The organism is Bacillus sp. GW823-FHT06B01, from assembly GCF_058952315.1.
In genome coordinates this window covers 288,357-346,027 of the sequence record NZ_JBXAHR010000005.1, presented here as the reverse complement: position 1 = coordinate 346,027, position 57,671 = coordinate 288,357, and the positions used below count along the sequence as shown (strand labels likewise).

The following is a 57,671-nucleotide window of genomic DNA, read 5'->3' as shown; positions in this document are numbered from 1 at the left end:
TAATATTTTTTGATTATTTCTCTGCACTCCTTCATTACCTCATCAAACGGTTCTTCACTAAAAGCTTCCGCTAGTCTATGATATAAATCCTTAATATCTTCCTGTTCCATTTGCGGTTTATAACTGATTAATTCATCTATACTTATGTTAAAGTACGATGCTAGCAGTGGTAAAAATGTAATGTCTGGATAACTCTGCCCCGTCTCCCATTTGGAAACAGACGCCTTCGTAATTCCGATATACACCGCTAACTCTTCCTGCGTAATTCCCTTTTCTTTTCTCTTATCCGCAATAATTTTATGAATATGAATCTCTCTCACTGTATCACCTCATACGTTTATTATATGTACTATATTCTATACAAAATATGGATTTAAAGTCGACTTTCGTTAACAAAATCAACTGTTAGGAAACATCTCTCTAAAATGAAAGGCAGGAACATATTTGATATGTTCCTGCCTTTTTATTGTGGGGTACCGATACTAACCATCTAGTTAAGATTTTGACATGCTTCAACATCAAATATTTTATCTCACTACAGTTTTCTATGAGAATCCAGTGAACAGATTATTTGTATAATTTTCGAAAGCCGAAGTTAAAAACCCTTAGTTTCTTGCTCACTTAAAGCACTACATTAATCTAGAAATTCAAGTGATTCCAATTTTTCAATTATCATTGACTTATATTTGATAGCTTCATACTGTGAATTATCAATTTTTGTCTTTTTTATATTTAACATATCAAATATTTCTCTTTCAATATCTCTTCTTGCTTCTAAAACTTTAATTGTTCCGTCTAAACCGTGATAGCCTTTCATCTTCCCATACCCTTGATTTGTATAATACTCAATAAATCCAGCAGACCATTCTTTATCTCTTTCATTAAATACCTTTCTGAATGAGAATTCCAAATCATCTTGTTCTATATAAAACAATACTGGATTTAATTTCTCTATAATTTTCTCTAATGCATTAATATAACTTATAACTTTCTCTTTTTTTGCACCATATTTAACCATCCCGATTGTTAATGGATTTTGTATGAAGCAACATTCAAAAATATAAATTTTATTTTCGTTGTTGGCTATTTCAACAAAATTCCTCCATTTTTCAGTTATTAATTCAATATTCCTCTCTAGCGGTAATTCATATATATCATTTTTAAAAATGGTATTTAATAAATTTTCAGGAAAATTAGAGCTGTATTCATTTTTAATTTTTTTATATGGCAATAAATAATTGTTTTCTCGCTTCGTGACTCTATCACTAATTACTTCCTTAAAATTACCACTATTCACTAACAAACTTTCGAATTCAATTTTATCAAAACAAGATACCCCATCATAATCAGCAGGGTGATCTGGATTCCCTTCAAGAAATAACTCAGCGTCAATATTTTTTTCAATTAGAATATCGTAAAGCAAGCTTGCAGTGGTGGATTTCCCAAAGCCAGGAAGCCCTTCTACTATGATTAATTTCGTATTCAAAAAATCTACACCTTTCAAAGACAAAACGGACTAATTATCCTATAAATCTTTATCTAAACTCAATAAAACTAGAACTTCCTTTCCTATGTATCATTATTTCGTTATTTCACCAAACTGCGCTCTCGTTACTTTCGCTAAGTCATCCACTTTCAGCTCGATTTGTATACCAATCTTCCCGCCGCTTACAATGATCGTTTCAAGCGATTGAGCAGTCGCATCAATGCATGTAGAAAATAACTTTTTCATTCCTACTGGTGAACAACCACCGCGAATGTATCCTGATACTTTCGTAATATCTTTTACAGGAATCATTTCAATCTTCTTTTCGCTGACCGCTTTTGCGGCAGCTTTTAAATTTAGTTCCTCATCTACCGGGATGATAAACACATGATAATTTTTACTATTTCCTTGAGCGATTAACGTTTTATATACTTCTCTCACTTCTCGTCCAATTTTCCCGGCTACTGATACGCCATCAATTTTTCCATCTTCCGGATCATATGACATCATCGAATATTCGATCTTTTCTTTATCTAATATTCGCATCGCATTTGTTTTATCTTTTTTCATGGGTTTCTCCTTAAAAGGTTATTTCATATTATTAAGTTTTATTATACACCTTTTTCCATTTATCCTACATAACTTCACGTATATTTCAAAACTAAAAATATTGATAATTCAAAAATCATCTGATATAATTTGGAAAAACTTATGTTAAGGAGAGATTTGTCATGCGAAATGTTAATACTTCTTTCCAACTTCATCATCATACGTAACGCCGTGTATCCGAAGAAAAATTTTTCTTTGTGGGTACAGGGCTTTTCCTGTTGACCCACGAAGCGTTCATAAAGCTATGTGGGTATTTTTATACCTGCATAGCTTTTTTTAATTTTAAAAAGGAGTGATTACAATGGAAATGAAAAATGTAAAAGGAACGAAAGACTATTTACCAGAGGAGCAAGTGTTGCGAAATAAAATTAAAAGAGCTTGTGAAGATACGTTTGAACGATACGGATGTAAACCGTTAGAAACACCAACGTTAAATATGTATGAGCTTATGTCTTACAAATACGGCGGCGGTGATGAAATTTTAAAAGAAATATATACACTTCAAGATCAAGGAAAACGCGAACTTGCCTTACGCTATGATTTAACCATTCCATTTGCAAAAGTCGTGGCAATGAATCCGAACATCCGCCTCCCTTTTAAACGGTATGAAATCGGAAAAGTCTTTCGAGATGGGCCCATTAAACAAGGAAGATTTCGTGAGTTCATTCAATGTGACGTTGATATAGTCGGTGTAGAATCTGTCATGGCAGAAGCGGAACTTATGAGTATGGCGTTTGAACTGTTCCGAACGTTAAACTTAGAAGTAACGATCCAATATAATAACCGAAAATTGTTGAACGGTATTCTCCAGTCTATTAACATCCCTACTGAACGAACGAGTGACGTCATTTTATCATTAGACAAAATCGAAAAGATTGGGATTGATGGTGTACGAAAAGATGTACTTGAGCGCGGAATTTCTGAAGAAATGGCTGATACAATATGTAATACCGTTTTATCTTGTCTAAAGCTTTCGATTGATGACTTTAAAGACGCTTTCAATACTCCACTCGTTGCCGATGGAGTAAACGAACTACAACAATTACAGCAATATTTAATCGCTCTCGGAATAAATGAAAATGCTATATTCAATCCATTTTTAGCGCGAGGACTTACAATGTATACAGGTACCGTATATGAAATCTTTTTAAAAGATGGATCGATTACATCTAGTATCGGTAGCGGTGGTCGATACGATAATATTATTGGGGCATTCCGTGGTGATAATATGAGCTATCCAACAGTCGGTATTTCATTCGGCTTAGACGTTATTTACACAGCACTCTCGCAGAAAGAAACAATATCATCTACAGCGGATGTATTTATCATCCCACTCGGGACAGAATTACAATGCTTACAAATTGCCCAGCAATTACGTTCTACAACTTCCTTAAAAGTCGAACTCGAACTAGCAGGCCGCAAATTAAAACGTGCCCTTAATTATGCAAATAAAGAGAATATCCCTTATGTGCTTATTATTGGGGAAGAAGAACTTAGTACAGAAACCGTTATGCTGCGGAATATGAAGGAAGGTAGTGAGGTGAAGGTTCCCCTTTCTTCTTTAAATAGTTATTTATAATACGAACCACCCTCGTTTGGGTGGTTTTTCTATTTTATAGATAACGAAACCATTAGTTAACATAAAACAATTATATCCTACTAAAAATCACAAGTATTTAATATCCAATTACCTATTATTTTTGGTAATATATAGATATTAATTGTTTTAGGAGGATTTACTTTGAAAACTTACATACAAACACTAAAGTGGACTACAGGGATCTATCATCTATTATTACTTCCTTGCTATTATATATTTCCAAGTCTTGTTAATCTAGACTGGATACCTTTACTACTATTGATTGCTTTACATATTACTACTATTTTATTAGCTAACAAAGCAGGCATGAATACGTACGCTCATTATATAGGTATTATCGTTACTCTAGTTGCCTTCTTTCCTTATATAGACGTCGTTCTACATATTATAGCAGCTGTTTTCCTTTTATTAGATGCAGCTTCTACTACTAAAAAGGAAGTTTTTAATTCATAGCAAAATCAACAGCACATCCCCAGAATAGATTCACATGCATTTTAATTACAACCAAAATTTAAGAAAGTAAAAAATAAAAGGTTTCTTCACATATGGAAAACACCTTTTATTTCTACAACTCTTAACTATTATTTTTCGTATTTCTACTCTCCAAAACTTTCTCCATATTATGAGTTGCCCATTCCATCATTAATAGAATCATTGGACGTAGTGATTCACCAAGCTCCGTTAACGAATATTCTACTTTTGGCGGCACTTCACGGTATACTTCACGATGTATAATGCCATCTGCTTCAAGTTCTCTCAGCTGCAGTGTTAACATTCTTTGTGTGATATTAGGTTTTAATCTTTTTAATTCATTAAATCTCTTTGTACCATCTAATAAATGATACAAAATAACCCCTTTCCATTTTCCACCAATAACCTCAACCATAGCTTCCACTGGACAAGAATATTTATTTAAAAATGGGTAATTTATATTATTTTCGTTTGAACAATCCATCATAAGTCCCTTCCCTTACCAATAGTATCTTTTTTGATACTATAACACATAAATGTGCGTACTTGTATCTATGTTACTTTAAAAATATAATTTACTTACAAAAATAAATTAATGAAAAGAGGAACTTTTATGACAAATACAAAACAAATTACAAAAGAGAAAATTATGGAGGCTTTCCATTTCAGACATGCATGTAAAGCGTTCGATCCTATGCAAAAAATTTCAGAAGAAGATTTTCATTTCATTTTAGAAACAGGCAGATTATCCCCTTCTTCTTTCGGATATGAACCTTGGAAATTTGTTGTCGTACAAAATAAAGAAGTAAGAGAAAAACTACAACCATATTCATGGGGCGCTGGTGGTCAACTTGCAACAGCTAGTCACTTTGTCATTGTTCTTTCAAGAAATATTAAAGATATGCATTATGATGCAGAGTATATTAAACATATGATGAACGATATTATTGGATTACCTGAAGACACTCAAAAAATTAGATATGAATTCTTCAAAAAGTTCCAGGAAACAGATTTTAACTTATTACAATCCGATCGTGCTGTATTTGATTGGGCATCTAAGCAAACTTATATTGCTTTAGGTAATATGATGACGAGTGCAGCTCAAATCGGCATTGATTCTTGTCCAATAGAAGGATTTGATAAAGAGAAAATAGATTCTTTACTTCGTCAAGAAGGCATTATCACTGGCGATAATCTTGAAGTATCTGTTATGGTTGCCTTTGGTTACCGTAAAGAAGAGCCAAAGCGTGATAAAACAAGACAAACTATGGATACAATTGTTGAATGGATTAAGTAATATAGCATTCACAAATAAAACTCCTTCTAGCTAAATACTTATTCTATTGAAGAATCAGTTGTTTTTCTAATGTATGAAATTGATTTTTCATGGAAAGATATGTTAGTATGTATACAGTTTGAGCGCTCTATTTTTTAGAGTCGAACAGGAGGAGAATGGATATGTCTGATATTGAAGTTGGCGAAGTGTTTACTCTCAGTGATGAGAATAATGAGGATCAGGAAGTAGAAGTACTCGGAGCGATGGATGTCGAAGGCGCAGAATATATTGCAGTTGCCTTCGTAGAAGACATTCAAACAGAATCTGAGGAAGACATTGATATTTTCTTTTTAAAAGTAGAAGAAGATAATGAGTTTTCATACATTGAAAATGATGAAGAGTTTGATAAAGTATCTGCTGCTTTTGATAAAATTTTGGACGAGCAAGAGCAAGAATAATAAGAATGAAAAACACGAGGGTGGATGCATATCCGCCCTCTTTTTATTTATCCCGCTATTCGCCGGGCAGTAAGACTCCCACCTCAAAATTCGGCAAATGCGGAGGAGTTAGGTGGGAGATCAACTGCCCGTAAAAGCCCGATTGGTGAGGGCTGATAATCAGTGGGGAATGGACAAAACCCCCACTGATTAAAGTTTCACTTTATCACTCACCCAAAGACTTATGCAACAATTCCAGTACATCTTTCAGCACAAATGGCCCCTCTTTTTTCACATGCTCAGCGAATTCAGAAACGAGACGTAATGTTCTTACACTTTCAATCGGATGCTCGCCTGATGCACTTTCAGCAGACAGCATAACAGCGTTCGTTCCGTCCAGTACAGCTTGAAACACATCAGTTACCTCAGCCCTTGTTGGAATAGAATGATCTACCATAGATTGAAGCATTTGTGTTGCTGTAATAACATATGTATTCGTTCGATTACATTCCTGAATCATCATTTTCTGCAAGAGCGGAATAAATTGATACGGTAACTCTACTCCTAAATCCCCCCTTGCAATCATAATTCCGTCTGCTTCTTTACATATATCTTGAAAATTCCCGATCGCTTCCATCGTTTCTATTTTGGCAATTACATTAGGTGACGTTTCTTTGTACTGTTGTATATAATCTCGTATTTCTTTTATATGACTAGGTTTCCGTACGAAAGAACATGCGATAAAATCAACATCCTCTTCTAGAAGAAACTGAATGTCTTTTTTATCTTTCTCTGTAATAGCTGGTAAACTAACGATTGCCCCTGGTAAATTCACCCCTTTATGAGATGAGATATTACCACCTGTTTTCACCTTTGTTTCTATTTTTTCCGTACTTATCTTTTCAACGATTAACTCAACTTCGCCATCGTTAATTAAAATTCTACTTCCAACTTTCACATCATTCGCGATTCCTGCATAATCAACATTTGCTTCTCTATTGCTCCCTGTAACTGGTTGCGTATGTAAAATAAAAGAATCTCCCGCCTGAAGTGTAATTTGTTCTCCTTTTACTTCACCTAACCTTATTTTAGGACCTTGTACATCGCCTAAAATTTTAATAGAATCGTCTAACGATTTCACTAAACGAATGATGTCTTTATGACTTTCATGCGTGCCATGTGATAAATTCAAGCGCACTATTTTCATACCATTGTTTATTAACTGCGCTAACGTTTCTTTATTATGACTTGCTGGCCCAATTGTACAAACTCGATCGATTGTCATTTTTATCACCATCCTTTTTTAGATAAGTTTCCCACATAACCTTAAAAATAACAGAGATCATGTAATGAATAGATTTAAATTTACACGAATTTCATAAAGTTAAACCTGTTTCCCTTGCTAGCTAAGCATTAGAAGATATATTCGATTTTTTGCAAATGAAGAAATGTTGAATCAAAAGTAAAAGAACAGTTAAGTATGGGACAAGTTATTGAGAGTTTCAAAATTCTCATATATTGTATGAATTGAGTTCGAACTCAAAATTAAAAAAGGTGGGAAAATTAGTGAATATGAAAAAATCTTTAACGGTGACAACTTTAGGGTTAGCGGTTTTAGGTTTTGGTTTTACTAATAACGCAAGTGCTTCAGAGGTGGGCACTGCAGACAAGCAGCCCGTTTTGGTTAACAATGATGCTGTTCAATCAGCAAAAACATCTAATGTTCCTAGTTTGACTGTTGCAGCTGCACCTAAGAATGACTCTAATATTAGCGTGTATACTCCCTTTTTTGGTAACCCATATGCAGTTGCTAAATCGAAATCAACTACGATCGAAGACTATATTTATGCAAAAGCAAGAACTTTCAATGGCGATGGCTCATTAGTGAATATGAAAAGTAATAGTGCCAAAAAATCAACTTATGTAAGTGCTACAGCGACCAACACAAGTGTTTATTATGGAGATGATTACGCTATTGGTAATCATACCTATAAATTGAGTGGTTATAATGATGTGAATCACGAAACTAAAGCTTCCTGGTAAGAAAGAGAAAAAAGATATGCATCTTGCATATCTTTTTTCTCTTATATTTTAAATATATTGAGGTGCTATTTATGAAACAAATGTATATTATTATCAGTGTTATACTTATTTCATTAATTATAATTTATGTTTTGTTCCCTACTTCAATCATACAACCACATACATCTCCTAAAGAAAATAAGCGAGAGCAACAAACCAATACTATTTCTTACGGATTGAAGAATACTAAAGGTCAACATATTAATAATGGTAGTAAAATTACTATGGAGAATAATAAAATAAATGTATCGTTATCATTCATACATAATGTTGATGAAGACCGAAAATATGGATTAATTGTCCTAGAAGATTACGAACAAAAACCTTTTAAAATAGAAGAAGCTGCTAATGAAGTATCACACTATTCTTTTGATATGAAACCAAATAGTTCAATTACTACGAGAATCTCTTTACACACTTCTCCTAATGCAAGTGAATTAACCTTTTTAATAATTAAAAAACCTGAATATAAATTAAAAGATAATGACTTAAGTAAAGCGGTTATATTAGAAGAAATTTTAAGTATGCGATACTCAACAAATCCCCCTCAGGAGGGAAGCGAAAAAATAAAACTCACCTTTATAGATCCAAATGCTATTTTAAAAGATGGTCTTTATGAACCATTATTTGTTACGAACAATGAAGAGAACTTACAAACTGTCTTCTCTGATAAAGAAGGCAGACAATTAACCTTATCAAATGGTAATGAAACAAAAGATGAAATGACTTACGCAATCGTGGCATTTAAAGATTGGGAACAAGTTGAAATATTTAATGATAAAAAAGTCGTTTATACTGCGGTCGCACCTGAAACGAGACAAATTTTCAATTTTACATTGCCTTCAGTGGATCAGGAAAGTAATTTTCAGCTCGTCGCTTTTCCATTTCCTTATAAAACTAGCGAAGAAGATTATGTCAGTCAACAAGCATTCGGTTCATTTCGTATCGTAATTGAAAATAAATAGACTTTTACAAAAAATACAAAAAAGCCTACTTCCACAGTAGGCTTTTCAAACTACGAAAGTTTCGTTAATAACTGAGTTAAATCTTTTTTCGTTTTCGTCGTTAATGATTTCATTTTATTAATATCTATCTTTTCTTTCTCCGCTCCTACAATTAACGGATACATACTTTGTCCGATTGTTTTATATTCAGCTGGATGAGATGCTTCTAACTCTTTCTCGATTACATCCCACTTTTCATTAATTTGTTTTCCAAGTTTATTTACTGTTTCTAATTTCGGATTTGCAGCTAATTGCTTGTCTAAACTATCAATCAATGCAGCAACTTCTTTTACATTTGTTTTCACAGCTACGCTTTTCTTCGGATCTTTCGTTGTTTTTCCGTTTGAGTTTGTACTTGTACTTTGATCTGTTGTTTTTCCGCTAGTCGTTTCGTCATTCATTTTTCCTGTCGTCTCTTTTTCTTTTGTTTTCACATTCTCATTTTGAGATGACGTTTTACCGTTACTCTCTGTTCCTGATGATTCTTTCGTATTTTTTGCATCCTTATCTGTTTTTTCATTTGAAGAAGTATTTGTATCTTTTTCAGTATCTTTCGTTATTTTTGACGTCTCATCTGCACTTGTCGTTTTTGATTCTCCTTCATTTTGCGCTGTTACTTGCTCTTTCTTTTCTGTCTCTTTCTCTGCTGAAGGACTACAAGCTGCCATAGTAAGCATTGTACCAATTGTTATCGATGCGATAGCGACCTTTTTCATTTTCATATAAATCCCCCTATGTTTACTTTATTTATCCTCCCCTTTACGATTCGATTTCCCCTTAAAAAATCCCTTTTCACATGAATCACCATCTTTCCGACAGTAATCTTCATAATAATACGTACAAAAACTGATAAACCCATTTGAATATTCGAGTTTCTTCTACTTCATTTTTCTTCTCTGTAGTAAAAGAAAAAGAGTATATTGTCAAATGAATAATTACTATCTTCATATGACGATATACTCTCCTATCAAATTTTTATCTTTCTTGACATTTTATTTAAACAAAAAAATAAAATTTTCTTTTATTTTTTTGTTTCTCAACAATTGTTAACATAATATATTTATGAGTAACCACCGTTCGAATGAATGACTTGCCCCGTAATCCATTTTGCTTCTTCACTTACTAAAAAAGAAATTAAGCGTGCTGCATCTGACGGTTCTCCTACTTTACCTTGTGGGAACTTCCATACTAAATGATGCTTCATTTCCTCTGTAATCCATCCTGTATTCGTCGGTCCTGGATCAACAGCATTCACTGTAATCCCCTTCTCCATCGCAACTGGTGCTACTGATTTTGTAAATGCTTCAATTGCTCCTTTCGTTGCTGCGTATGCTAGTTCATCAGGCATTGGCCCTAGTGACTGTCCTGAAGTAAGGTTAATAATACTTCCATTCGTTTTCAGTGCATAATGTTTTATAAATAATGAACTTAATTGCATAGTAGCGCGGACATTTACTGTATAATGTTTATCTAGCTGTTCTACATTTAATTCTTCAATTCTCGTATGTGTAGAATACGCTGCATTATTAATTAAAATAGATGGATCACCTAAACGTTCTGAGACCATATAAAACAAACGATTTGGCGAATACGACTGCGATAAATTGATTTCTGCCATTTCACATCGAACACCTAAACTTTCAATCTCCTCTTTCAACAAAAAGGGCTCTTTGTCATGCATTCCCCACGGCATCGCTTTATCATACTGAGACCAGTACGTGAAAAAAATGTCTATCCCTTTTTGAGCAAGCACCTTGCATACAGCTGCACCAATTCCATTCAGACGAGTTGCCCCTGTTACAATTGCTATTTTCTTCACCTTTTCTCCTCCATCTATGGATAAATCCCCTGCACGAATACAGAGGATCTATCTTTTTATTCAATATTTGATAATATGCGTTCTGCACCTAATTTTAAAATTTTAATGAAGATATAATTTACAATCGTAAACATTACAAATAAAACGATAAACATAACCCACAGTCCTACTTGAAGGAAGAAGTATAATAGACTTACTCCCGCTACAATAACTAAAGCTATAAAAATATTAGCTAAAAAGTTCCACAAAGTTGTATATCGGCTCTTAAATAATTTCTGCTCTGTATCCCAATGTATATCTGCAGTTTGTGCATCCCAGCGTGTACCAATTAAATTAATTAACAGTAAACCGTTCGCACTTAGTAAAAACCACAGTAACATGAATACAGGAGAAATCCCAGCTACAACTGCCATCGTAATACCGAATACTGCTAAAATAATCACATTAATTAACCAAGCAGTAATTGCTTTCGCAAAAAAGATATCCGAAGCTTTTACAGGTAAATAACGATTCACAAACCAAGAGCTTCCATCACGTGAAAATGATGTTGTTGCGATAACGTTACTTCCCATTAAAAATAACGATGCACAAAGTCCTACACCAATCGCCAATCCTGCTGATTTTGGGTTATCAATATACCCTGTAATCCACTTTAAATTCCCATCTTGCACGAATAAAACAAAGAATAACATAATCGGCATAACGAAAGTTTGTACGATACAATTTAAGAAAAATTGTGGTGTACGGAATAACGTTTTAAATTCTTTTTTCACATACGCTTTCAAATGTGAACTTTGTACCGTTGATTTCTGTAAGCCTTCTGCTGAAATAACCTCTTTTTTTGCTGTACTCGTTGAAAGTCCAATAACCCCTTTTAAATATGTACGCTCTGCAATGTAATAAAACAACACAAAAAATACAAATGAAATAAGTGCAAAGATGATTACGTATAAAGGTCCCTTCCAATTTGCATTTTCTACTAATGCCACTGCTCCAAAATATGTAGTTGGAAAATAGTTTGTCATTTGTACTAGAAGAGAAGATTGGTTGTTCGCAAGGTAATTCGTAATTGCATCTTCAGAAAACGAGCTTTTATTTTTCCACTGTAAAAATACATTAATTCCTACAATAAATAGTATACTGACGATTCCAATAAATATATTTCCTCGGTCTTTATTTTTCGCTATATTTGTATATCTCATAATAACTGTCATCAGTAACGAAGCTAATACTAACGGCACAATCGGGAACAGTAAGTAAATAAAAATCATGTATATGTAATAGGTAATAAATGCGCTACTTTTTAACCCGTACGTAATAAAGATTGGTAATAAAATGAATGAACTCATTACGTATTGTGTAATTAATACCGTTAAAAATTTTGCCGAAATAATCTGGGCTGGTTTCAATGGTAACGGTAATAACATTTCAATGTCATTACTATAGTAAAATACAGTTAAAATGTTCGTTATACTCATTAAAAATACCCATATACTCGCAATCGCAAGTCCCATTGCGATAATCATTCCTGGGTCTTGCCCTAAATGTTTCATACCTTCATACATTCCGTGCGTGATAGAACCAAATATTAAAAATCCTACAAATAAAATGGCTGCAAATGAAAATACATACGCCCATCGCTTCTTCTTATCTGTTATGAAATCTGCATAATTTAATTTCAATAATACTTTCGTTAACGTCCAAATTTTACTCATTGCCCGTCATCTCCAAGAACATTTTTTCAAGTGATTCATTGGATTTAAAATGATCTCTCATTTCATCTAAATTCCCCTTAAACTGAAGATTTCCCTTATTAATAATTGCAACGCGGTCACATATTTTTTCTGCCACTTCTAATACGTGTGTCGAGAAAAATACGATTTTTCCTTTATCCGCATGTTCTCTCATCATTTCTTTTAAAATATATGCAGATTTCGGATCAAGCCCCGTTAACGGTTCATCTAAAATCCATACATCTGGCTCATGCACGAGCACACCAATAATAACGATTTTTTGTCTCATACCGTGCGAGTAACTTTGAATTTGATCCGATAACGCATTGTAAAGATCAAATTTCTTCGCTAAAGACTCGATTCGTTCTTGGCGTACTTCTTTCGGCACTTCATACATATCTGCCATAAAGTTTAAATATTCAATTCCCTTTAATCGTAAAAACATATCTGGGCTATCTGGAACATAACCAAACGTCTTTTTCGCTTCCATCGGATATTTCATAATATCTTTACCGTTAATCGTAATCGTTCCTTTGTCCACACCATGAATACCAGTAATCATCTTAATTGTCGTTGATTTACCCGCGCCATTCGGTCCTAAAAATCCAAAGATTTCTCCGCTAGGCACAGATAAACTTAAATCTTTTACTGCATAGGTAGACCCATTATAACTTTTTGACACATTCGTAATTTCAATCATTCCATCCAATCCTTTCCTTAATTACCAAATAACTATATTAATATTATAGCATACTTCTATTTTTAGATTTTTATATTTTTTCAGTTTTTTAACCTTTAAAATAAATATACACGCCTAATCCAACGATTAAAACGACAGCTAATATAATATAAATCATCGTCAGCCGTTTAATATTCCCTTTTGTCGCTTTACTATAATTCGCATCACCATTTCGCCCAATTAACACCGTCGCCACTACAGTAATGACTACAAGTAATACAACGATCATGATCCCAGTTAACATTCCTTCCTCCCCCCTCCTTACAACCATTTTACAATATTATCCTCTTTATTTCGCAGTATATTTCCTCTTTTTACTATTATTATGAAAAGAATTGGAAAACTATTATTACTATACATTTTTATATGTGATATATTTATAACATAACGTGATTTATTTCTAACACTGAAAGGAGAATCTATCGTGAAAACAACTTGGATAAAATATTTAGGATTTCTCGGTTTCTTCGGTTTCCTCGGCTTTTTTTATGAAAAAGGATTGTTTACTATGTTTTGTTTCTTCTCCTTTTTCACAACGTATAGAACGGTTCAACACGATGAACTATTTGAACAAATCGTCAATAAATCGTGCCGCAATGCATTTATCGTTACATTACTAACGACCGCTATCATTATGTTTATTGAAATGTTATTTCCAAACCCGGCGCTACAAGAGATTGATATCGCTCTTATTTTCAGCACACTCATTCTTACGTTCGGCTTCTCTATGTTCTTTTATGATAAACCTGTTGATGAAATGGAAGATGCGCCATGGCGTTCGTAACGAGAATAAAAGAATACCGTGCCAAATTGAACATGACACAAGAAGATTTAGCGAAAACTGTTGGTGTACGTCGTGAAACGATAAGCCATCTCGAAAAAGGAAAATATAACCCTTCCTTACAACTAGCTCACGATATAGCGAAGGCACTTCATAGTACGATTGATGAGATTTTTATTTTTGAGGATAAATAATGTGAAACTTTAATCAGTGGGGGTTTTCTTCACCCCCCACTGATTATTAGTTGAACCAATCGGACTTTTATGGGCAGCCCGCCCCCCACCTAAATTCTTTGCTTTCGCTGCGTTTTGAGGTAGGGGTCTTACTGCCCATTAAAGTGGGATAAAAAATATCGGCATTCTTTTCACAAAGAATACCGGTATTTTTCATTTATACAACTAATCACCCATACAAAATCGCATGAAATACGCCTAACAATAAATATTGATCCTCTATATAATTCTCATCATATACATTCATCTCAATATCATACATATCTTCCTCAAGACGAATATTCCAATCTGCGATTACATAGCCGTTTCGTAATAACTTTCCAAGCCCAATTGAAGTTTTGTGAACAACATATTCTTCTCCCTTATATGTAAAAGTAAATAAGAAATTTGCATCTAATAACTTTCCGTCACATACAAGTATTTCATGCTCTGCATCATTATTATCGATATACGTTACTAAAATCCTTCTTTGACGCTGCCTACTTACATCCTTTGCAACGACGCGAATATTGTCCTTACTATCCTTTATTTCATAAATGATATTACTACCGACTTTCGGAATAAAGTCTAGCACTTTCATCAACGTATTTTTATAATAGCCCCGTACTGCGCCTACTCTTTCGCTTTCATTATAAACCTCTATTGACGTCGTATCCGCCTTACTATCACACAGTCGCTTGTAAGAAAGCTGCATCATTCGCTCTCCTCTTAAGTACTGATCAAACGTCACAGGATATTCTATCGCGCGCAGTTCCTTATTTAGCTCATTTAAATAACGCCCAACACTTTCTACTAATGCTGTAGTGGATATACGCTCCTTAAGTTCAAATTGCTGCCAACTGGAAGCTACTCTCCACTGATTTTCCTCTTCGTATAAGAATCCAAGAATTACTTCCTCACGATCACTCGTTTCATAATTCAACTGTTCGTTCTGCCCATGTTGCACTTGTTCCATCCACTGTCCTAAATAAATACCAAGCTCTGCAACCTTCATGCACGACTTCTGGAACAGTACGCTGTCACCGACAAGAATCGTTACATCCCCTTCAATAAAGCCATTTGCATAAGCGGCATACCGTGGCTCATCCTTCTGCGGAATACTTTTGTCTAACTCAAATAAAAACGTTAACATTCTTTACTCACCTCTAGTTATTACACCGATCGTACCTATAAATTGAACCCAACTCAAATTATATCGACGATTTTTCCAATATATCTACCGTAACTCAAAATATATCAACGATTTTTTCGATATATCGACGATTCGACAAAGAATATCGACTTATCGACAAATATCAACACATTTAAAATGAAACTACCTTTTCTTCCGCCACTTCTACAATTTCTAAAATTTGTAGCAGGCTCTCCACTTCATAAGTCGGCTTAACACTTGCCCTATTTTCTTTCAAACTTGGATTATACCAACACGTATCAATGCCGTAATCTTCTCCGCCTTTCATATCAGAAGTTAGCGAATCTCCAACCATCAATACACTTGATTTATCAGTAATTCCAAACTTCTCAAATGCATAATCAAAAATCTCACGTGCTGGTTTTTGATGACCAACCTCTTCTGAAATAATAATATGATCAAAGAAATTACATAAAGGCGAATTTCCAATTCTCGATTGTTGCACCTTCGTATATCCATTCGTAATAATACCTAACTTGCAATCTTGTAGTTTCTCACATAATTGTACTGCACCTTCTATAAGATGTACTTCTTTCCCTAAGTTTTCAAGGTATACATCACTAAATTGCTGCGCATCTACTTCTATATTATGCAGTGCAAATAATTGTCTAAATCGATCTACCGCTAATTCACTTAGTGTAATCATTTTATTTTCTAAATCTCTCCATAATCCATTACTAATCTCTTTATAACTTGCAAGATAATCATCATACCCTGTAGGCATGCCAAACTGTACAAACGCGTTATGTAATGCGTTTCTTTCCGTCTCAGGAAAATCTAATAATGTATCATCTACGTCGAATAATATAACTTTGTATTTCATTATGCTCTCCTCAACTAGTACGTTATTTACAACTTTTATTTTCTCATTAATCGTCTCTTAAGTCGAACTTTTTCCCTTTACGAATAATAGCTGTACAGCAATCTTAAAGTTGTTTCAGACACACGAATCATGTTATTCAAAAATAATTAATTGTGAAAATACTATAAATTTGAGATAATTTGGATAATGAATCCAATTTTTAAAAAGGAATACAGGAATAGAAAGGGGCGGAAAGACATAGTAAATTCATGGGGAAGACCTAAAATACAAATCCCAAAAACAAAAAGTGAATGGGTTGGAGATATCATTGGATATTCATTATTCTTTGGATCAATCATTTTTTTGATTATCATTTGGGGAAGATTACCTGAGGAAGTACCCGCACATTATAACGCATATGGGACTGTAGATCGTTGGGGATCAAAGTGGGAACTTTTACTTCTACCAGGAATAGGGGCATTCATACTCCTTCTCATGCAGACTTTAGAAAAGTTTCCAGAAGTTCATAACTATCCAAAAAGATTTAATGAATCGAATGCTAAACAGTTTTATTTAAATAGCAGAAAAATGCTTAATCAATTAAAAAATGTCTGTTTACTTATTTTTGCTTTCATCCAATTTGAAACAATTTCAATAGCTCTAGATTGGAGCGGCGGTTTTGGAAAATTATTTTTACCGATATTATTAATTGGGACAGCTATTCCAATTGTGATAGGAATAATAAAGCAACGAAACATCTCATAATACGAACCGATATTTCGTTATCGAGCTCTTTATGGAACGAAATTATATCAACAATAAGAAAAGGAGGCTAATCCACATCAGCCTCCCGAATTCTTATTTATCCTCTAGCAATAACTCTTTCATTTCCTCTAACGACTCTTTCGTAAAGCCGAGTGCCTTTTCAGCATACGCTTCAACTGAACCGTATTGCTTTTTCAATTCATCAATCGCAGCTTGTAAATATTCAGCACGCGCTTCAAACATTGCACCTAATATTGCTCTACTTTCATCGTTTTGTAATTTTGCACCTAAAAAGGCCATCATTTTTTCATTTAACTTTTCACGGAAACCGTTACTTAGTAAGTAGTCTTCCATTACTGTTTTTTCCGGTACACCTAGTAAAAGTAATAATAGTGCTGATCCAAATCCTGTACGGTCTTTTCCAGCTGTACAGTGGTTTACTAACGGTAAGTTTTCCGGGTTTTGCGCTAAGTTTAAGAAGCTCACAAATGCCTCATTACCACTTACGAAATCTTGATTCATTTTCACAAGATACTCACCCGGCTTCCCTAGCATAGAAAGGTCACCAACTTGGAAAAACTCGTTTATATTTAAATCTTTCGCTAAGTCTTGCATAACTGGTAAGCACACTTGACGAGCGCCTGTAATTTCTGGGTTTGGCTTATGCTTTACCTCAAAGTCTGTACGGTAGTCACAAATTAACTTTAAGCCAGACTTTTGTAAATAGTCGATATCCCACTCTGTTAGTCCTGCTAATTCTTCAGAACGGTACAATTTACCCCATTTTACTTTACGGCCTTCAGTCGTTTCATATCCTCCCATATCACGGAAGTTAAACGCGCCTTGTAATGGCAATCTACGCTCAGCTACTGTCACTGCTTGTCCATTACTTCCAACTAGTCTAAAATATGGACGTTCATTTTCACTCGGGTTTTCAATTGTACATGATGATTCTCCATTTACCGTTGCAAGTAATTCTCCAGTTTCTTCAATATGATCTGGTGAAGTACTCCAATAAATACGAACTTCTTCTATATTATTTTCCCACTTTATATATAGCGTATTGTCTTCATTTCTTTCTACAGTCGCTTGTAACCAATTTCTTTGCTGCTCCATTCTTTCACCAACACTTTCTCGTATAATCGAATCTTTCTTTATTGTATTATAGAAATATCTATTTTGTCGTTCTCATTTTTCTTTTTATCTTACAAACAGGCAAGAAGTTCTTTTACTTGTTCAAAATTTGTACACGGATTCCCGTTAAACAAGTTCAAGAACCTTTTTCACCCTCCTAAACCTTCCTCACATATCGCTCAGTAGAACTTAATAACTGACATCCATTCTTTTCAAAAACATCCTTCATCCACTCATTTTGTACATTTGTCTCGCCAATATAATATGATGCGCCTATTTCTTTTAAGACAAACATTGCTCCTGTAAAGAATACCGTTTCATACCCTTTATTTCGCATATTTGGAGCGACTGCGAAATACATGAGTTTTCCTTCTTCTAACGTCCCCTTTTCAATATGCGGGATTACAATTCCTACCGGCTCTTCACCTACACTCGCTGTTAAACAATGCTCTTTCCATTGCTCACCAATTTCTTGTAGCATCATATTTACAAATTGATCATAAGTGACGTGCTCTTCCGTCATTTCGTTCCAAAGAGAATAAAATGTATCTTCTCCTACTTCTTCAATCAGCTTAAAATCAATTTCACTTCCTACATCTTCTACTTCATATATATCCTTAAACACAATCATGTTTTCAGTAACATATTCAAATAAATACGTTTCAAAACATTTCTTATACACATCGTAATTTGGGCTTTTTGAAGAAATCTCAAAATGTAAGTTTTCTATTCCCTCTTTTTTAGCCTCAGCAACGCAATATTGCATCATTTCCTTTAATTGCTCTTCTGTAAAAGACTCTGCATTATTTTCTTTTATCATGATAGAAGAAGCATTTCTTCTTATTTTAAAATGTTTTTCTAACTGTTCTATAGTCATCATATACTTCCCTCATCTATGTCATACTCGAATTTCTACTTGTTCTCCTTGCATGAGCAGGATTGTCCTTGAATATATAGAATACTAGAAAACATCGCATCTTTAAAGTGCGGAGGAGGTTCTCCATTGGATATTACAACGTTACAACAACAGTTAGAGCTTATACAACAAAATGACTATACGCAACTGCAACATATAGATATAAATGAGTTAACGCTCAATATGCTTCAGTATGTCGGAACGACTGATAGTTACGTTCGTTACCAACTTATATATAAATGCTTTTCCTATTTCATTCATCATGAATTCCTTATGGATGATCAGCTGAAATTACTTCTGCAAACTTGTTTAAGCGATGAGTATTTATATTGTGATATTCACTCCCCACATACAGATGGGGTTTTCACACGTTCTTACACTGTTTCGTTAATCGCGCTAATACTCCAATTCGCTAACTCGCACTACTTTTTCACAGAGGAAGATATTGAAGAAATAAAAAACAAACTCATTTCATATACAAACTTAGAAACGGATTTTCGAGGCTATATTGAAAATAAAGGATGGGCTCATTGTCTTGCCCACGTATCAGATGCCTTTACTGAAATTGTTCACAATTCCTATACGACCTTTGAGTGGTATGAAGAATTAATTCATTGTTTATTAAATAAAATTTTTATCCCATCGGATCTATTTCATAATAATGAAGATGAACGAATTGTTACACCGTTACTATCGATGCTATATCATGATTTTCCGCAAGATGAGTTAATTTCAATTATTTATAAAAAAATAAAAAGGCTACCTCAAATTAGAAAACGCCTTTCACTTAATGAGTATTGTATATTATGTGCCAACATTAAAACCTTTTTACGCACATTATTTTTCAGAACGAAAGATGATCATAACTTAGCCTATACAGCACGTAAAACAGAAAGAATGTTAAAAGAACTTCCTAACTATTATTAACTATAAGGAGAACAACTATGGGTTATATTGAAGATATGAGAAATTTAATAGGAAATCATCCACTTATTTTAATAGGTTCACACGCCATTATATTAAATGAGAAAAATGAAATATTACTGCAGCTACGTACAGATTTTAAGCGCTGGGGTATTATTGGCGGCGCCTTAGAATATAACGAAACGTTAGAAGACGCTTTACAACGAGAAGTATATGAGGAAACTGGACTTTTCATTAAAAATCCAGAACTATTCCGTACATACTCAGGACCAGATCTCTTTCAAATCTATCCAAACGGCGATCAAGTACACGGTGTACTCGTTGTTTATATTTGCCGCGAATTCAATGGCGAACTTGTATGCGACCAAACGGAATCGAAAGAACTACGCTTCTTTCCGCTTGATGAGTTACCTAGTAATCTTCCTCCTGTTATTGAGAGAATTATTAAGGAGTTTCAGCACTCCAATTAAAAAACATTACATATTTTTATAGAAATAAAACAAGCTCATTTCCCATCATGATAACGCGAAATGAGCTTGTTTATGTTAGATTGTTATCTCAATCTGATTTCCTTCAGGGTCGCTTACTACACTTTCATAGTAACCATCCCCTGTAGTACGTGGGCCGTTTAATACAGGGTATCCTGCTTCTCTTAATATATTAGTTAATTCATTCACTTTTTCTTTACTACCTACAGAAAAAGCAATATGCGCATATCCCATTGTTTGTGTTTGTGTATTACCGTCTATCCCTACTTGCCTCATAAGTTCTAGACGCGCTCCACCTTCAAAAGTTATAAAATAAGATTCAAACTGCTTTTTCGGATTGTGATATAAGCTATTTTCTTCACCACCGAAGTACTGTTTATAAAAATCACGCATACCTTCTAAATCATTTACCCAAATTGCTACATGTTCAATTTTCATAATCGACACCTTTTCTTTTACAGTATTCAACCAACAATTTGATATTTAATTTTCTTTACTTGCTCTTATAATCATCAGATCAAGTCCAAGGCTTTTTAATCCATATAAATAATCTTCTTTCCAATCGCTCACTGTTATTTTCGGAATATGTTCCGCTGGAATGTACTTCGGACAAGTTTTTACAATTTGATCTATTACAAATTGGTTCACTTCATCATCACAAAAGATAAAGGCATGCGGGTTAATAATAGCTATACATGTAGCTATTAAACGAGTAATAGCATCTATATTATATTGCTCTGGATTATTTGAATCTCTTACTGCATCTTCACTTCTCAAAGATTGTAAGAAGTTTTTATTATCATACTGTGGAACGAAAGATATCTCCCCTGAGAAAAAGGTACTCCCTCGTACCACATCTCCATTTATCATAATTCCCGCCCCTGGGCCGTTTTGACCTGAATACAAATATACAAGAGATGATTTATCATTATTTCCAGTATTTTTATAATAGCCAAGGACTGCGGCATTCATATCATTTTCTATTACTACAGGTATAGAAAACAGATCCTCCAAATGACTTTTCAAATTAAAATTTTGGAACTTTTCATAACCAGGTATATAAAAAATACGACCATTATCAACCGAACCAGGCACACCAATTGATATAGAGCTTATTTTCGGGAATGTAGCTATAAGACTTTCAATATGTTTAGATAATAGATTTACGCCAGTATCAATTAATACACTTGAAGTACTTCCTTGTTCTTTTACTTCCCCTAAACAGTTAAAAATGGTATAGTTTGTTTCATTTTTCTCTAAAAATATCGCTAATCCTAACATATATTCCGGATTATACGCATATCGTTTCGCTCTTCTTCCGCCACTTGAATCATCTAAACCGACTAAAGTGACTTCACCATCTTGTTTCATATTTTCTATAAATTTACTTATCGTTGGAAAACTAATTTCTAATGTATTACTAAGTTCAACTTTCGTCGCACTTCCTTGCTCTAGAAGAGCCGTACGAATGCCGCGAAAGATCGTCTCTTTAATCGATTTTTGAGTAACAAATTGTTCACTCAAATCGCTCACCACCTTAATCAACATACTTATTAAACACTTTTAATAAGTTGCGTTGACAATATATCATACATCATTTTCTAAAGCAATAGAGATGATATATTTCCGCTGCATGCAATCCTTATTTAGCTCGGTGTATTCTCTCTCGTAATAGACGATACAATTCCAGACAAAAGAACAAATAATAAAACAGCTAGCAAGGCATTACGTATTCCGAATGCTTCCCCAAGTATCCCTAAAAATGGTGGTCCGACTAAAAAGGCTGTATAACCAATGATAGAAACTGCAGCAACATTAGAAGTCGCATTTTCACGGTCATCTCCAGCAGCTGACAGACCAATTGGGAACCCTAGCGCTGCACCAATCCCCCACAGTACTACACCAAATGCTAGAAAATACGAATTACTCCCAAATATTACGATTGAAATTCCTAGAATCGCCATCATAATAGTGGCACGTACGACAGCGACACGACCGAATCGATCAAGGAAATAGCTGCTACACATACGAGTTAACGTCATTGCTAATACAAAAATTGCGTACATAATAGAACCTGCCACTATACTTTGCTCATGTCCATCTACCATCACGATAGGTAGCCAATCATTTGCACTACCTTCTGCAAATGCCATTCCAAGCACAAAAAGACCAATTAAAAGCACCTTTTTTTCCATACGTAAGGAAGTACGCTTCTCTCTCCTTTTGTTCCGCGATTTCTCCTTCTTTCCTGTTCCATGCGGAAGAAAACGATACACCATACATACAAGTAATAGAAACATGACCGAAATCACAAGAAACTGATACAGAATCGGGATGTGAAGCGACGCTGCGACAGAACCACTGAGCGCGCCTACTAAAGTTCCTACACTAAAAAAGCCATGGAATTTCGGAAGAAGAGTTGTTCCTAATTTCTGCTCAATGGAAGAACCTTCTACATTCAATGCGACTTCCGCCAATCCGTAGCCTACTCCAAATACTAGTAAGCTACTAAAAGCCCCCATACTAGAAACAAAATAAATATTTATACCTAAACAAATCAATCCAACAATCATAAAAAACATACTGCCTATAATAACGTCTCTAGCTCCCTTACAGTCAATGAAGCGGCTTGCACTCAGTAAACCAATTATTGAACCAACAGATAGTCCGAACAAAATCCAGCCCATTTCTGCATTTGACACTGCTAACATATCTCGAGTAGCTGCTGTTCTTGAAATCCATGTAGCAAACGCGACACCTGGCAAAGCAAATAAGAGAAAAAGAGCGTTTCGAGAGGCAAGTAATGTCTTTGTATGATTGTCCGCACTATATTTCTCCATATGAAACACCTTTCACATTGTCTATACGATAAGACACCAGTTTATTCATATACCCGTCAAAAACGATTTCTATAAGTCTATCGTTTTAATAACTTTAGCTGGATTACCACCAACAACTACATTATGAGGTACATCTTTTGTCACAACTGCCCCTGAGGCAATTACAGCGTTGTCTCCAATTGAAATACCAGGGTTAATTATAGCTCCCCCGCCAACCCAAACGTTGTTACCAATCTTTACAGGCTTTCCATATTCTTTACCAGAATTCCGTTCCACCGGATGTAAAGGATGAGTGGCCGTATAAATATGGACACCTGGTGCAAACATACAATTATCACCGATTCGTACTTCACAAACGTCCAAAATCACACAATTAAAATTTGCGAAAAAGCTCTTTCCAACATGGATATTGTAGCCGTAATCACAACGAAAATCAGGATTAATTTGGGCTTTCCCATCAGCTGAAGAACCTAAAAGCTGATTTAATAATGTAAAACGTTTTTCATCTCCTGTCTCCATCGCCTCGTTATAAAGGCGTGTTAAACGTTTTGCCTCCACCCTATCAGCCACTAATTCTTCATCCTCCGCAACATACATTTCTCCCGCTAACATCTTTTCTTTCTCTGTTTTCATACAATCCTCTCCCTCGTTATAGAATGAATTACACTTATTAAACAACTTTAATAAGTGACTTTAATTATACTTATTAAACAAGTTTAATAAGTATCCCTATATTAGCATATTTTTTAATATGTGCAACTAATAAGTTTTGAAAGGAAATGTGAATTCTTACTTCACCTAATGATATTACTTGGTGACATTTAACTAATATAATGATTTATCCATTGTTTTTCATTAAAACCGTTGAGACTCATCGTTACATGAAATCCTCTCCTTTAGGCGCTATACTATATGTTTATTAATGAGCAAACCAATATGCAAATCAAGTGTTAATAAAAAAGAGATTGACCCAAAAGTAGCTGAATAACTACTTGGGTTAATCTCTTTCATTTATTATCCTTATTTAACTCTTGAATAAGATCCCTTTTTCCTATTCTATTAGCAAAAGGTATAAAAATAATAAGGACTATTCCGAACATCCCCGCTATTACCGTTACGATAAGTTTGAAATCAAAAAATAAAGATGTACGATCTATTATACTTACCATATAGGTTAATAATATTCCTATAACAGCCCCTAGTACGATTCCAATAAGTACATATAAATTAACTTGCGTCAAAATAACTTGTACAATTCCCTTTTTCTTAACTGTTATTGCTCGTAAAATAGCAAATTCTTTTCTTTTAGATTGAATATTATTTATAAGTGTATTGCATACCCCTAATGTTACACTAAACAAAATTACTACAATAACAACGATGAAGATGGACCACCTTTGCTGAAACATTAAATTAGATTGCTTTAACGATTGAGTATAACTACTTATTTTTAATTGTGGATATTGGCCTTTCAATTTCTTTAATTGCTCCAACGTCTCTCTCTCATTATTTGAACTAATAAATGCACGCTCAAAGGCTGTATAATCTTGTTTATATGTTACATTCCTCCAATCCATGAGTACCGCAGGAGAATTCGGTAGCTCATTAACAATTAACCCAATTTCCACCTTACTAGTCGGTCTAACTTTTTGTTCCTGTTCTGAAAATAGCCCCAATTGAACGATATCACCTACATGAAGTTTATACCGCTCCGCTAACTCTTTTGTAACAATTATACTATTCTCCAAATTTGCTGGTACTTCTGACAGTAACCCTTGCTTTTCCATTTCTTTCAAATCACCTAAACTATAGTCAAAAGTAATATAATTTTTACCTTGCTTTAATTCTGCCAGTGAGTTCGTACTAATTGTACTTGCTCCTTTTACACTACTTATTTCTTTAAATACATTTTGTATATGAGGTAAGGTAATTGTTGAATCATTATTCAAACGATTTTCCACAACAATATGTGTTGGAAATTCGCGTTTTAAATATCTTTCATTATTTTTTTGCATCGTTTTAAATATAGTGGAGCCGAAGACAACTATCACCATCATTGTACTTATCATTAGGATAACAAATGTATTTTTCCTTACTTGCGGAATTACATTTTTAATAGCAACAAATGTATTTCTTCCAAATATTTTTTTCATCATAGGTAGACATGCTATTAATATCGAAGAAAGATAAGTCGGAAATAAAATATATACTCCTAAAACGAGAAATATAGCTCCAATTAATATCACTATCGCCTGCGTATCTCCTGTATTTGCTACAAATCCACCTAAAGCAGTTAAAAATATGCTACTAATTAAAAGGACTTTCCCCATCATACTGCGTGTTTTTTCATTAGAAAAATCGGATTCTTCATTTTCGCGCATAAGCTTTATTGGCAATATTTTCGAACTTCTGTATGAAGGATATAACATAAACACTTCAATAAAAAAGATACTACAAACCATCGTTATAGTTGCTACTTCATAATCGAAATTCATTGATTTAATTTGAAAAGCAAATATATGCTCTAGCCAACTTTGTAAAAAACGGTTACTGATTATAGCTAGTAACAGACCAAATATTCCACCAAAGAAATTAATTACACTACATTGAATAAATATAACTTTAAACATTTGTTTCGTTGTTGCTCCCATTGATCGCATAATAGCAAATTGACTTTTATATTTATATAAAAACACTTCAAAATTAGATATCAATAATAACGCAGTAATAATAAGTATTAATATAGATAAAACGATTATAAAAATATGTAATGATGCTAAGTTCCTTTTTAAAAACTCGTCTTCCTCCGCAATATCGATTCTTAATTCTTTGTCTATTTTATGAATTTGACTAGACAATGCTAATACATCGGCATTCTCTTTTGCTTTTATCAACACATAAGTAGCCTCATTGTGTTTACCTGTTTTTTCATATACGTGCTGTTTCACTGCACCTTCTGATAAAACGAGTATATCCGGAGCTGAACCTCCAGCTTCTATATCAGGTAACACTTCTTTTACTACATAGGATTTATTTTCTATTTCAATCCTTTCCCCAACTTCTACTTGTAAAGTTTCCGCTAATCCATCATTTAATGTTACTTCCTCATTTGATAGATTTTTAGAGAAGTGATATCGACTTTTCGATAACGAATCATTTTGAACACCTACTGTATAAATAGCGGTATTCAATTTATTCACTTGCAAATGATTTACTAATACTTTTGATATGTATTCAATATTTTTTTGTTCTTTAATATTTTGTAGTAAAGATTTATCCATCAACTTATTTTGATCAGGGTTATATCCAACTGATAAATCCATATCTCCATATACATTTTTCACTTCATTTATAACAGACTGTTTCGCATGACTCGAAAATACAACCATCGTAACAATTAGACAAACAGCCAACATAACGCTAACTATAGAGGAAATAGCAGTAAATTTATTCGTCTTAAAAAAGCGTAAACTTAATCCTCGTACTGATTTTATCATTTTGATTTCTCCAGTAATTTTTTAAATTTATCTAAAATGATATTCATATCATTTACTCCATGAGTACACGTATAATCATCAACATTTTCTCCATCATGAAAGAAGAGAACCCGATCTGCATACGTAGCAATGTGAGGATCATGAGTAACAAGAATCATACTTTGATTGAATCTTTGTTTCATATTGACTAGTACTCGTAAAATATCATTAGACGTATTGAAATCTAAATTTCCAGTAGGTTCATCTGCAAGAACAATTGGAGGAGATGTTATTAATGCCCTACCAATTGCAACACGTTGTTGTTGTCCCCCAGAAAGCTGAACTGGTCGATGATTTCTCCAATTTACTAAACCAAGAACATCTAATATTTTATTTGTTTTTTCTCGTATCTCTTCTTCTGAATCAGTTGATAATATGAGGGGTAACGCAATATTTTCTTCTACAGATAAATCCTTTAATAAATGAAATGACTGGAAGATAAATCCTATGTTATCCCGCCTGTACTCCGTCGCATATGGTTCAACAAACATATTTGTAGGCACTTCACCATTTACATAGATAACCCCCTCATCAGGCTTATCTAGAGCACCAAGAATGTTTAGTAATGTACTCTTTCCAGATCCACTCGTTCCCATTATGGCAAGGAGTTCTCCTTTATTTAACTCCAAAGTTACATTTTGTAACGCCCTAACATTTGTATCTATACTCTCATATGTTTTACTTAAATCTTGAACTGCTAACACAACTTCACTCATCATTATTCACCTCAACATTATTAAGTTTTATTCCCTCCACCAAATTAACCTGAATTAAAATTTTTTCTTTTAAATTACTAGGTGGTACAATTTCTGTTCCTATTTGAACTAGCAACATTTTTAATTCGAGAATTGTAACCATTTTTATCCCTCCTCACTCTATATTGGTAACAAATTGGGATTTCGTTCGATTTTTTTTGTAAAAAAATAAGGGAACGCTCAGCGCCCCCTCTCAAATCCAATCCGTTTTTTAATTTCTGCTAAATTTATCTTCGCAATTTCACGCGCCTTCTCAGCACCTTTTTCTAACGCTTCATATAATAAATTCGGCTCATTCATATACATCACATATTTCTCACGAGGTCCAGCTAATTCGCGGTCTACAACGCGAAACAACTCGTTTTTTACATCGCCCCATCCAATACCAGTTTCATACTTTTCACGCATCGACTGTATTTCATCTTCTGTCGCAAATTCTTTATAAATTGTATATAACGTTTCTAGTTCTTTCGGTTCATTCGGAAGTGAGGAGTCTGTTTTGATTTTAAATATTAACTTTCGTAGTTTTTCTTGTTCTGCAAATAATGGGATCACATTTCCGTAACTTTTACTCATCTTCCTTCCATCAAGACCAGGTAAAATGCCACCTTCTTCTTGTATGACATAATCCGGAAGCGTAAATGTTATGCCGAATGTATGATTAAAATATGACGCAATATCACGCGCGATTTCAATATGCTGAATTTGGTCTTTCCCGACTGGTACATGAGTAGCTTGAAATAATAATATGTCAGCTGCCATTAAAATCGGGTACGTATATAATCCCATATTCACTCCAGCATCTACCTCTAACCCTGCTTCTTTATTTTGCTCTACTTTCGCTTTATACGCATGAGCACGGTTCATAAGACCTTTCGGAGTTAGACAAGCTAATATCCAAGCTAGTTCTAAAATCTCTGGCACTTCTGTTTGTCGGTAAAAAATAACATCTTCTCCAAGTCCGAGTGATAACCAAGTAGCTGCTACCTCTTTCGTATAACTACTGAACTTTTCTGAATCATGCACAGCATTTAACGCATGATAATCCGCTATAAAATACAATGCGTTTCCTTCATTATTCTTTGACATTTGCAGCGCAGGTTTAATCGCACCAATATAATTTCCTAGATGCGGATAACCAGTTGGCTTAATTCCTGTTAACATTATTTTTTCACTCACACTAACCCCTCCTTTCTCAAAATAAAAAAGCCCCTCATCCTTAAAAAAGGACGAGAGACTCCCGCGGTACCACCTTAATTAGCTATCATTAATAGCTCACTTCAACTTCTTAACGTGAAGTAACCGTCTTTGCCTACTCATTTCAGCGAGAAGCTCCGGAGCCCATTCCATATTCATCCCTTACTGATTTCCACCACACATCAGCTCTCTGAAAAGTTTCGAATATGTACTCTTCTCTTTCATTGCTTTTCGTTATTTTTTTACAGTTTATCACATTCCCTTTCCAATTAAACCCTAATTTCCTGTTTTATATGGCAGGAATTTTCACCTTGATTGTCTAATAATATATAGGTTTGCAGAAATACTCGAAACAACTTTGGAGGTTTTTTCATGGTAAAATATATATCCATTTTAGGTTCAACGGGATCCATTGGCACATCTGCATTAGATGTCGTTTCCGCTCATCCTGAACATTTTAAAATCGTCGGTTTAACCGCAAATTATAATATCGATCTTCTCGAAAAGCAAATCGAATCGTTTCAGCCTCGTATTGTAAGCGTAGCGACAAAAGAATTAGCGGACACATTGCGTTCTCGTATTTCAACAAATACAAAAATTACATATGGAACTGATGGTTTAATTGAAGTATCTACCCATCCTGATACAAATCTTGTATTAAGTTCAGTTGTCGGTGTTTCAGGTTTACTCCCAACAATTGAAGCATTAAAGGCGAAGAAAGATATCGCCATCGCTAACAAAGAAACTTTAGTTGCAGCTGGACATATCGTAACCGAACTAGCGAAACAAAACGGATGCCGCCTAATTCCTGTCGATAGTGAACATTCAGCTATTTTCCAGTGTTTAAATGGGGAAAATAATAAGGAAATCGAAAAATTAATTGTTACAGCTTCTGGCGGCGCTTTTCGTGATAAAACACGTGAAGAAATGAAAACATTACAAGCGAAGGATGCTTTAAAACACCCAAACTGGTTAATGGGGGCAAAACTAACGATAGATTCTGCCACGTTAATGAATAAAGGGTTTGAAGTGATGGAAGCTAAGTGGCTATTCGATATTCCTTATGAAAAAATTAATGTTATGATTCATAAAGAAAGTATCATTCACTCTTTAGTAGAGTTTATTGATGGATCAGTCATGGCACAGCTCGGTGCCCCTGATATGAGAATGCCGATTCAATATGCATTTCACTACCCTACTCGACTACCTTCATCCTATGAAAAATTAAATTTATTAGAAATTGGTAGTTTGCATTTTGAAAAACCAAATTTAGAGAAGTTCCCCTGTCTACAATACGCATTTGAATGTGGCAAAATTGGCGGTACAACTCCAGCTGTATTAAATGCAGCGAACGAAATTGCAAATGCATTATTTCTTAAAAATGAAATTGCATTTTTCGATATTGAAAAAACAATTTACAATACAGTTGAAGCCCATCATAATGTAAAAGATCCTTCACTCGATGCTATATTAGAAGCTGATCAATGGGCACGCCAATACGCAAATCAATTATTAATAAAAAAGAGCTAAAACAGTTTTATCTGTTTTAGCTCTTTTTTTACGTATTCAACTTAACAAATCTATAACTATGCGTTACTAACACTTTTAATATCGCATATCCTGGAATTGCTAAAATAATCCCCATAATTCCAAATAAATTTCCGGCAGTTAAAATAATAAAAATGATAGTAATTGGGTGAATGTCTAGCTTTTTTCCCATAACTTGCGGAGAAATAAATTTACCTTCTGCTAATTGTACGACCATCATAACGATAATTACTTTTAACACCATTGCTGGCGAGTCAATAAATGCGATAATTAATGCTGGTGTAATTGCAATGATTGGTCCTACGTACGGAACGATATTTACAATCATTGCTAAAATAGCGAGTAATACCGCATATTTAATACCAATAATAAGGTAACCGATTAATAGCATAATACCGATAAACAAGCTAACGATAATTTGTCCTCTAATATACGAGCTAATCGCATAATGCATATCATCTAGTATTCTCATCGCTGCTGGTTGTCTTTGCTCTGAAATAAACTTTAAAAAGTGGTTCGGTAATTGTTCACCATCTTTTAAAAGATAGAACAATATAAACGGAACCATTACAAACGTTAAAACGACCTCTGTAACAGTACTTAAAAATCCAGTTACATTTCCAGTTACTGATGATAGCGACTTCGTAAAATCAACGGTGTAGTCTTTTACCATACTTGCTACATCAATATTTAAATTCTCTTGAATTTTGCCCAGTAAATTACTTTCCCCGAATCTACGTGCTGCTCGTTCAATTTCATGACCGAAATACGGTAAGTTATCTATTAATGCATCAATTTGATCTTTAATAATCGGGATTACTGTTACAACTAAAAATACAAATAATCCTAGTACTATTATATATATAGAAGCGATTGATACGATTCTGGAAACACCTTTCTTTTCTAAAAGCGAAACGAATGGATGCAAAATATAAAATAGCACTCCCGCTAATAATACGGGGAAGAAAATTGTTTTTAAAAAGACGATAAACGGAGTAAAAACAAAAGAAATTTTCGTTAGCAGTAATATGTTAATAAACAATAACGCAAAGCCGAGTAACACCGCTAAATAATTTTGTTCTCTAAAAAACTTTTTCAACTTATCTCTTTTTCTAATATTTAATTTCTCCAATGAAACCACCTCTTCGAATGATGAAAAGCCCTTATTCAGGGCTTTTCATCATGATCTATATCTTTATTTTCTTGCAGCTTTCACTACAAATGATACAATAAGAATTAATACGATTGCACCTAATAATGCTGGCACGACATGAATCCCACCAAATGATGGCCCAAAAGATCCAAATAGCCTACCACCTAATGAAGCACCTAACAAACCTGCGATAATATTTCCAAACATACCACCCGGAAAATTTTTACCCGTTATAGAACCTGCAATTGCACCTATAATAGCACCAACTATTAATGTGATAATCCATCCCATTTTTAGTCCTCCATTTCTATTATAGTGTATTTCTTTTTAATACTAAATTATTATGTAACTATTATAATTATTATATCCAATAAAGAAAAATCTTGTCAAATCTATGAAAATAAAGCCTATAAGGAGGTTTTACCCTATGATTCAAAAATTAATAACAACTTCTCACAACACCGCTACTTCTATTTTAAACATTCAAATACCCGCTTATGAAATTGAGGCAAAATATATAAATAGTACGGCTATTCCTCGTCTTTATGATACTGTAGCCGATATTCAATTATGTGATGAAATTTTTTACGGCTATTTTTATGAAGATACACTTGCTGGGTTTATTTCTTTTAAAATGGATGAAGAGGAAGTTGATATTCATCGTTTAGTAGTATCCCCCGATCATTTTCATAAAGGAATCGCCACAAAACTACTACTTTATGTATTTGACATGTTCTCCCCTTCACAAACATATATTGTACAAACAGGGAAAGAAAATACACCTGCTCTGTCTTTATATAAAAAACATGGATTTATTAAAATAAATGATATTATATTACCTGATGGAGTGGTTTTAACCTCACTAAAAAAATCAGAAAACAATAAACAGTTTGACTAATTAATTTATTTATGTTATCTTTTACTTTATAAAACCTTTTGCTGAGTCCAAATTTTGGAGCGGGGGAACCATTTTTGTAGCCATGCTACTTGGGGCGAATCTTTTTTAAGTAGGGAAACTCTCACTTCCCGAGTCCGACAGCTAACCTCGTAAGCGTAATGGGAGAGGAAGGTGCTTTTTGCCTATGTTACAAAGTGTACCTCCTTAATTATAAATATGGAATCGATACCAATAGACACCTATATTTATAGAAAAGGAGACATGTATAATGTTACGTTTATCTGATCACGCAATAAAAATGATGGAGCAAAGACTTCGACTCGAACAACATCGCACATATCAAGCAAATAAAGTTGTAGATAACTTACATCACAAATACTTCTTTCAACATATTTTTCAACCGAAAAGATAAAGAAAAAAACACAAGGTGTGTCTGTATAGACATTCCTTGTGTTTTTTATATTTCTTATAAAATTCTCACTACATTTAAACTTGCCGTAATCGCACCTGCTATAGTCGTCACATGCCCTACACCTAACGGACCATTTTGTAATACTAACGTGGAATTAGCACTCGTTACATTGACAAGAAGTGTATTTGAAATGGCAGGTTCGATTACTACAGTTGATGTCGTTACGTTTTGTATAAAACTCCCTGTTAGTTGAGCTCCATTTAATAATAATCTGACAGATACTGTCTCATTCCCAGCACTTGCATCTCCTTGAAAATAATAACTTACCAAATATATTCCTGGCGTAGATACGGTAACCGTTGTGGCACTAGTTAAAGATACACCTGTTCCATATACTGTAGATCCACTATTAATTGGAATATTGGCATTGGCTGCAATGGCACTCGTTGATGTAGAAAAGAAATAGCCGCCACCTGTTGATATAGCAGATGATCCAGTTGCTCCTGTTAAACCGGTTGGGCCCGTGACACCTGTTGGGCCTGTTACTCCCGTTCCCCCTGTTGCTCCTGTTATTCCTTGTATTCCTTGGATTCCTGTCGGTCCTGTTGCACCAGTCGCTCCAGTCGCTCCGGTTGATCCGGTTGCTCCCGTCACACCTTGTGGACCTTGAATTCCTTGGATTCCTTGTGGACCTGTTATTCCCGTCGCTCCAGTTGCTCCCGTCGGACCCGTTATCCCCTGTGGGCCTTGGATTCCTTGGATCCCTTGTGGACCCGTTACTCCCGTCGCTCCTGTTGCTCCCGCCTGCCCCGTTACCCCTTGTGGACCTTGGATTCCTTGGATTCCTTGTGGACCAGTTGCTCCCGTAGGTCCTGTTGCCCCGGTTAGACCGGTTGGACCTGTTGATCCGGTTATTCCTTGTATTCCTTGAGGTCCAGTTGGGCCTGTTGGACCAATCGGACCTTGGATTCCTTGCAGACCTTGAATGCCCTGTGGACCCGTTGGACCTTGTATCCCTTGTATTCCCTGAATTCCTTGCGGGCCTGTTGCACCAGTTGGACCTGTTGGACCCTCTGGACCTTGTACTCCTTGTATTCCAGTCGCTCCCGTTGGACCTATATCTCCTTGTGGCCCCTGAATTCCTTGTATACCTTGAGGGCCAGTTGGACCTGTTATTCCACTTAGACCTTGCACTCCTTGTAAACCTTGAGGACCGGTTGGACCGAGTGGACCTTGGATTCCTTGCAGACCTTGTAAGCCTGTTGGGCCAGTTGCTCCCATTACTCCTTGCTCACCTTGTATGCCTTGTATTCCTTGCGGGCCTGCCTGCCCGATTGGACCCTGCGCGCCTTGCACGCCTTGCGGGCCGGTTGGGCCGGTTGCTCCTACCGGTCCCTGTAAACCTTGTAAACCTTGTAAACCGGTTGGGCCTGTTACTCCCATTACACCTTGGGGTCCTTGAATACCTTGATCACCCGTTGGACCTGTTGCCCCCATTGGTCCCTGCACTCCTTGCAAACCCGTTAAACCTGTTGCTCCTGTTGGTCCCTGTACTCCTTGCACTCCTTGAATTCCAGTCGCTCCCGTTGCTCCTGTCGATCCCGTTGCACCAGTTGCTCCCGTCGGACCTGTTGGACCTCCTGGTGATCCTGCTGGACCCGTTGGACCTGTTGGGCCTCCTGGCGGACCTGTTGGACCCGTTGCTCCTGTTGGACCTGTTGCAGATCCCGTTGGACCAGTTACTCCCGCCTGACCTGTCGAGCCGGTTGGACCTGGATCCCCTTGCAAGCCAGTTGCCCCTGTTGGGCCTATTACACCTTGCACCCCTTGAATTCCTTGAGAGCCGGTTGGACCGGTTAGACCCATCTCACCTTGTGGACCTTGTAAACCTTGAATGCCAGTTGCTCCTGTTGGTCCCATCGGCCCTTGTTCCCCTTGTATTCCTTGAGAACCTGTTGGACCAGTTGGACCAATCGGCCCTTGAATGCCTTGTATTCCTGTTACCCCTTGTAAACCACTACTCCCTAAATTACCTTGAACACCTTGTATACCCGTATTTCCAGTTGGACCAGTTGGACCGATTTCTCCTTGCACTCCTTGTATACCTTGTATTCCGGTTGGGCCGGTTAGACCAATTTCTCCTTGCACTCCTTGTATACCTTGTATTCCGGTTGGACCTGTTTCTCCCATTGGTCCAGGTATTCCTTGTATCCCTTGAATACCTGTTGGACCAGTCGAACCCCTTTCGCCTTGTATACCTTGAACACCTTGAATTCCTTGCGGGCCTTGAGGACCCATCGGACCTTGACTACCTTGAGCACCTTGTGGTCCTGTTAAGCCAGTTGGACCAGTTGGGCCAATTTCTCCCTGCACCCCTTGCACTCCTTGAATTCCTGTCGGACCTGTTGGACCAATTGATCCTTGTACGCCTTGTATTCCTTGCGGGCCAGTCGGTCCACCTAAAGAACCTGTCGGACCCGTTGGACCAGTTGGCCCCGTAATACCTGACGCCGGAAAAGGAATAGGTGCTTGAAACTTACTACACTTATCTTGATCCCTCACAAGCATCTCCCCCGTTATAACTAACGTATCAAACTATTTTTAATACATTTAAACTAGCTGTTATCACACCAGATAATGTCGTTACATGCCCAATAGCTAATGGACCATTTTGCAAAGATAAAGTAGCATTTGAAGAAGTAACATTAATGACCATCGTATTCGAAACCGCTGGTTCTAATACAAAAGTACCTCCTGTAACATAAAAAATAAAACTCCCTGCGACTTGCGTTCCATTTAACGTGAGCCTCACGGAAATCGTTTCATTCCCCCCATTTGGATCACCTTGAAAATAATAGCTGACTAAATATATTCCCGGCGTACTTAACGTTACAGTTGTTGCATTTGTTAAACTGACATCAGAACCAAAAACTGTAGCTCCGGAATTAATTGATATTAACGCATTCGCTGCAATTGCACTCGTTGAAGTAGAAAAGAAATAACCACCACTAGGTAAACCAGTCGCCCCTGTTGCACCTGCTATTCCTAAGAAACCTATAACCCCTATACTACCAGTGGCTCCGGTAGGTCCCACAGCTCCAATCGGCCCTTGACTACCTTGCGCCCCGGCTGGCCCTTGACTACCACTAACCCCTGTCATTCCACTTACTCCAGTTGGGCCTTGCAAACCTTGAATACCTTGAGTACCTTGTATTCCAGTTACTCCGGTTGCTCCGGTAGGTCCTGTACTTCCTGTACTTCCTTGTATCCCTATAATCCCTTGAACGCCTCGTATCCCTTGTACTCCGGTCGCCCCTGTTGCTCCGGTCGCTCCTGTTTCTCCTGTTTCACCAATAATTCCAACGTTTCCTTGTGGACCTTGTGGGCCTTGAATACCCTGCGCACCTTGCACGCCTTGTGGGCCCGTTATCCCATCTTCCCCTATATTCCCTTGAGGACCTCTAATTCCTTGCGCACCTGTCGGACCTGTTATTCCTTGTATTCCTTGCATACCTTGAGAGCCTTGCGCTCCTGTTGGGCCTACTATACCTTGTATTCCTTGAGACCCTTGTAAACCAATGGCACCTGCCTGACCTGTTATTCCTTGAACTCCTTGCATACCTTGAGCACCTTGTGGACCAGTCAATCCATTTTCCCCTTGTATTCCTTGAGGTCCTTGCAGCCCTTGAACGCCAGCTGCTCCTGTTTCCCCTCGTATCCCTTGAGGGCCTTGTATACCTTGTGCTCCAGTTGCTCCTGTTTCTCCTCGTATTCCTTGTGGGCCTTGGACTCCTGCCGCTCCTGCCACTCCTGCAGGACCTATTATTCCTTGTAACCCTTGTATTCCTTGTGCCCCTGTTGGACCTGTTACCCCTTGTATACCTTGCACACCTTTAGGACCTTCTGCACCAGTTGGACCAATTTCTCCCTGTGGACCTTGTATGCCTATTGGGCCTTCTACACCGGTTGCTCCTGTTATTCCTTGAAAGCCTTGGGGCCCCTGTGCTCCTTGAAATCCAACTGCTCCAACTACACCTTGAGCTCCTTGCGCTCCTCTTACACCTTGAGGACCAGTTGGACCAGCTATTCCTTGTAACCCTTGCACTCCTATTACACCAGTTCCCCCTGTTACACCACGTTCACCAGTTTCACCCGTTGGACCTGTTGGTCCTCCAGGTGGACCGGGCGGGCCAGATGGACCAGTCACTCCACTAGAGGGACCAATTGGACCGGTTATTCCTGTTGGCCCTCCAGGTGGACCTTCTGCACCTTGTGTACCAGTATATCCGGTTGCTCCTGTTATCCCTCGTATTCCTTTTGGTCCTTGAAAACCTGTGGATCCCCTTACTCCTTGTATCCCTTGTATTCCTTGTGGACCTTGAGGGCCTATTACACCTGTTATCCCCTTTATTCCGCTTATGCCTTGAGGGCCTTGTATTCCAGTAGAACCAGTTGGACCAGTTACACCTTGTATCCCTTGATCACCTTGGTGTCCTTGCTCTCCAGTAATTCCTTGTATTCCTTGTGGACCTTCTTCTCCTTGTATACCTGTAGTTCCGTCCTCCCCTTGTATTCCTTGCGCACCTTGAGGACCTTGTGGACCTGTTACACCTGTAATACCAGCTTCACCTGTCACACCTTGCATTCCTTGTGCTCCCGTTTGTCCTCGTTCGCCTATTTCTCCTTGTATCCCTTGGACGCCTTGTATACCTTGACTACCAGCAGGGCCTGTAATTCCTTGTATTCCTTCTAGTCCTTGTAATCCAATATCGCCAACAGGACCTTGCTCTCCAATTAATCCTTGAGGACCTTGTAAGCCGACTGGACCTGTAATTCCTTGCTCTCCAGTATCACCAATGGCACCTTGTATTCCTTGAGCTCCTATTGTTCCTCGCGAACCTTGTATGCCTTGAATACCTTGAGAGCCTTGTGGACCCGTTGCTCCTATAGGTCCAGTGATTCCCGGAGGCCCGACAGGACCTTCATGCCCTCCAGTTGGACCAGTTGGACCACTATTACCAGTAGGACCCGTTGCTCCTATAAGCGGAAGAGGCAGTGCCACTCCAAATTTTTTGCACTTTCTATGACGACGCACAACAATCCCCCTTCCCCAAAAATAATTACACCTTTTATATGAAATGCATTTTTATAAGAAAAGTACACCTCTGACCTCATTTTTTAAAAAATAAAGAAGCCTATCATTTCATCTATTTGAAATGATAGGCTTCTTTTTATAAAAACACTTTACTTTCTCGCCTTAATAATAAAAGTAGTTGGCACCATTCTCGCTTTATATAATGAATAATATTTCGTAGACGTCTCAGCTCGTTCTCCATCAAACGAGGTCGCTGGCTCAGGCTCTTCTATTCTCTCAATTGTAAATCCCACTCTATTTAACTCATTTATGTATGTACTTATTTTTCTCTTATATAATGTCGCTTGTACATTTTCTCCTTTAAATGTTTCAAACGTAATAGGGGTTTCCTCATGATAAGAAGACTTTAAAGTAATTTCTTCTGTACCATACTGTAAGTTTGAATATATGGGATGCTCCCAGCTAAAAATAAAACTTCCTCCCGGCTTTACATACGAATAAATCAATTCCAACGTTTTTCCTAAATCTGAAGTCCAACCTAATGCATAAATGGAATATACAATATCAAAATACCCTTTCGGAATATCTCCTTCCTCTTCCATTGCTCCACATATTAACTTTGGATTCCAACACTTTAACGTTTCATTCGCTGTTTTAATTTGTTCACTAGAAAGATCAAGACCCCATACTTCCTCTGCCCCATGTTCTGCCATATATTGCAACGAATGCCCACTTCCACATCCAATATCAAGAACCTTTTTATTACTAATTGAATCGAACAAATGAATCTCATCTTCAGACGCGGTATACGGACCATACTTCGGTAAACAATCCACTTGAAAAAAATATGGCGCAACTTTATCCCAGCACTTTTTATTTAAAGTTAACATTTGTGTCCCTTTCATATTCTACATTCCCCCATCCCATTTTCTTCCCCTAATATAAATTACACATTATAACCTGATCTTCCTTTTCTCTTCGCCCGGTAATTTTTCACTTTCGCAATCGTACCGCACGCTCTTCCACCTTCTTCTCCAGCATACATACCGCACCATCTTTTACTTCCATTTCGCGAATGATCATAAAATACCCAGCGACAATCTGGGCATGCTTTTAACCTCCCCCACAAATTTTCTTGAATTGACATTAACACAATGCTTAATACTTTTGTATATACATTCTCTTCGTGCACAGGCTCATATGTAATACCTTTCATACCTTCCTTTACATGTACATGAAATGGGTATTTCTCTAACCACTTTTGCAATGATCCTTCGCCTTCAACCGTTAACCGAATATCTTCTCGAAAACTTTTTAATTCCTCTATCGTATGAAATGGAACCTCTTTATGAAAATATTTTTTCATAAAGAGGTTTATATCCTCTTCTGTTTGCAGCATATCAATTGGCTCTCTCGTATCGTTTGGTATTTTCCATGTATTTAAAAATTCCCGAATATATTCTAATTCATTTGGTGCATTTTGATTCAATTTCATCCACCTTCTTCTTAAAATTTACTTTTTTCTGACTTTATGTATAATTATAATATAAATTAGTTAACCATTAAACAATTTTACTGGTTACAATATTAGGAGGAGTTCTATGAAAAGTTTCTCAATACCGATACGTTTCATGCTTATTTCTTCATTCTTTATGTCTTTTGGGTATTTTGCAGTATACGCATTTTTAGCTATTTATCTATTAAGCTTTCTTCATTTTTCTGCTGTTCAAGTAGGAACAGTGTTGACTGTTATGACAATCACATCAAGAGTTATCCCTTTATTCTCAGGATTAATTGCTGACAAAATAGGCTATATCATCATGATGATAGCCGGATTATTTTTAAGAGGAATCGGATTTATCGCTTTAGGAATATGCTCTGATTTCTATACAATTTCTATTTCTTCTGCACTTATTGGCTTCGGAACGGCATTTTACGAACCTGCTGCGCGCGCCATATTCGGCTCACAACCAGCTCATATGAGAAAAAATTTATTTACATATTTAAACCTTAGTTTTAATTGCGGTGCAATAATCGGACCAATTGCAGGAGGGTTCTTACTCTTACTCAATCCCATCTATGCTTTCTCTCTAACAGGATCACTTATGCTGTTATTCGCTTTTATCTTTTACTTACTTAAAAATCACTTCCAAGTCACTACTGAAAACACGTCTATTACATTTGGAATACAGGCTATCTTACAAAACAAGCCTTTTCTTCTGTTTTCATTTATCATGATTTTCTTCTATATTATGTTTACTCAGCTTACTGTCGCACTTCCACTTCATATGAAAAACATTAGTAATAGCAATCCGCTTGCTACACTCGTTATTACGATAAATGCAATAACAGGCGTCATATTTATGGTATTATTTCGTAAACTATTTCATAAATACAATACACTTTCGATTATTAAATACGGTGTTTTATTAATGAGTTTTTCTTTTTTACTCATTCCTTTATTTCCACACCCATATTGGCTATTTATTTGTGTAATTTTATTTACAATTGGCGAAACACTCGTATTACCTAACGCTGATATCGCTATTGCAAATTACAGTAACGAATCATATACAGCTACTTACTTCGGATTTTATCAACTATCACTCGCATTTGGTTTTATCATCGGTAATTATACCGGTACATCTTTTACAGCCAACTTAAGCGGAATGTATACACCATGGCTTATTTTCGGTGGAATTGGACTTATCGGTTTTATTTCACTACATATTTTAAATATTAAAAAAGGATTCTCTAAAGAAGATATATACCTATGTAATAATACAAAACACCTTTAACACATTACAATTGAGATGGTACCTTTAGACAACCAGCCTATAATAAAAAATTCGACCATCATATGTGACAGTCGAATTTTTTTATTCTTCATATTCAAGATAATTATGTCTTTTACAACCAAACAAATAACAAGCCCCTATATGATAATTTTCAAATTCTAACCCTGGAACATATCCAGATTTGATACGTTCTATCATTTTTTTATAACAATTATTCTCTTCTGTATATTCCTCAATTAACTCTTTCTTATCTTTTTCTGTCCAGTTTTCTTCTACTTCTTCATTCTGAACATCTTCTATTTCTGCTGTTTTCGCTTCGATAGATTCCCGTATAACTTCATTTATACGGGTGAAATTATTAGCTTTATATAAAGCATAAACAAATCTACCAATCCAATTGGGGCTTTTCCAAACTTCTTTATATCCCTTTTCGAACCATTCAATTGCTTCTTTATAGCAATTCAACTCAACATATAAATCTGCTACATGAATTTCTCCTAAAAAATCATCAGATCTCCTGTTAAAAGCATCTAACTTCTCTTTCGCTTCTGTCGTTCGCCCTAAATCAATTAAACATTTTACATAGCTATACATGATATAGTCCGAATCCCCTGCAACTCGCAAGAAAAATTCCGAAGCTTTTTCTAACTCTCCAAGGTTATAATGCGCTACAGCTACATTGTGAAATGCTTCACCCGATGGTTGCATCGAAATAGACTTTTGTAATACTTCTTTCGCTTCTTCCCACTTTTCTTGTTTCGTGTAAATTTCCCCTAAGATGTTATAAGGAAAGTATGAGGAAGGATTCAACTTAACAACTTCTCTTATTAATTCAAGAGCTTTATCATCATCCTCTTCCTCATAAAAGTACATCCAAGCAAGATTATTGAGAGATTGTACACCTCTAGATTCATGTACAGCTCGTTGAAACAGTTCCATTGCTTCCTCATATTTATTTTGTTCAAACATTTCAATTGCCTTCTCGTTAATGTTCAAGTAACTACCTCCGAAGTGAATGAATTCATCTATTCCACATCGTTATTTTAATATGAAAAAATTGTAATTTCTATAAAAATAAGTTCTTTCGCCTGTCTACATGTCATCATGTAGTTGGATAGCCAATTCATAATGATTTTGACAACACTGCTTTCTACAGAAAATATATACCTACTGGAAAGATACTGATTTAAAACAATAAGTAAACTTTTCAAAACCCTTAAATTGGATATACAGCCTGTTTAAATTTACATATTATGGTACAATTAAAAAGAGTGCTAGCTAAACAGTTACGTTCCACACTAGCAGTCTAGCAATGCCAAAATCAAAAATTACTTAAAATTGGGGGATGTTATGAGAAAGAAATTAAGTGCTCTTCTATTCATCGGAATCATATTATCCGGATGTTCAACTATAGCAGAAAATTCTTTAGAAACTGGAAAAGGCAGTATTGAATTATTAACACCGACGATTACAACAAAAGATAACGAATTAGAATTTAAGACTGAAGGCATTGATGAAAATAAAGTGACGTTTATTTATGTCGCCAATAAAAAAGTATTGGAACAAAAAATTAATAATGGCGAATCCTACAAAGTTAACATTAAAGATATCGAGCACGCTCATAGGACAGATTACAAACCAAAAGTTCAACTTTTGCAAACGCAAGATGATCATAAAGATGGAGAGATGGTAACGTTTAAACAAGTTAGATATACAGTTAAAAAAGATTAATTTTATAGGTATTTCCTTATAAATGTAACAAACAAAAATATACTTTTAACAGAGGAGAAATGTAAGGGGTGTTAACATGAAAAAACGATGGATTTCTTGGTGGATCGGTAACATATTTTGGATTATCGTTTTTGGAATATGGGCCGCTATTATTTGGTTACGCGACGTTGATGGTGCTGGTGTTATCCAAACACCCGAAATTAAATCCATATCACTTATCGTTTTATTAATCGCGTTTATCATACCGGTATTTTTTCAAGTTATATGGCTAATCATAAATTTGAGAATGAGTAGAAAAAATAATTATACGATTTAGTTTTTCAATTAACAGATAATTTTTTCATAAAAAAGAGAGGAATCTACATCAAAATAGATTCCTCTCTTTTACATATGGGCTTATACTCCCCTTTTTTACGATGCATGTTCATCTTTCTTCTTCATTAACGCTCTTTTCTTCATCGCCTTCGTTAAATATCCACCTTTAAATGAACGGATTTCATAAGAAGACATAAACGCTTTTGGTGCAATTTCATTAATAATTTCTAACAGTTCTTTTTCTCTAGAACGCTTTGCTACGATATCTAAGCGATAACGTATAGAATTAATACCTTCACCTTCAAATACTGTAACGCCAAATCCAGAGTGACGTAATTCATCTACTAATTCATTACAACGGTCTAGTAAACTAACTTGATACGTAATATAACCAATTGCTAATTTATTCTCTATATAACCGCCTAATAACAGTCCCGCACTAAAGCCAATGACATAGGCAATGATGTTCTTCCAATTTGATAAATCTTGAAACACAATACCTAAACTGACAATGTAAATAGCTCCTTCTAACAATCCAACACCAGCAGCGGATCTTGTTTGATTCTTTACAAGCAAAATCGTACGGATTGTTAAAATGGGAACGTAAATAATTTGAAGCACAAAAATAAGTAACGCTTGTAACATTGGTATCCACCTCTTTCAAAAAGTCTTTTGTCATGATAACATACATAACCTTTAGAAATCGATGGGTTTTTTAATTTTTTTTTATTATTTTTCATACTATTGAAAAACGTAAAAAAGAAGCGTATTATATTTGTCGTTAATTTGATTCCTTTTATCCCGCTTTAATGGGCAGTAAGACCCCTACCTCAAAATCCAGCGAAAGCAAAGAAGTTAGGTGGGGGATCAACTACCCATAAAAGTCCGATTGGTGAAGGCTAATAATCAGTGGGGGATGAAGAAAACCCCCACTGATTAAAGTTTCACTTTATATTATCGCTAAACTAAAAAAGGAACCTCGATTTGGTCCCTTTCATCATAGCTCTATGTTTTTCGAAGCCTGTTCTCTTTGCTTCTCTTCTTCTTTCACTAACTGCACATTTGCATAAGCTAAATTCGCAATCATTAAAAAGTGACCACCTAAAATGCCTGTACCGAATGCCCACATTTCCATTTCATGCTCAATTTCATACATAATAATAGCTCCTAAAATGGCTGCTGCAAATCGGTTTAAAACTCCTAATCCAGGAGCCTTTTCTTTCATTACGATACTTTTCCCGAGTTTCTCCACTCTGCGAGCCAATAACCAAAGGCAATATGCACTTACAGCTAATCCGATACCAAACCCTGTTACTTGTTTTCCAAACGGAGTAATCGTCCACATAAGTAGTAAACCACTAAAGATCGCATACAATTGTAATCGATATACACGTAAGGCTGCTTGAATCAAAATATCCGCTCCTAATTTCACATTTTTTATACTTTAGAAGAAAAGCAGCAACTTACACAGTTGCTGCTTTCTCTTCTTCTTGCTCTTGTTCCATCTTACGAATTTCAACACGTTTAATTTGGTAAGCATCTTTTTCTAACACTTTAAATTCATAACCTTCCGCCTCAACGTGTTGTCCTTCTTCAATTTCATGATTTTGCATCATAATCCAGCCACCAATTGTATCCACATCATCTTCTTCAATGTGTAATCCAAATAAATCTTTCACTTCGGAGATAAGCACTTTTCCATCAACGATTTTATGGTGCTCATTTACATGCTGAATTGGTGGTGCTTCATCTTCATCATATTCGTCACGAATTTCGCCGACGATTTCCTCCAAGATATCTTCAAGCGTTACAATTCCGGCTGTTCCTCCGTACTCATCATATAAAACAGCCATCGGAATTCGCTTCTTCTGCATTTGAAGTAATAAATCGTGAATTGGAGTTGTTTCCATCACTTCAATAATCGGACGCATATACGTGCGAATCGATGATAAATCTTCTTTATCGTTGTTCATATATCGAATAAAGAAATCTTTTACATTGACCATACCGATAATATCATCTTTATCTTCTCCAAAAATCGGATAACGTGTGTATCGTTCATTTTGGATTACTTTCATGTGTTCTTCTACTGAATCTTCCAGGTAGAAACCAATGATTTCTGTTCGCGGTACCATAATCTCTTTTGCAATACGATTATCAAATTCAAAAATGTTATTTACATACTTGTATTCAGCCTGATTAATTTCGCCACTTTCATAGCTATCTGAAAGGATAAGGCGTAATTCTTCCTCTGTATGAGCTACTTCATGTTCTGAAGCCGGTTTTAAACCGAATAAGCCAGTTACAACACGAGCTGAACCGTTTAATACCCAAATAAATGGATACATGACTTTATAGAACATCATTAACGGACCTGCCAATAACAATGTTACTTGTTCAGCCTTTTGAATTGCCATCGTTTTCGGAGCTAATTCCCCTACTACAACGTGTAGATACGTCATTAGCATAAAAGCAAGACCAAATGTTAATACTGATGAGATAGAAGGATTTATGTTCCATTTCTCAAATAACGGGTGTAATAACTTTTCAATTGTCGGTTCACCTAACCAACCTAATCCCATAGCTGTAACTGTAATACCTAATTGACAAGCAGATAAATATTCATCTAAATTTGTTGTTACCTTTTTCGCTGCTAAAGCACCGCGTTTCCCTTCCGCAACAAGCTGATCAATACGACTTGAACGTACCTTTACAATCGCAAACTCTGCTGCTACGAAAAATCCAGTAAATGCGATTAAAATCGCAACCATGACTAAATTAAATATTTCCAATGAATCCCCTTAGTTTAAAAAACTAAGGTGTCCACCTCCTGTATACTATAATGTTTTCTTATTTGTTCATTAGAAAACATAGCCCGATACAAAAATTAAAGAGGTCGGATTTCACTTTTTTCTATAATAATAGAACAAGTGTCTGTATTAAAGCTGTCGTTTGACCAGATAAAGATTTCGATATTTTTTCACGTTGTGAATCAGTCAATCCATCTAAAAGCGGCTTTAACTCCGTTAACTCTGCTTCTAGTCGATGAATATGGTCTGTCACTTCATTCACTTGTTTCGAAACGTGTTCATTGATACCGAGCAGCTTCTTCTTCTCCTCGATTTTCTCTTTAATCTCACAAAGCGGCATATGCATTTCTTTGCACTTCTCAATAAATTGTAATGTCTCAAATGCTGTTTCATCGTAATAGCGATAATTAGATTGAGATCGCTCCGCTTTTAAGATTCCTAGATTCGTATAATAATCAATCGTGCGTTTCGACACGTGAGCCATGAGAGCCAACTGTCCGATTCGATACACCTTCCCAACGATCTTCCCCCCTTGTTTATATTACTACCATCATACAATACATAAACTGTACAGTCAAACGTGACGGTTTATTATTCATAATTTATACAAAATTCCACATGCTATCTAAGTATGTAGTATATTCTCACTCTATAACTCTATCCATATAGTTAGATTACTGTTTTTTCGATATGCCGATACCAAATGTAAAAATGGAATCACACATTCCTTTCAACCTTCCTTAATTTAAAACATATGATAATAATATTGAAATAAAATCATTATTTATGCAACTGGAGGAGATTAAAATCACTAGGACAATTATCTCTCACTTTTATAACGAGGAGTATTTATTACCATGGTGGCTTATGCATCATACAAAAATATTTGATCACGGCATATTAATTAATAGAGGTTCTACAGATCGTTCTGTTGAAATTTGTAAATTATTTGCTCCCAACTGGGAAGTACGAAATTCAAGATTCCTTGATTTCGATCCCACTAATACTGATATTGAGGTGATGGAAATTGAAAGAGAGGTTTCAGGTTGGAAAATGGTATTAAATACTACGGAATTTCTTTGTTGTAACAATATAGAAGAGTTTTTCTCATCACTTCATACGTTAGGCCAAAATATGTATGCGATTAGAATGATTGTCATGATTGATAAGCATAATTACAATTATTCAAAACTAAGATATTCTATTCCATTAGTAGAGCAACGATATCACGGGCTCTTTCCTTATAAACCAGAAATCGGCTGTGCCTGGAGATTTATACACAACCATCTTGACGGCGCATATTTACCAGGCAGACATTTTACGCAGCACCAACCTATCGTTTATAACTCCCCTTCATTCATTTTTAAATTTTATTTTAGCCCTTGGAACGAACATACAAAGGCAAGAAAATTACAAATTACACCTACCCTTTCAAAAGAGGCCGTTCAAATGGGACTTCAAACACAATATGGTCAGTCCTCTGAGGAACTCGAAGTTCGATTTTTACTGCTAACTAAGACGACACAAGATCTACGTAATCACCCTGAGTATCAACAATTATTCCCTAAATTCAAACCTTAATATTTCTCATCCTATCATGTTTCACATATTTTTACGCACTTAGCTAAAAACCATACCATTTGTATTTCATATGAATACTGTATATATTATAAATTTTTATTTTAGGAGGAAAAAATGAAAGCTGTTATTCTTGCAGGTGGATACGGAACAAGGATTGGGGAAGAAACTCATTTAAAACCAAAACCTATGATTGAAATTGGAACAAAACCTATTCTATGGCACATTATGAGTTTGTATAACCATTACGGGATTACTGAATTTATTATTTGCTTAGGCTATAAAGGATATGCAATTAAAGAATTTTTTCTAAATTACAACTTACACATGTCCGATTTCACGATACATTTAAACGACAATACGATTACTAACCATTCTCATCGTATAGAACCATGGAAAGTTACACTGATTAATACCGGTCTAAATACCGAAACAGGTGGACGAGTTAAAAAAATACAAAATTACATCGGGGACGAACCTTTCTGCCTCACTTACGGCGATGGATTAAGTAATGTAAATATAAAAGAACTCATGGCATTTCATAAAAAACACGGCAAAACGGCTACTGTTACAGCCGTACAACCTCCTGGTAGATTCGGTTCTCTCGTCTTAGATAAACAATCTGTAACATCCTTTCAAGAGAAGCCACTAGGTGATGGCGGATGGGTTAACGGTGGATTTTTCGTTTTAAATCCTGATGTTTTCAATTACATTAGTGGAGATACATCTGTTTTTGAAACAGACACTTTAGTTCAGTTAGTAAACAAAAACGAATTGGCTGCATATGAACATACTGGTTTTTGGCATCCGATGGATACATTGCGCGATAAAAATAAATTAGTCGAGCTATGGGAAAGTAATAACGCTCCGTGGAAGGTTTGGTAATATGGCTTCATCATCTTTTTGGAATAAGAAAAAAGTATGCATTACGGGACATACTGGCTTTAAAGGCTCATGGCTCACCCTTTTTTTAAGTTCTTTAGGCGCAGAAGTAGTTGGCTATTCTTCTCATCCCCCATCCTTCCCTAACCTTTTTGAACAAGGTAACGTAGCAAAAGAATGCACATCAATTAAAGGCGATATTACAGATTACGATTCTTTATTCCATGCCCTGAAACAACATAACCCGGACATACTATTTCATTTAGCAGCCCAGCCAATCGTCACCACTTCATACAAAAATCCTATCGAAACATTTAAGACGAATGTTTTAGGTACTGTTCACGTATTAGAAGCGGCAAAACATATAGAAAGTATACGCGGCATCATTAATGTTACAAGTGATAAATGTTATGAAAATGACGGGAGCGGTAACCGGGCATTCGTGGAAACTGACCGGCTAGGAGGTTTCGATCCTTATAGTGCTAGTAAAGCTTGTGCTGAACTAGTTGCAACATCATATCAAAAATCATTCTTTCGCACTAACACTCTGCATCTTGCCTCAGTAAGAGCAGGTAACGTCATCGGCGGTGGTGATTGGGCAGAAGACCGATTATTCCCGGATATCATTCGTGCATATTTACAAGATGGTACATTAAATATTAGAAACAAAAACGCTATTCGCCCGTGGCAACACGTATTAGATCCTTTACATGGCTATATCCTTTTAGCTGAAAAACTTTGGAAAGACGCCGAATGTGCAGCGGCGTGGAATTTCGGCCCGATAAATGAACCTAACAGAACCGTTCATAATGTCATTCAATCTATAATGAAATTATGGAATAAACCACTAACAATCCTTTCTCCTCATACAAACACTCCTTATGAATCACCTATTTTAACACTCGATAGTACAAAAGCAGTAAATAAACTCGGTTGGACTCCTAAGTTATCAACAGGTCACTCTATCGCTTGGACTGTTGATTGGTATAAGAAATATGCATCTGGTGAAAATATGGAATCTTTCACGCGCCAACAAATCGATGCATTCAAAAATTTATAAGGGGGCTATAAAATGGAACTGAAAAAATGCCGTTTTTGCCACTCATTACTAACAAATACTTTTCTAGATTTAGGTGTTTCCCCTCTCGCTAACTCATTTGTAGATCCTGAACACTCATATAAAATGGAACCATTCTATCCGCTGCACACATTTGTTTGTAACTCTTGTTTACTTGTACAATTAGATGAATTTGAATCTCCGCACAACATTTTTCATGACTATTTATACTTCAGCTCTTACTCCTCCAGTTGGCTACTACACGCTAAGCAATATGTAGAAATGGCGATTAAGCGTTTCAACTTAACCAATCATTCGAAAGTGATTGAAATCGCGAGTAACGACGGGTACTTATTACAATACTTTCAAAAAGAACATATCGAAACGTTAGGAATTGAACCAGCAAAAAATGTAGCAGAAATCGCTATTCAAAAAGGAATTCCTACTGAAGTGAATTTTTTCAGCAATGATTTAGCAGAGAAATTACCACAAGCTGATTTAATCGTCGCAAATAACGTATTAGCACACGTCCCGAACTTGCATGATTTTGTTGCAGGTTTAAAAACGTTATTAAAACAAGATGGCACGATAACAATTGAATTCCCGCACTTATTAAATCTCATATCATTTAAACAGTTTGATACGATCTACCATGAACATTTCTCCTATTTCTCACTTATAAGTCTTCAAAAAGTTTTAGCTCATCACCATTTACAAATTGTCGATGTAGAAGAACTTGCAACGCACGGTGGTTCCTTGCGTATTTTTGTAAACCATCATAGTGACTCATCCACTATTCATTCTAGTGTTACAAACTTAATCCAAAAAGAAATAGATCACGGGATAGATACATTAGATTGCTATCTCCTTTTTTCTAAACGCATCGAACAATTGAAAATAAATATTTTAAAGTTTTTTATCGAAGCAAAAGCTTTAAACAAACAAATTATCGGTTACGGTGCTCCTGCTAAAGGAAACACCCTTTTAAATTATTGCGGGATAGGAAAAGAATTTCTAGCTTATACAGTAGATAAAAACCCTCACAAGCAAAATCTCCTTCTACCAGGCACCCGCATTCCAATAAAATCTCCAGAAGAAATTAAACGTACAAAACCCGATTACATTCTCATACTTCCTTGGAATTTAAAAGATGAAATTATGAAAGAATGCTCTTTCATTCGTGAATGGGGCGGCAAATTTTTAGTAACGATTCCAGAAGTTGAGGTGATTGAGCCATGAAAAAAATCCTTGTAACAGGCGGTAGTGGATGGATTGGTAAATATGTTGTAAATTCTCTTATACAAAAGGGCTATGAAGTGCACGCCACCTACAATACAAATAAGCCTTCTCACCTTACTTGCCATTGGCATAAAGTAAACTTACTTTGCGATGAAGAAGTAAAAAAACTCATTTACGACATTAAACCTAGTCATCTCATTCATTTAGCTTGGGAAGCGGTGCCGCCAGCGTGTTACGTATCTATTAATAATTACTATTGGCTTACGTGCAGTATCTCATTGATTCAACACTTCACAACATGCGGTGGAAAGCGAGTCATTGTTGCAGGTACTGGCGCAGAATATGAATGGTTTAACGGCGTACTATTTGAAGATTCACCGCTTCTTTCCTATAAAACACCGTATGCATTATGTAAAAACGCACTACACTCTTGGCTACAAACGTACGCTGAGCAAACCAGCCTCAGCATGTGTTGGGGCCGCATCTTTCATATGTATGGCCCTCACGAACAAGGGAATCGGCTCATTTCTAACATTATCACTTCCTTATTAAAAAATGAGGAAGCACTATGTACACATGGAAAACAATCAAGAGATTTCCTCCATGTGAGCGACGTCGCTGATGCTCTCGTAACAGTATTAGAACATGGCGTTACAGGCACAATCAATATCGCTTCTGGTCAATCTGTACAAATTAAAGAATTAGCTTCTATCATTGCTAAAAAGATAGGAAAAGAATATTTAATTAAACTAGGTGCGATCCCTTTCTCTAAAGATGAACCTTTATTCGTCGGCGTTAATGTAGAACGTTTAAAAACTGAAGTAAACTGGAAACCAACATACGATCTAAATACTGGGATTGAAGAAACAATTTTATGGTGGGAATCATTTATAAAAAAGCATAACGATACGCACCACTAAAACGTAAATCCTTCGTACCTCTCGCTAAATCCTTATACCATTCTTCTAATTTTTCAGGTGTAATAATATGATGTGTTCCCATTCCCCCATGCTTACTAGCTTCAGAAAGAGTCGGGCCAATTTGTAATTTCCTCTTTCTCATCGCATCGTTCCAAGGGCTGAAACCAAACCATGCAATACACGCAAGTGGCGGATAAATCATAGATTCATGTGCAGATAAATGTCTTCCAACCGTATAACTTCCATGTTCATGATTATGAATAAATCTACCTCTTCTCCATAACGGCCAATCTTCTGGTAAATAACCGTGAAATCGCTGTTTCATTAAAGATATTCCAAAGTTAAGGTCCGGATAATTATAGTTAAGATCATCGACCATAATAATCCCTTCCAGCCAATACATCCTCCCTCCCAATTCATTTAGTGATTTCCAAAACTGATTTTTATCTTGCACACAAAGAAACTCAGTCGTATTTAAAATCATTTTCCATCCCTTTACTTCTTGTTCTACCCTCATCACTTCATGATCTGTCGCTAATGCATCAAATTCTGGATTTGCAGAATCTCGTACTTCCCAGTGCGGCGCGAATTTTTTACAAATTTCAACCGAACGATCTGTTGAACCTTTATTAATTAAAATGCCATGATCAAACAGTTTCGTATGATGAGCAAGCCACCACGGTAATAAATACTCTTCGTTATAAAAATGAGAAATAACGGTTGTAGTTATAACAATCTCCTCCTCGTTCTCTATTAATCTACTTTTTCATCCTACTCTTACTATACTTATCAGTTATGTAATTGGTTTCTTATATTTTAAAAATATGTTTTTCTACCATATACTATGCTTTCTTAAACAACGACCATTTCCATTTTCTAAAGAAACATCCCAATAAGCTGAAAATTAAGTTATAATATCATTATAAAATATGAAGGAGGAATGCACTCATGTACTACAACACTTCATTCGAAAACGATCAACCTGTAGGCCGTCTATAAACTAAGGCGGGCATTCATATAACACGTGCACTATGCCTCGTCTTAGGGAACTCATAATACCCTAAAAATAGACGGAGGTACTTTACATGAAACAAACAATTTTAGGAGCTATATGTTTATCATTAGCAGCTAGTATATGGGGCGGTATGTATGTTGTTAGTAAATACGTACTCGACTTTATCCCACCACTGACACTCGTTTGGCTACGCTTTATTATCGCTTTCGTTGTTTTATATTTCATTTTGAAAATAGCTGAGAAAAAGCAAAAGAAAAAAGTAACCATTCACAAAAAAGATTGGCTACTCTTCGCCTGGATTGGATTTATCGGATATTTCATTTCGATTACTTGTCAATTTATCGGAACAAAATTATCTGACGCTCATACAGGCTCTTTAGTAACATCAGCTACACCTGCATTTATGGTTATATTTGCAGCGATCATTTTAAAAGAAAAACTAACCGCTCGTAGACTGCTATCTACTATAATAGCGACAATCGGTGTCATTATCGTAATCGGATGGGATATTGAAATTGGCTCCTATTTTATCGGTACAATTATATTAGTCGGGGCCGCTATTACGTGGGCTTTACTATCCATTTATGTGAAGATTGCTTCAGCTCGATTTTCATCCTTAGTTATTACAACGTACGCCATATTCTTTTCACTCTTTTTCATTACACCTTTTATGATATGGGAACTACAATCAACCTCTATCGAAACAATAAATACGTACGTAATATTAGGCGTAGTATATTTAGGAGTCGTCTCAACGGCAGGTGCCTTTTTCCTTTGGAATAAAGGGTTAGAATTAATGGACGCAAGCATCGGTTCCTTATTTTTCTTCTTCCAACCTATCGTCGGATCATTGCTTGGTTGGTTACTCTTAAATGAGACATTAAATAGTAACTTTTTTATTGGTGGTATTCTTATTATATGTAGTGTTTTCATTACTACTTTTGAAAAGAAATGAAAAAACAGGCAGAGATTCTTAATCTCTGCCTGTTCCACATTCTTTACGCACTCCAATGCGATGGACGGGACAACACTTTCGGTAATTTCGTATGTTTATCCCCTCTCGCTGCATTAATTTGAACTTGCGTCAGAAAAATACTATTTGTGAAATCCGCCCCGCGAATATCTGCATCTCGCAAATCTGCTCCGATAAGATCTGCTCCTCTTAAATCTGCTCCATTTAAGTTAGCCGCAATTAAATAAGCTCCTCTTAAATTTGCTCCTTGTAAATCTTTCTTCTTCAAATTTGCTCCCATAAGGTCTGCTCCGCGGTGACTAATTCGTTTCTTACGCGCGGCATTCATTTCCTTCCAAACTAGCTCACTCGTTTCTAAAAGTAACACATTTACTTCCGCACGGTGTAATGGAATATTTACTTTCATTAACTCGTCCGCATTTAAATTCGAAAGGCGCTCCGTCTCTTCAATTGCTTTACTTAGTTCTTTATGAATCGATTGTGTCGCCTGTAAAAGCATCGCCTCATTCAAATACCACAGTATTTCATGAAGCTGATGCATAACTGGAAAAGCATCGTACATTTTTCTCGCATGCTTAGCATTTTTCCGCCAATCAATCCCGTTAAATGTAACTTGCGAAATCTTCTGCCCAGCACCGAAACACTCAAATACTGTACAACCTTTATAACCTTTTCCTCTAAGGTTTTTATGTATGCTACATTTAAAGTCTGATTGTAAGTTAGAACATGGCTTCCCACCATCTTTATTCACCGCAAAATCTACCGATGCTGCGAACGGTAACGCCACGCAACATAAACCGAAGCATTTTTCGCAGTTTGCTTTTAAATGATCGTTATGATTAGTCAAAATATATACCCCCTGTTGTCTTTTAACTATTTCATAATATTCCAACTGCATGAAATAATCAATTTTAATATAAAAGGGCATCTTTCATTTCAAATCATAAATTTATCATGCAATTTCCTTTCAATTGAAAAAGACAGTTTCTATCTAATGAGTTATAATTAAATTACAAATATTCAAATTAAAAGGAGACTTACTATGGCACTCGAAATGAAAACAAACTGTCAAATTTGCGATCAATCTCTCGAATCAAATTCCGAAGCTTACATTTGCGTGTATGAATGTACATTTTGTGCACCATGTACAGAAGAAAGACAAAACGTTTGCCCAAACTGCGGCGGCGAACTAGTACGTAGACCGAAAAAGAAACAATAAAAAGCAAAGCGATATCGCTTTGCTTTTTTACTGTTTTTGGGATATATAGAAATTCTACCAATCACAAATTAAACGTTCAAAAACTTCACACAAACAGGCTCTGGTACAACAACATCAGATTGTAACAATGTTAACTCACCTGTCGTTTCATTTCTTGAAAATAGCACAAGATTATGTGACTTTTCATTTGTAACAACAAGAAACTTTTCAGTCGGATCTAATACAAAGTCCCTCGGCCAATTTCCTTCTGTAGATGTATGTGCAACAAATGTAAGCTGACCTGAATTTTGATCCACACTGAAAACAGCAATACTATTATGACCGCGATTCGCCGCATACACAAAACGGCCGTCAGAAGAAATATGAATAGCACTTCCTTGACTATTGTCATCAAATTCTTTTGGAACGGTAGAAATATACTGCAACTCTGTAAAGGACCCTTCTTCCGGATGATATGATAATGCAATAACTTCCGAGCTAAGTTCAGTCATGACATAAGCATGCTTTCCGTTCGGGTGAAAAGCAATATGTCTCGGACCACTTCCTGGGTTTACAGACAAGCTATTTACTTCTTTTAACTTACTATCTTTTATTTCATACGTAATGATTTTATCAATCCCTAAATCAACACCAACCACATATTTTTCATCAGAAGTATATCCCGCGTAATGTGCATGTGGTTTTTCTTGTCTTTCTTTATTTGGGCCTGAACCTTCATGTGCCATAATAGATGTGGCAGCGTTTACAGTTCCAGCTTCTTCATTTACTACAAAAGACTCAATTGTTCCTTTATGGTAATTTGCTGTAACTACCGTACCGTTTTCACTATCCACACTAATATGACAAGGAGAAGCCCCTTCTACTACTTGTCTGTTTTGTTCCGTTAGCTCTCCTGTATAACGGTTAATCAAATAAGCAGCTACACCACCAGATTCGCCGTCTTTAACAACGGAATAGAGATATTGATTATTTTTGCTAATCGTTACATATGTAGGGTTATCCAGCTTAGCCGCAAGTGTTACATTACTAACTTTTTGTGCTTCCGTATTTAAAGTAAAAGTATATATCCCTTCACTATTTTCTTTCGTGTACGTTCCAACATATCCAATAAACTCTTTGTTATCCGTCATTTTCATAACCCTCTCCCTATAGTTTTTGTTCATCATACTTCTTACCAAGTTCATAAAACTATTTTTGATTGAAAGAATATCCTAAAAAATCGGAGTACCTCTTTATAAGTTACCATATTTTTCTGCCAAATAGCCTCTAAACCCATTTTTTCTGAAAAGCTGCTATACTTTCATATTCTTCTTCCAAGTGACGGGCCAAACGAATATAGATCGGTATTAATTCTTTATATTTCTCCACACTTTCCATGTTTGGCTCATGATAAAAATTGGCACCTACCATATTAGAAACTACATGTAATGTATTTATTTCACCTAAACTATATAAACCGAGGATAGCTGCTCCTAGACAAGAGCTTTCGAAACTTTTCGGAACGTATACGTCTTGATGAAAAATATCTGCCATCATCTGTCTCCAAAGTTCCGATCTTGCAAAGCCACCTGTCGCTTGAATTTTTTTCGGTTCGCCAATTAGCTCTTTTAAAGCAAGAAGAACTGTATACAAGTTATAAATGATTCCCTCTAAAACAGCACGGATAAGATGCTCTTTCTTATGATGTAGTCCAAGCCCAAAGAAAGACCCCCGCGCATTCGCATTCCATAAAGGAGCTCTTTCTCCTGCTAAATACGGATGAAATAATAAACCATCAGATCCAGGATTAACTTTTGCTGCTATTTCAGTAAGCAATTCATAAGGATCTTTTCCTAAGCGCTTCCCATGCTCAACTTCTAACGCACATAATTGGTCACGAACCCACCTAAAAATCATACCACCATTATTCACCGGTCCACCAATTACCCAAAGGTCCTCAGTTAACGCATAACAAAAAGTCCTACCCTTCGGATCCGTTACAGGATGATCTGTGACAACTCGCACTGCACCGCTCGTACCAATTGTAATAGCAACTACTCCAGGTTCTATTGCATTCACACCTAAATTCGATAGTACCCCATCACTCGCACCGACTATAAAAGGAGTAGTAACAAGTACATTCATCTCTCTTGCAAATTCTTCATCTAATCCTATTAAGGTGTGCGTAGTTGGAACGAGTTTAGAAAGCTTTCCCTCCGAAATTCCTGCAACACGAAGAGCTTCTTCATCCCATTTTAAAGATTTCAAATTGAACATTCCTGTTGCTGATGCTATAGAATAATCAATTACATATTCCTTAAATAACTTATAGAAAACATATTCTTTAATAGAAATGAATTTATAACTATTTGCAAATAAATCAGCATGTTCATTTTTAAGCCAAACTAATTTCGAAAGTGGTGACATAGGATGGGTTGGTGTTCCAGTACGAAGGTAAATTTCATGACCATTCATATCATTCTTTATTTTTTCTGCCCAGCTTGCACTTCTATTATCTGCCCAAGTAATACATCTCGTTAACGGCTTTCCTGCTTCGTCTACAGCAATGACACTATGCATTGCCGAACTAAAAGAAACACAAAGAATATCAACTGGCTGTACATTACTTGATTGTATAGTCTCCTTAATCGTATGTATGACCGCTTGAAAAATCTCTTCTGGATCTTGTTCCGCTGTTTCTGGTGCGGGAGAATATAAAGGATATTCAATCCCATGGCTTGCAATAACAGATCCATCGATCGAAAACAAAACTGCTTTTGTACTAGTTGTCCCAATATCTACACCAATCATATATTTCGAGCTCACTATGTAACCCCTTTCAAATCATTCCTATAACAAAAGAGCACCATGGTGTCTACAAAAAGACGCTCCCTTATGAGAGCTACGTTTTCATAAACTTCACTCTCATAAGGGGATCCTTTTTATAACCATTGTGCTGTTTTGAAAATGCAAGGTGTCTTTTCATATCGCTGCTTTTACGTAATAAGGTGCCAAACTCGAGATTTATTTTAAAGGATGAAGTTACATAGAGATTGGTCCTCTCGTAAAAAAGCAATTTGCGCAAACTTTACTTCCTTATAACTTAGGCGCCTTCGCCCAATCCGCAGCAAATTTTTCAATACCTTGATCTGTTAATGGGTGCATAGCAAGTTGTTCAATTACTTTATAAGGAATTGTTGCAATGTGAGCACCTGCCATTGCTACACGAG

General features: G+C 35.9%; 62 protein-coding genes, 1 riboswitch and 1 other annotated feature (2 of these 64 cut by a window edge). Of the genes, 24 read left to right on the top strand and 38 right to left on the bottom strand.

The window, feature by feature from the left end:
* The 3 genes from AC1Q8N_RS23330 to ybaK all read right to left on the bottom strand — a co-directional run.
* Nucleotides 1-320, bottom strand: partial view of a helix-turn-helix domain-containing protein gene (locus AC1Q8N_RS23330; protein WP_098078191.1) — the start only. It extends 805 nt beyond the left edge of the window; the window shows 320 of its 1,125 coding nt (coding positions 1-320); its start codon is at nt 318-320; its stop codon lies off the left edge, out of view.
* A 314-nt stretch (nt 321-634) separates the two neighbouring features.
* Nucleotides 635-1,486, bottom strand: a complete 852-nt coding sequence (locus AC1Q8N_RS23325) for a P-loop NTPase family protein (RefSeq protein WP_098047993.1) — start codon at nt 1,484-1,486, stop codon at nt 635-637.
* A 93-nt stretch (nt 1,487-1,579) separates the two neighbouring features.
* Nucleotides 1,580-2,056: a Cys-tRNA(Pro) deacylase gene (gene ybaK, locus AC1Q8N_RS23320; RefSeq protein ID WP_048544564.1), complete on the bottom strand. Its 477-nt coding sequence runs from the start codon at nt 2,054-2,056 to the stop codon at nt 1,580-1,582.
* A 340-nt stretch (nt 2,057-2,396) separates the two neighbouring features.
* Here ybaK and AC1Q8N_RS23315 point away from each other — a divergent pair, with 340 nt between their 5' ends.
* Together AC1Q8N_RS23315 and AC1Q8N_RS23310 are read left to right on the top strand one after the other, a co-directional pair.
* Nucleotides 2,397-3,674, top strand: coding sequence for a histidine--tRNA ligase (locus AC1Q8N_RS23315; protein WP_048544563.1), 1,278 nt, complete (start codon nt 2,397-2,399; stop codon nt 3,672-3,674).
* Nucleotides 3,675-3,836: 162 nt separating this feature from the next.
* Nucleotides 3,837-4,148, top strand: a complete 312-nt coding sequence (locus tag AC1Q8N_RS23310) for a hypothetical protein (protein WP_098847455.1) — start codon at nt 3,837-3,839, stop codon at nt 4,146-4,148.
* Nucleotides 4,149-4,269: 121 nt separating this feature from the next.
* On the opposite strand, the gene AC1Q8N_RS23305 is transcribed toward AC1Q8N_RS23310, so the two are convergent.
* Entirely contained in the window at nt 4,270-4,650 is a 381-nt protein-coding gene (locus AC1Q8N_RS23305; protein WP_000340656.1) for a winged helix-turn-helix transcriptional regulator, read from the bottom strand.
* Between the two features lie 129 nt (nt 4,651-4,779).
* Here AC1Q8N_RS23305 and AC1Q8N_RS23300 point away from each other — a divergent pair, with 129 nt between their 5' ends.
* On the top strand, nt 4,780-5,463 hold the full coding sequence (locus AC1Q8N_RS23300; protein ID WP_048544559.1) for an NAD(P)H-dependent oxidoreductase: 684 nt from the start codon (nt 4,780-4,782) through the stop codon (nt 5,461-5,463).
* A 155-nt stretch (nt 5,464-5,618) separates the two neighbouring features.
* On the top strand, nt 5,619-5,900 hold the full coding sequence (locus AC1Q8N_RS23295) for a DUF1292 domain-containing protein (protein WP_002008111.1): 282 nt from the start codon (nt 5,619-5,621) through the stop codon (nt 5,898-5,900).
* Between the two features lie 205 nt (nt 5,901-6,105).
* Here AC1Q8N_RS23295 and AC1Q8N_RS23290 read toward each other — a convergent pair whose 3' ends face one another.
* A complete protein-coding gene (locus AC1Q8N_RS23290; protein WP_116443064.1) occupies nt 6,106-7,176 on the bottom strand; it encodes a pyruvate kinase in 1,071 nt (356 codons plus the stop codon).
* 269 nt (nt 7,177-7,445) lie between these two features.
* Between AC1Q8N_RS23290 and AC1Q8N_RS23285 the strand changes: the two genes are divergently transcribed.
* Both AC1Q8N_RS23285 and AC1Q8N_RS23280 read left to right on the top strand, forming a co-directional pair.
* A complete protein-coding gene (locus AC1Q8N_RS23285; protein WP_098847457.1) occupies nt 7,446-7,922 on the top strand; it encodes a XoxI protein in 477 nt (158 codons plus the stop codon).
* A gap of 71 nt (nt 7,923-7,993) precedes the next feature.
* Nucleotides 7,994-8,926 carry a hypothetical protein gene (locus AC1Q8N_RS23280; RefSeq protein WP_098069011.1) on the top strand — a complete coding sequence of 311 codons (933 nt, stop codon included), beginning with the start codon at nt 7,994-7,996 and terminating at the stop codon, nt 8,924-8,926.
* A 50-nt stretch (nt 8,927-8,976) separates the two neighbouring features.
* Here the strand turns inward: AC1Q8N_RS23280 and AC1Q8N_RS23275 are convergent, their stop codons facing one another.
* The 5 genes from AC1Q8N_RS23275 to AC1Q8N_RS23255 all read right to left on the bottom strand — a co-directional run bounded on the left by AC1Q8N_RS23275 (nt 8,977) and on the right by AC1Q8N_RS23255 (nt 13,500).
* Nucleotides 8,977-9,687, bottom strand: coding sequence for a hypothetical protein (locus AC1Q8N_RS23275; RefSeq protein ID WP_098132335.1), 711 nt, complete (start codon nt 9,685-9,687; stop codon nt 8,977-8,979).
* Nucleotides 9,688-10,025: 338 nt separating this feature from the next.
* Complete coding sequence (locus tag AC1Q8N_RS23270; RefSeq protein ID WP_098847458.1) at nt 10,026-10,784, bottom strand: SDR family oxidoreductase; 759 nt, start codon at nt 10,782-10,784, stop codon at nt 10,026-10,028.
* A gap of 56 nt (nt 10,785-10,840) precedes the next feature.
* Nucleotides 10,841-12,499 (bottom strand): putative ABC transporter permease subunit, encoded by a 1,659-nt coding sequence (locus AC1Q8N_RS23265; protein WP_098122787.1) that lies wholly within the window; start codon nt 12,497-12,499, stop codon nt 10,841-10,843.
* Nucleotides 12,492-13,217 (bottom strand): ABC transporter ATP-binding protein, encoded by a 726-nt coding sequence (locus AC1Q8N_RS23260; RefSeq protein WP_048544545.1) that lies wholly within the window; start codon nt 13,215-13,217, stop codon nt 12,492-12,494. The genes AC1Q8N_RS23265 and AC1Q8N_RS23260 overlap by 8 nt, the downstream gene beginning before the upstream one ends.
* A gap of 88 nt (nt 13,218-13,305) precedes the next feature.
* Entirely contained in the window at nt 13,306-13,500 is a 195-nt protein-coding gene (locus AC1Q8N_RS23255) for a hypothetical protein (RefSeq protein ID WP_048544543.1), read from the bottom strand.
* Between the two features lie 180 nt (nt 13,501-13,680).
* Here AC1Q8N_RS23255 and AC1Q8N_RS23250 point away from each other — a divergent pair, with 180 nt between their 5' ends.
* Nucleotides 13,681-14,040 carry a DUF3796 domain-containing protein gene (locus tag AC1Q8N_RS23250; protein ID WP_033656368.1) on the top strand — a complete coding sequence of 120 codons (360 nt, stop codon included), beginning with the start codon at nt 13,681-13,683 and terminating at the stop codon, nt 14,038-14,040.
* Entirely contained in the window at nt 14,028-14,231 is a 204-nt protein-coding gene (locus AC1Q8N_RS23245) for a helix-turn-helix transcriptional regulator (RefSeq protein WP_098642799.1), read from the top strand. The genes AC1Q8N_RS23250 and AC1Q8N_RS23245 overlap by 13 nt, the downstream gene beginning before the upstream one ends.
* 208 nt (nt 14,232-14,439) lie before the next feature.
* Here AC1Q8N_RS23245 and AC1Q8N_RS23240 read toward each other — a convergent pair whose 3' ends face one another.
* Together AC1Q8N_RS23240 and AC1Q8N_RS23235 are read right to left on the bottom strand one after the other, a co-directional pair.
* Nucleotides 14,440-15,402: a tubby C-terminal domain-like protein gene (locus AC1Q8N_RS23240; RefSeq protein WP_098642798.1), complete on the bottom strand. Its 963-nt coding sequence runs from the start codon at nt 15,400-15,402 to the stop codon at nt 14,440-14,442.
* Nucleotides 15,403-15,574: 172 nt separating this feature from the next.
* On the bottom strand, nt 15,575-16,285 hold the full coding sequence (locus AC1Q8N_RS23235; RefSeq protein WP_048544537.1) for a YjjG family noncanonical pyrimidine nucleotidase: 711 nt from the start codon (nt 16,283-16,285) through the stop codon (nt 15,575-15,577).
* Between the two features lie 237 nt (nt 16,286-16,522).
* On the opposite strand from AC1Q8N_RS23235, the gene AC1Q8N_RS23230 reads away from it, so the two are divergent.
* Nucleotides 16,523-17,029 (top strand): DUF1648 domain-containing protein, encoded by a 507-nt coding sequence (locus tag AC1Q8N_RS23230; protein WP_306472363.1) that lies wholly within the window; start codon nt 16,523-16,525, stop codon nt 17,027-17,029.
* Between the two features lie 93 nt (nt 17,030-17,122).
* Here the strand turns inward: AC1Q8N_RS23230 and AC1Q8N_RS23225 are convergent, their stop codons facing one another.
* Nucleotides 17,123-18,145, bottom strand: a complete 1,023-nt coding sequence (locus AC1Q8N_RS23225; RefSeq protein WP_098847461.1) for a tyrosine-protein phosphatase — start codon at nt 18,143-18,145, stop codon at nt 17,123-17,125.
* Between the two features lie 175 nt (nt 18,146-18,320).
* Nucleotides 18,321-19,043, bottom strand: coding sequence for a GNAT family N-acetyltransferase (locus AC1Q8N_RS23220; protein ID WP_048546483.1), 723 nt, complete (start codon nt 19,041-19,043; stop codon nt 18,321-18,323).
* Between the two features lie 123 nt (nt 19,044-19,166).
* On the opposite strand from AC1Q8N_RS23220, the gene AC1Q8N_RS23215 reads away from it, so the two are divergent.
* Together AC1Q8N_RS23215 and AC1Q8N_RS23210 are read left to right on the top strand one after the other, a co-directional pair.
* On the top strand, nt 19,167-20,006 hold the full coding sequence (locus tag AC1Q8N_RS23215) for a DUF2785 domain-containing protein (RefSeq protein WP_098847464.1): 840 nt from the start codon (nt 19,167-19,169) through the stop codon (nt 20,004-20,006).
* 17 nt (nt 20,007-20,023) lie between these two features.
* Entirely contained in the window at nt 20,024-20,473 is a 450-nt protein-coding gene (locus AC1Q8N_RS23210) for an NUDIX hydrolase (protein WP_098152270.1), read from the top strand.
* Nucleotides 20,474-20,548: 75 nt separating this feature from the next.
* Here the strand turns inward: AC1Q8N_RS23210 and AC1Q8N_RS23205 are convergent, their stop codons facing one another.
* From AC1Q8N_RS23205 to AC1Q8N_RS23170, 8 genes are all read right to left on the bottom strand, one after another.
* On the bottom strand, nt 20,549-20,929 hold the full coding sequence (locus AC1Q8N_RS23205) for a VOC family protein (RefSeq protein ID WP_098847466.1): 381 nt from the start codon (nt 20,927-20,929) through the stop codon (nt 20,549-20,551).
* Nucleotides 20,930-20,974: 45 nt separating this feature from the next.
* The gene (locus AC1Q8N_RS23200; RefSeq protein ID WP_048546489.1) at nt 20,975-22,015 is read right to left on the bottom strand and encodes an ROK family transcriptional regulator; all 1,041 of its coding nucleotides are present in this window, start codon (nt 22,013-22,015) and stop codon (nt 20,975-20,977) included.
* Nucleotides 22,016-22,137: 122 nt separating this feature from the next.
* Nucleotides 22,138-23,331 (bottom strand): MFS transporter, encoded by a 1,194-nt coding sequence (locus AC1Q8N_RS23195; RefSeq protein WP_000417597.1) that lies wholly within the window; start codon nt 23,329-23,331, stop codon nt 22,138-22,140.
* Between the two features lie 69 nt (nt 23,332-23,400).
* Nucleotides 23,401-23,964, bottom strand: coding sequence for a maltose O-acetyltransferase (locus AC1Q8N_RS23190; RefSeq protein ID WP_048560029.1), 564 nt, complete (start codon nt 23,962-23,964; stop codon nt 23,401-23,403).
* A gap of 374 nt (nt 23,965-24,338) precedes the next feature.
* Nucleotides 24,339-26,828: an FtsX-like permease family protein gene (locus AC1Q8N_RS23185; protein ID WP_404519636.1), complete on the bottom strand. Its 2,490-nt coding sequence runs from the start codon at nt 26,826-26,828 to the stop codon at nt 24,339-24,341.
* Nucleotides 26,825-27,583: an ABC transporter ATP-binding protein gene (locus tag AC1Q8N_RS23180; RefSeq protein ID WP_141501819.1), complete on the bottom strand. Its 759-nt coding sequence runs from the start codon at nt 27,581-27,583 to the stop codon at nt 26,825-26,827. The genes AC1Q8N_RS23185 and AC1Q8N_RS23180 overlap by 4 nt, the downstream gene beginning before the upstream one ends.
* Complete coding sequence (locus AC1Q8N_RS23175) at nt 27,576-27,725, bottom strand: hypothetical protein (RefSeq protein WP_000256359.1); 150 nt, start codon at nt 27,723-27,725, stop codon at nt 27,576-27,578. The genes AC1Q8N_RS23180 and AC1Q8N_RS23175 overlap by 8 nt, the downstream gene beginning before the upstream one ends.
* Before the next feature lie 77 nt (nt 27,726-27,802).
* Nucleotides 27,803-28,801: a tryptophan--tRNA ligase gene (locus tag AC1Q8N_RS23170; RefSeq protein WP_048546499.1), complete on the bottom strand. Its 999-nt coding sequence runs from the start codon at nt 28,799-28,801 to the stop codon at nt 27,803-27,805.
* A 43-nt stretch (nt 28,802-28,844) separates the two neighbouring features.
* Nucleotides 28,845-29,053, bottom strand: a binding site (T-box leader).
* 138 nt (nt 29,054-29,191) lie between these two features.
* On the opposite strand from AC1Q8N_RS23170, the gene AC1Q8N_RS23165 reads away from it, so the two are divergent.
* On the top strand, nt 29,192-30,349 hold the full coding sequence (locus tag AC1Q8N_RS23165) for a 1-deoxy-D-xylulose-5-phosphate reductoisomerase (protein ID WP_048546501.1): 1,158 nt from the start codon (nt 29,192-29,194) through the stop codon (nt 30,347-30,349).
* A 28-nt stretch (nt 30,350-30,377) separates the two neighbouring features.
* Here AC1Q8N_RS23165 and AC1Q8N_RS23160 read toward each other — a convergent pair whose 3' ends face one another.
* Together AC1Q8N_RS23160 and AC1Q8N_RS23155 are read right to left on the bottom strand one after the other, a co-directional pair.
* Entirely contained in the window at nt 30,378-31,499 is a 1,122-nt protein-coding gene (locus tag AC1Q8N_RS23160) for an AI-2E family transporter (protein ID WP_048546503.1), read from the bottom strand.
* 63 nt (nt 31,500-31,562) lie between these two features.
* Nucleotides 31,563-31,811, bottom strand: a complete 249-nt coding sequence (locus AC1Q8N_RS23155; RefSeq protein WP_000539721.1) for a GlsB/YeaQ/YmgE family stress response membrane protein — start codon at nt 31,809-31,811, stop codon at nt 31,563-31,565.
* Nucleotides 31,812-31,947: 136 nt separating this feature from the next.
* Between AC1Q8N_RS23155 and AC1Q8N_RS23150 the strand changes: the two genes are divergently transcribed.
* Nucleotides 31,948-32,418: a GNAT family N-acetyltransferase gene (locus tag AC1Q8N_RS23150; RefSeq protein ID WP_048546505.1), complete on the top strand. Its 471-nt coding sequence runs from the start codon at nt 31,948-31,950 to the stop codon at nt 32,416-32,418.
* 29 nt (nt 32,419-32,447) lie between these two features.
* Nucleotides 32,448-32,590, top strand: a riboswitch (cyclic di-AMP (ydaO/yuaA leader).
* Between the two features lie 96 nt (nt 32,591-32,686).
* Nucleotides 32,687-32,830, top strand: a complete 144-nt coding sequence (locus tag AC1Q8N_RS23145; protein WP_000945246.1) for a hypothetical protein — start codon at nt 32,687-32,689, stop codon at nt 32,828-32,830.
* Between the two features lie 54 nt (nt 32,831-32,884).
* Here the strand turns inward: AC1Q8N_RS23145 and AC1Q8N_RS23140 are convergent, their stop codons facing one another.
* From AC1Q8N_RS23140 to AC1Q8N_RS23125, 4 genes are all read right to left on the bottom strand, one after another.
* Nucleotides 32,885-35,398, bottom strand: a complete 2,514-nt coding sequence (locus AC1Q8N_RS23140; protein ID WP_098078167.1) for a BC_3345 family exosporium-associated protein — start codon at nt 35,396-35,398, stop codon at nt 32,885-32,887.
* Between the two features lie 22 nt (nt 35,399-35,420).
* The gene (locus AC1Q8N_RS23135) at nt 35,421-37,925 is read right to left on the bottom strand and encodes a collagen-like protein (RefSeq protein WP_142330308.1); all 2,505 of its coding nucleotides are present in this window, start codon (nt 37,923-37,925) and stop codon (nt 35,421-35,423) included.
* A 149-nt stretch (nt 37,926-38,074) separates the two neighbouring features.
* Nucleotides 38,075-38,830 carry a class I SAM-dependent methyltransferase gene (locus AC1Q8N_RS23130; RefSeq protein ID WP_098078164.1) on the bottom strand — a complete coding sequence of 252 codons (756 nt, stop codon included), beginning with the start codon at nt 38,828-38,830 and terminating at the stop codon, nt 38,075-38,077.
* 41 nt (nt 38,831-38,871) lie between these two features.
* Nucleotides 38,872-39,414 carry a CGNR zinc finger domain-containing protein gene (locus AC1Q8N_RS23125; protein ID WP_141519997.1) on the bottom strand — a complete coding sequence of 181 codons (543 nt, stop codon included), beginning with the start codon at nt 39,412-39,414 and terminating at the stop codon, nt 38,872-38,874.
* Between the two features lie 112 nt (nt 39,415-39,526).
* Here AC1Q8N_RS23125 and AC1Q8N_RS23120 point away from each other — a divergent pair, with 112 nt between their 5' ends.
* Nucleotides 39,527-40,723, top strand: a complete 1,197-nt coding sequence (locus tag AC1Q8N_RS23120) for an MDR family MFS transporter (RefSeq protein ID WP_098078159.1) — start codon at nt 39,527-39,529, stop codon at nt 40,721-40,723.
* A gap of 81 nt (nt 40,724-40,804) precedes the next feature.
* Here the strand turns inward: AC1Q8N_RS23120 and AC1Q8N_RS23115 are convergent, their stop codons facing one another.
* Nucleotides 40,805-41,719, bottom strand: a complete 915-nt coding sequence (locus tag AC1Q8N_RS23115) for a tetratricopeptide repeat protein (RefSeq protein ID WP_098078156.1) — start codon at nt 41,717-41,719, stop codon at nt 40,805-40,807.
* A gap of 354 nt (nt 41,720-42,073) precedes the next feature.
* Between AC1Q8N_RS23115 and AC1Q8N_RS23110 the strand changes: the two genes are divergently transcribed.
* Nucleotides 42,074-42,454 carry a hypothetical protein gene (locus AC1Q8N_RS23110; RefSeq protein WP_098078153.1) on the top strand — a complete coding sequence of 127 codons (381 nt, stop codon included), beginning with the start codon at nt 42,074-42,076 and terminating at the stop codon, nt 42,452-42,454.
* A 76-nt stretch (nt 42,455-42,530) separates the two neighbouring features.
* Nucleotides 42,531-42,770, top strand: a complete 240-nt coding sequence (locus AC1Q8N_RS23105; protein ID WP_000747680.1) for a DUF3923 family protein — start codon at nt 42,531-42,533, stop codon at nt 42,768-42,770.
* Between the two features lie 95 nt (nt 42,771-42,865).
* Here the strand turns inward: AC1Q8N_RS23105 and AC1Q8N_RS23100 are convergent, their stop codons facing one another.
* The 4 genes from AC1Q8N_RS23100 to AC1Q8N_RS23085 all read right to left on the bottom strand — a co-directional run bounded on the left by AC1Q8N_RS23100 (nt 42,866) and on the right by AC1Q8N_RS23085 (nt 46,090).
* Complete coding sequence (locus AC1Q8N_RS23100) at nt 42,866-43,414, bottom strand: DUF2179 domain-containing protein (RefSeq protein WP_048546510.1); 549 nt, start codon at nt 43,412-43,414, stop codon at nt 42,866-42,868.
* A 352-nt stretch (nt 43,415-43,766) separates the two neighbouring features.
* A complete protein-coding gene (locus AC1Q8N_RS23095; protein WP_048546511.1) occupies nt 43,767-44,180 on the bottom strand; it encodes an ATP synthase subunit I in 414 nt (137 codons plus the stop codon).
* A 52-nt stretch (nt 44,181-44,232) separates the two neighbouring features.
* Nucleotides 44,233-45,561 carry a hemolysin family protein gene (locus AC1Q8N_RS23090; RefSeq protein WP_046957914.1) on the bottom strand — a complete coding sequence of 443 codons (1,329 nt, stop codon included), beginning with the start codon at nt 45,559-45,561 and terminating at the stop codon, nt 44,233-44,235.
* Between the two features lie 121 nt (nt 45,562-45,682).
* Entirely contained in the window at nt 45,683-46,090 is a 408-nt protein-coding gene (locus AC1Q8N_RS23085) for a MerR family transcriptional regulator (RefSeq protein ID WP_000285638.1), read from the bottom strand.
* Between the two features lie 275 nt (nt 46,091-46,365).
* Between AC1Q8N_RS23085 and AC1Q8N_RS23080 the strand changes: the two genes are divergently transcribed.
* From AC1Q8N_RS23080 to AC1Q8N_RS23060, 5 genes are all read left to right on the top strand, one after another.
* Nucleotides 46,366-47,160, top strand: coding sequence for a glycosyltransferase family 2 protein (locus AC1Q8N_RS23080; protein WP_098048013.1), 795 nt, complete (start codon nt 46,366-46,368; stop codon nt 47,158-47,160).
* Nucleotides 47,161-47,274: 114 nt separating this feature from the next.
* Nucleotides 47,275-48,042, top strand: a complete 768-nt coding sequence (rfbF, locus tag AC1Q8N_RS23075; RefSeq protein WP_493521396.1) for a glucose-1-phosphate cytidylyltransferase — start codon at nt 47,275-47,277, stop codon at nt 48,040-48,042.
* 1 nt (nt 48,043) lies between these two features.
* The gene (gene rfbG / locus AC1Q8N_RS23070) at nt 48,044-49,099 is read left to right on the top strand and encodes a CDP-glucose 4,6-dehydratase (RefSeq protein WP_098642792.1); all 1,056 of its coding nucleotides are present in this window, start codon (nt 48,044-48,046) and stop codon (nt 49,097-49,099) included.
* 12 nt (nt 49,100-49,111) lie between these two features.
* A complete protein-coding gene (locus AC1Q8N_RS23065; RefSeq protein ID WP_493521395.1) occupies nt 49,112-50,335 on the top strand; it encodes a methyltransferase domain-containing protein in 1,224 nt (407 codons plus the stop codon).
* Nucleotides 50,332-51,255 carry an NAD-dependent epimerase/dehydratase family protein gene (locus AC1Q8N_RS23060; RefSeq protein WP_098642185.1) on the top strand — a complete coding sequence of 308 codons (924 nt, stop codon included), beginning with the start codon at nt 50,332-50,334 and terminating at the stop codon, nt 51,253-51,255. Before AC1Q8N_RS23065 ends, AC1Q8N_RS23060 begins: the two co-directional genes overlap by 4 nt.
* Here AC1Q8N_RS23060 and AC1Q8N_RS23055 read toward each other — a convergent pair.
* A complete protein-coding gene (locus AC1Q8N_RS23055) occupies nt 51,224-52,009 on the bottom strand; it encodes a glycosyltransferase family 2 protein (protein ID WP_098078140.1) in 786 nt (261 codons plus the stop codon). The genes AC1Q8N_RS23060 and AC1Q8N_RS23055 overlap by 32 nt on opposite strands.
* A 331-nt stretch (nt 52,010-52,340) precedes the next feature.
* Between AC1Q8N_RS23055 and AC1Q8N_RS23050 the strand changes: the two genes are divergently transcribed.
* The gene (locus tag AC1Q8N_RS23050; RefSeq protein ID WP_048546526.1) at nt 52,341-53,225 is read left to right on the top strand and encodes a DMT family transporter; all 885 of its coding nucleotides are present in this window, start codon (nt 52,341-52,343) and stop codon (nt 53,223-53,225) included.
* Between the two features lie 43 nt (nt 53,226-53,268).
* On the opposite strand, the gene AC1Q8N_RS23045 is transcribed toward AC1Q8N_RS23050, so the two are convergent.
* Complete coding sequence (locus AC1Q8N_RS23045) at nt 53,269-54,090, bottom strand: pentapeptide repeat-containing protein (protein WP_493521394.1); 822 nt, start codon at nt 54,088-54,090, stop codon at nt 53,269-53,271.
* Nucleotides 54,091-54,285: 195 nt separating this feature from the next.
* On the opposite strand from AC1Q8N_RS23045, the gene AC1Q8N_RS23040 reads away from it, so the two are divergent.
* The gene (locus tag AC1Q8N_RS23040; RefSeq protein WP_002146550.1) at nt 54,286-54,462 is read left to right on the top strand and encodes a DUF1272 domain-containing protein; all 177 of its coding nucleotides are present in this window, start codon (nt 54,286-54,288) and stop codon (nt 54,460-54,462) included.
* A 68-nt stretch (nt 54,463-54,530) separates the two neighbouring features.
* On the opposite strand, the gene AC1Q8N_RS23035 is transcribed toward AC1Q8N_RS23040, so the two are convergent.
* The 3 genes from AC1Q8N_RS23035 to fsa form a co-directional block, all read right to left on the bottom strand.
* Nucleotides 54,531-55,592 carry a lactonase family protein gene (locus tag AC1Q8N_RS23035; protein ID WP_141520001.1) on the bottom strand — a complete coding sequence of 354 codons (1,062 nt, stop codon included), beginning with the start codon at nt 55,590-55,592 and terminating at the stop codon, nt 54,531-54,533.
* Between the two features lie 136 nt (nt 55,593-55,728).
* Nucleotides 55,729-57,270 (bottom strand): gluconokinase, encoded by a 1,542-nt coding sequence (gene gntK / locus AC1Q8N_RS23030; RefSeq protein WP_493521400.1) that lies wholly within the window; start codon nt 57,268-57,270, stop codon nt 55,729-55,731.
* Between the two features lie 267 nt (nt 57,271-57,537).
* Nucleotides 57,538-57,671, bottom strand: partial view of a fructose-6-phosphate aldolase gene (gene fsa / locus AC1Q8N_RS23025; RefSeq protein ID WP_098068241.1) — the final stretch only. Its footprint extends 535 nt past the window's final position; only the last 134 of its 669 coding nucleotides appear in the window; the start codon falls outside the window, past its right edge — the gene reads right to left on this strand; it ends in the stop codon at nt 57,538-57,540.

Excerpts from the sequence above, each read along its gene's own strand:
- ybaK (WP_048544564.1), bottom strand. The coding sequence starts at position 2,056 with ATGAAAAAAGATAAAACAAATGCGATGCGAATATTAGATAAAGAAAAG.
- AC1Q8N_RS23315 (WP_048544563.1), top strand. The coding sequence starts at position 2,397 with ATGGAAATGAAAAATGTAAAAGGAACGAAAGACTATTTACCAGAGGAG.
- AC1Q8N_RS23305 (WP_000340656.1), bottom strand. The coding sequence starts at position 4,650 with ATGGATTGTTCAAACGAAAATAATATAAATTACCCATTTTTAAATAAA.
- AC1Q8N_RS23300 (WP_048544559.1), top strand. The coding sequence starts at position 4,780 with ATGACAAATACAAAACAAATTACAAAAGAGAAAATTATGGAGGCTTTC.
- AC1Q8N_RS23295 (WP_002008111.1), top strand. The coding sequence starts at position 5,619 with ATGGATATGTCTGATATTGAAGTTGGCGAAGTGTTTACTCTCAGTGAT.
- AC1Q8N_RS23290 (WP_116443064.1), bottom strand. The coding sequence starts at position 7,176 with ATGGTGATAAAAATGACAATCGATCGAGTTTGTACAATTGGGCCAGCA.
- AC1Q8N_RS23280 (WP_098069011.1), top strand. The coding sequence starts at position 7,994 with ATGAAACAAATGTATATTATTATCAGTGTTATACTTATTTCATTAATT.
- AC1Q8N_RS23275 (WP_098132335.1), bottom strand. The coding sequence starts at position 9,687 with ATGAAAATGAAAAAGGTCGCTATCGCATCGATAACAATTGGTACAATG.
- AC1Q8N_RS23265 (WP_098122787.1), bottom strand. The coding sequence starts at position 12,499 with ATGAGTAAAATTTGGACGTTAACGAAAGTATTATTGAAATTAAATTAT.
- AC1Q8N_RS23260 (WP_048544545.1), bottom strand. The coding sequence starts at position 13,217 with ATGATTGAAATTACGAATGTGTCAAAAAGTTATAATGGGTCTACCTAT.
- AC1Q8N_RS23255 (WP_048544543.1), bottom strand. The coding sequence starts at position 13,500 with ATGTTAACTGGGATCATGATCGTTGTATTACTTGTAGTCATTACTGTA.
- AC1Q8N_RS23245 (WP_098642799.1), top strand. The coding sequence starts at position 14,028 with ATGGCGTTCGTAACGAGAATAAAAGAATACCGTGCCAAATTGAACATG.
- AC1Q8N_RS23240 (WP_098642798.1), bottom strand. The coding sequence starts at position 15,402 with ATGTTAACGTTTTTATTTGAGTTAGACAAAAGTATTCCGCAGAAGGAT.
- AC1Q8N_RS23235 (WP_048544537.1), bottom strand. The coding sequence starts at position 16,285 with ATGAAATACAAAGTTATATTATTCGACGTAGATGATACATTATTAGAT.
- AC1Q8N_RS23225 (WP_098847461.1), bottom strand. The coding sequence starts at position 18,145 with ATGGAGCAGCAAAGAAATTGGTTACAAGCGACTGTAGAAAGAAATGAA.
- AC1Q8N_RS23220 (WP_048546483.1), bottom strand. The coding sequence starts at position 19,043 with ATGATGACTATAGAACAGTTAGAAAAACATTTTAAAATAAGAAGAAAT.
- AC1Q8N_RS23210 (WP_098152270.1), top strand. The coding sequence starts at position 20,024 with ATGGGTTATATTGAAGATATGAGAAATTTAATAGGAAATCATCCACTT.
- AC1Q8N_RS23205 (WP_098847466.1), bottom strand. The coding sequence starts at position 20,929 with ATGAAAATTGAACATGTAGCAATTTGGGTAAATGATTTAGAAGGTATG.
- AC1Q8N_RS23195 (WP_000417597.1), bottom strand. The coding sequence starts at position 23,331 with ATGGAGAAATATAGTGCGGACAATCATACAAAGACATTACTTGCCTCT.
- AC1Q8N_RS23190 (WP_048560029.1), bottom strand. The coding sequence starts at position 23,964 with ATGAAAACAGAGAAAGAAAAGATGTTAGCGGGAGAAATGTATGTTGCG.
- AC1Q8N_RS23185 (WP_404519636.1), bottom strand. The coding sequence starts at position 26,828 with ATGATAAAATCAGTACGAGGATTAAGTTTACGCTTTTTTAAGACGAAT.
- AC1Q8N_RS23180 (WP_141501819.1), bottom strand. The coding sequence starts at position 27,583 with ATGAGTGAAGTTGTGTTAGCAGTTCAAGATTTAAGTAAAACATATGAG.
- AC1Q8N_RS23175 (WP_000256359.1), bottom strand. The coding sequence starts at position 27,725 with ATGGTTACAATTCTCGAATTAAAAATGTTGCTAGTTCAAATAGGAACA.
- AC1Q8N_RS23165 (WP_048546501.1), top strand. The coding sequence starts at position 29,192 with ATGGTAAAATATATATCCATTTTAGGTTCAACGGGATCCATTGGCACA.
- AC1Q8N_RS23155 (WP_000539721.1), bottom strand. The coding sequence starts at position 31,811 with ATGGGATGGATTATCACATTAATAGTTGGTGCTATTATAGGTGCAATT.
- AC1Q8N_RS23150 (WP_048546505.1), top strand. The coding sequence starts at position 31,948 with ATGATTCAAAAATTAATAACAACTTCTCACAACACCGCTACTTCTATT.
- AC1Q8N_RS23145 (WP_000945246.1), top strand. The coding sequence starts at position 32,687 with ATGTTACGTTTATCTGATCACGCAATAAAAATGATGGAGCAAAGACTT.
- AC1Q8N_RS23140 (WP_098078167.1), bottom strand. The coding sequence starts at position 35,398 with ATGCTTGTGAGGGATCAAGATAAGTGTAGTAAGTTTCAAGCACCTATT.
- AC1Q8N_RS23130 (WP_098078164.1), bottom strand. The coding sequence starts at position 38,830 with ATGAAAGGGACACAAATGTTAACTTTAAATAAAAAGTGCTGGGATAAA.
- AC1Q8N_RS23120 (WP_098078159.1), top strand. The coding sequence starts at position 39,527 with ATGAAAAGTTTCTCAATACCGATACGTTTCATGCTTATTTCTTCATTC.
- AC1Q8N_RS23110 (WP_098078153.1), top strand. The coding sequence starts at position 42,074 with ATGAGAAAGAAATTAAGTGCTCTTCTATTCATCGGAATCATATTATCC.
- AC1Q8N_RS23105 (WP_000747680.1), top strand. The coding sequence starts at position 42,531 with ATGAAAAAACGATGGATTTCTTGGTGGATCGGTAACATATTTTGGATT.
- AC1Q8N_RS23100 (WP_048546510.1), bottom strand. The coding sequence starts at position 43,414 with ATGTTACAAGCGTTACTTATTTTTGTGCTTCAAATTATTTACGTTCCC.
- AC1Q8N_RS23080 (WP_098048013.1), top strand. The coding sequence starts at position 46,366 with ATGCAACTGGAGGAGATTAAAATCACTAGGACAATTATCTCTCACTTT.
- rfbF (WP_493521396.1), top strand. The coding sequence starts at position 47,275 with ATGAAAGCTGTTATTCTTGCAGGTGGATACGGAACAAGGATTGGGGAA.
- rfbG (WP_098642792.1), top strand. The coding sequence starts at position 48,044 with ATGGCTTCATCATCTTTTTGGAATAAGAAAAAAGTATGCATTACGGGA.
- AC1Q8N_RS23065 (WP_493521395.1), top strand. The coding sequence starts at position 49,112 with ATGGAACTGAAAAAATGCCGTTTTTGCCACTCATTACTAACAAATACT.
- AC1Q8N_RS23060 (WP_098642185.1), top strand. The coding sequence starts at position 50,332 with ATGAAAAAAATCCTTGTAACAGGCGGTAGTGGATGGATTGGTAAATAT.
- AC1Q8N_RS23050 (WP_048546526.1), top strand. The coding sequence starts at position 52,341 with ATGAAACAAACAATTTTAGGAGCTATATGTTTATCATTAGCAGCTAGT.
- AC1Q8N_RS23040 (WP_002146550.1), top strand. The coding sequence starts at position 54,286 with ATGGCACTCGAAATGAAAACAAACTGTCAAATTTGCGATCAATCTCTC.
- AC1Q8N_RS23035 (WP_141520001.1), bottom strand. The coding sequence starts at position 55,592 with ATGACGGATAACAAAGAGTTTATTGGATATGTTGGAACGTACACGAAA.